Annotated in this window: 52 protein-coding genes and 3 tRNA genes (1 of these 55 only partly in view); 38 read left to right on the forward strand and 17 right to left on the reverse strand. The window is 72.5% G+C overall.

Annotation, left to right across the window (positions count from 1 at the left end):
- The first annotated feature begins 251 nt into the window (after positions 1–251).
- The 15 genes from EV372_RS13555 to EV372_RS13625 all read left to right on the forward strand — a co-directional run bounded on the left by EV372_RS13555 (position 252) and on the right by EV372_RS13625 (position 17,642).
- Positions 252–611 carry an NADH-quinone oxidoreductase subunit A gene (locus tag EV372_RS13555; protein WP_026114451.1) on the forward strand — a complete coding sequence of 120 codons (360 nt, stop codon included), beginning with the start codon at positions 252–254 and terminating at the stop codon, positions 609–611.
- 55 nt (positions 612–666) lie between these two features.
- Entirely contained in the window at positions 667–1,212 is a 546-nt protein-coding gene (locus EV372_RS13560) for a NuoB/complex I 20 kDa subunit family protein (protein WP_013156042.1), read from the forward strand.
- Position 1,213: 1 nt separating this feature from the next.
- Positions 1,214–1,954: an NADH-quinone oxidoreductase subunit C gene (locus EV372_RS13565; RefSeq protein WP_130396300.1), complete on the forward strand. Its 741-nt coding sequence runs from the start codon at positions 1,214–1,216 to the stop codon at positions 1,952–1,954.
- A gap of 43 nt (positions 1,955–1,997) precedes the next feature.
- Positions 1,998–3,293, forward strand: coding sequence for an NADH-quinone oxidoreductase subunit D (locus tag EV372_RS13570; protein WP_130396301.1), 1,296 nt, complete (start codon positions 1,998–2,000; stop codon positions 3,291–3,293).
- Complete coding sequence (gene nuoE, locus EV372_RS13575; RefSeq protein WP_130396302.1) at positions 3,290–4,042, forward strand: NADH-quinone oxidoreductase subunit NuoE; 753 nt, start codon at positions 3,290–3,292, stop codon at positions 4,040–4,042. Before EV372_RS13570 ends, nuoE begins: the two co-directional genes overlap by 4 nt.
- Complete coding sequence (nuoF, locus tag EV372_RS13580) at positions 4,039–5,358, forward strand: NADH-quinone oxidoreductase subunit NuoF (protein ID WP_130396303.1); 1,320 nt, start codon at positions 4,039–4,041, stop codon at positions 5,356–5,358. Before nuoE ends, nuoF begins: the two co-directional genes overlap by 4 nt.
- Positions 5,355–7,847 carry an NADH-quinone oxidoreductase subunit G gene (locus EV372_RS13585; protein ID WP_130396304.1) on the forward strand — a complete coding sequence of 831 codons (2,493 nt, stop codon included), beginning with the start codon at positions 5,355–5,357 and terminating at the stop codon, positions 7,845–7,847. The genes nuoF and EV372_RS13585 overlap by 4 nt, the downstream gene beginning before the upstream one ends.
- The gene (gene nuoH, locus EV372_RS13590; protein WP_130396305.1) at positions 7,844–9,217 is read left to right on the forward strand and encodes an NADH-quinone oxidoreductase subunit NuoH; all 1,374 of its coding nucleotides are present in this window, start codon (positions 7,844–7,846) and stop codon (positions 9,215–9,217) included. Before EV372_RS13585 ends, nuoH begins: the two co-directional genes overlap by 4 nt.
- Positions 9,210–9,767 (forward strand): NADH-quinone oxidoreductase subunit NuoI, encoded by a 558-nt coding sequence (nuoI, locus tag EV372_RS13595; RefSeq protein ID WP_013156049.1) that lies wholly within the window; start codon positions 9,210–9,212, stop codon positions 9,765–9,767. The genes nuoH and nuoI overlap by 8 nt, the downstream gene beginning before the upstream one ends.
- Positions 9,764–10,807 (forward strand): NADH-quinone oxidoreductase subunit J, encoded by a 1,044-nt coding sequence (locus EV372_RS13600; RefSeq protein ID WP_130396306.1) that lies wholly within the window; start codon positions 9,764–9,766, stop codon positions 10,805–10,807. Before nuoI ends, EV372_RS13600 begins: the two co-directional genes overlap by 4 nt.
- Entirely contained in the window at positions 10,795–11,094 is a 300-nt protein-coding gene (gene nuoK, locus EV372_RS13605; protein WP_013156051.1) for an NADH-quinone oxidoreductase subunit NuoK, read from the forward strand. Before EV372_RS13600 ends, nuoK begins: the two co-directional genes overlap by 13 nt.
- Positions 11,095–11,108: 14 nt before the next feature.
- The gene (gene nuoL / locus EV372_RS13610; RefSeq protein WP_130398913.1) at positions 11,109–13,052 is read left to right on the forward strand and encodes an NADH-quinone oxidoreductase subunit L; all 1,944 of its coding nucleotides are present in this window, start codon (positions 11,109–11,111) and stop codon (positions 13,050–13,052) included.
- A gap of 1 nt (position 13,053) precedes the next feature.
- The gene (locus EV372_RS13615; protein ID WP_130396307.1) at positions 13,054–14,721 is read left to right on the forward strand and encodes an NADH-quinone oxidoreductase subunit M; all 1,668 of its coding nucleotides are present in this window, start codon (positions 13,054–13,056) and stop codon (positions 14,719–14,721) included.
- A gap of 8 nt (positions 14,722–14,729) precedes the next feature.
- A complete protein-coding gene (gene nuoN, locus EV372_RS13620) occupies positions 14,730–16,370 on the forward strand; it encodes an NADH-quinone oxidoreductase subunit NuoN (RefSeq protein WP_130398914.1) in 1,641 nt (546 codons plus the stop codon).
- A gap of 267 nt (positions 16,371–16,637) precedes the next feature.
- On the forward strand, positions 16,638–17,642 hold the full coding sequence (locus EV372_RS13625) for a polyprenyl synthetase family protein (protein ID WP_130396308.1): 1,005 nt from the start codon (positions 16,638–16,640) through the stop codon (positions 17,640–17,642).
- Positions 17,643–17,847: 205 nt separating this feature from the next.
- On the opposite strand, the gene EV372_RS13630 is transcribed toward EV372_RS13625, so the two are convergent.
- The 3 genes from EV372_RS13630 to rarD form a co-directional block, all read right to left on the reverse strand.
- Positions 17,848–19,176 (reverse strand): hypothetical protein, encoded by a 1,329-nt coding sequence (locus EV372_RS13630; RefSeq protein ID WP_130396309.1) that lies wholly within the window; start codon positions 19,174–19,176, stop codon positions 17,848–17,850.
- Positions 19,177–19,387: 211 nt separating this feature from the next.
- Positions 19,388–20,377 (reverse strand): flagellar associated protein, encoded by a 990-nt coding sequence (locus EV372_RS13635; protein WP_130396310.1) that lies wholly within the window; start codon positions 20,375–20,377, stop codon positions 19,388–19,390.
- Positions 20,378–20,498: 121 nt separating this feature from the next.
- Positions 20,499–21,542, reverse strand: coding sequence for an EamA family transporter RarD (gene rarD, locus EV372_RS13640; protein WP_130396311.1), 1,044 nt, complete (start codon positions 21,540–21,542; stop codon positions 20,499–20,501).
- Between the two features lie 249 nt (positions 21,543–21,791).
- On the opposite strand from rarD, the gene msrA reads away from it, so the two are divergent.
- Positions 21,792–22,454: a peptide-methionine (S)-S-oxide reductase MsrA gene (gene msrA, locus EV372_RS13645; protein WP_130396312.1), complete on the forward strand. Its 663-nt coding sequence runs from the start codon at positions 21,792–21,794 to the stop codon at positions 22,452–22,454.
- Positions 22,455–22,611: 157 nt separating this feature from the next.
- Here the strand turns inward: msrA and EV372_RS13650 are convergent, their stop codons facing one another.
- From EV372_RS13650 to EV372_RS13665, 4 genes are all read right to left on the reverse strand, one after another.
- Positions 22,612–23,451: a carbohydrate ABC transporter permease gene (locus EV372_RS13650; protein WP_130396313.1), complete on the reverse strand. Its 840-nt coding sequence runs from the start codon at positions 23,449–23,451 to the stop codon at positions 22,612–22,614.
- Positions 23,444–24,436, reverse strand: a complete 993-nt coding sequence (locus tag EV372_RS13655; RefSeq protein ID WP_130396314.1) for a carbohydrate ABC transporter permease — start codon at positions 24,434–24,436, stop codon at positions 23,444–23,446. The genes EV372_RS13650 and EV372_RS13655 overlap by 8 nt, the downstream gene beginning before the upstream one ends.
- Positions 24,437–24,498: 62 nt before the next feature.
- Positions 24,499–25,815: an ABC transporter substrate-binding protein gene (locus EV372_RS13660; RefSeq protein WP_130396315.1), complete on the reverse strand. Its 1,317-nt coding sequence runs from the start codon at positions 25,813–25,815 to the stop codon at positions 24,499–24,501.
- Between the two features lie 217 nt (positions 25,816–26,032).
- Positions 26,033–27,085, reverse strand: coding sequence for a LacI family DNA-binding transcriptional regulator (locus EV372_RS13665; protein ID WP_130396316.1), 1,053 nt, complete (start codon positions 27,083–27,085; stop codon positions 26,033–26,035).
- A gap of 286 nt (positions 27,086–27,371) precedes the next feature.
- Between EV372_RS13665 and EV372_RS13670 the strand changes: the two genes are divergently transcribed.
- The 3 genes from EV372_RS13670 (at position 27,372) to EV372_RS13680 (ending at position 30,812) form a co-directional block, all read left to right on the forward strand.
- Positions 27,372–28,244, forward strand: a complete 873-nt coding sequence (locus tag EV372_RS13670; RefSeq protein ID WP_130396317.1) for a phosphorothioated DNA-binding restriction endonuclease — start codon at positions 27,372–27,374, stop codon at positions 28,242–28,244.
- 208 nt (positions 28,245–28,452) lie between these two features.
- Positions 28,453–30,129: an ATP-binding protein gene (locus EV372_RS13675; RefSeq protein WP_130396318.1), complete on the forward strand. Its 1,677-nt coding sequence runs from the start codon at positions 28,453–28,455 to the stop codon at positions 30,127–30,129.
- A complete protein-coding gene (locus tag EV372_RS13680) occupies positions 30,126–30,812 on the forward strand; it encodes a response regulator (protein WP_130396319.1) in 687 nt (228 codons plus the stop codon). Before EV372_RS13675 ends, EV372_RS13680 begins: the two co-directional genes overlap by 4 nt.
- Here the strand turns inward: EV372_RS13680 and EV372_RS13685 are convergent.
- The gene (locus EV372_RS13685; protein WP_130396320.1) at positions 30,794–31,411 is read right to left on the reverse strand and encodes a Uma2 family endonuclease; all 618 of its coding nucleotides are present in this window, start codon (positions 31,409–31,411) and stop codon (positions 30,794–30,796) included. The two genes, EV372_RS13680 and EV372_RS13685, sit on opposite strands and share 19 nt — an antisense overlap.
- Positions 31,412–31,575: 164 nt before the next feature.
- Between EV372_RS13685 and EV372_RS13690 the strand changes: the two genes are divergently transcribed.
- A complete protein-coding gene (locus EV372_RS13690; protein ID WP_130396321.1) occupies positions 31,576–31,944 on the forward strand; it encodes a VOC family protein in 369 nt (122 codons plus the stop codon).
- A 147-nt stretch (positions 31,945–32,091) separates the two neighbouring features.
- Here the strand turns inward: EV372_RS13690 and EV372_RS13695 are convergent, their stop codons facing one another.
- Together EV372_RS13695 and sigJ are read right to left on the reverse strand one after the other, a co-directional pair.
- The gene (locus EV372_RS13695) at positions 32,092–33,237 is read right to left on the reverse strand and encodes an FAD-dependent oxidoreductase (protein ID WP_130396322.1); all 1,146 of its coding nucleotides are present in this window, start codon (positions 33,235–33,237) and stop codon (positions 32,092–32,094) included.
- Between the two features lie 4 nt (positions 33,238–33,241).
- Positions 33,242–34,147, reverse strand: coding sequence for an RNA polymerase sigma factor SigJ (gene sigJ, locus EV372_RS13700; protein WP_130396323.1), 906 nt, complete (start codon positions 34,145–34,147; stop codon positions 33,242–33,244).
- 183 nt (positions 34,148–34,330) lie between these two features.
- Here sigJ and EV372_RS13705 point away from each other — a divergent pair, with 183 nt between their 5' ends.
- Positions 34,331–34,867, forward strand: a complete 537-nt coding sequence (locus tag EV372_RS13705; protein WP_130398915.1) for a GNAT family N-acetyltransferase — start codon at positions 34,331–34,333, stop codon at positions 34,865–34,867.
- Between the two features lie 104 nt (positions 34,868–34,971).
- On the opposite strand, the gene EV372_RS13710 is transcribed toward EV372_RS13705, so the two are convergent.
- From EV372_RS13710 to EV372_RS13735, 6 genes are all read right to left on the reverse strand, one after another.
- Positions 34,972–35,187 (reverse strand): hypothetical protein, encoded by a 216-nt coding sequence (locus tag EV372_RS13710; protein ID WP_130396324.1) that lies wholly within the window; start codon positions 35,185–35,187, stop codon positions 34,972–34,974.
- A 95-nt stretch (positions 35,188–35,282) separates the two neighbouring features.
- A complete protein-coding gene (locus tag EV372_RS13715; RefSeq protein ID WP_013156073.1) occupies positions 35,283–35,495 on the reverse strand; it encodes a hypothetical protein in 213 nt (70 codons plus the stop codon).
- A 302-nt stretch (positions 35,496–35,797) separates the two neighbouring features.
- A complete protein-coding gene (locus EV372_RS13720) occupies positions 35,798–36,313 on the reverse strand; it encodes a hypothetical protein (RefSeq protein WP_130396325.1) in 516 nt (171 codons plus the stop codon).
- 154 nt (positions 36,314–36,467) lie between these two features.
- Entirely contained in the window at positions 36,468–37,136 is a 669-nt protein-coding gene (locus EV372_RS13725; RefSeq protein WP_130396326.1) for an SDR family oxidoreductase, read from the reverse strand.
- A gap of 168 nt (positions 37,137–37,304) precedes the next feature.
- Positions 37,305–38,396: a 2-oxoacid:ferredoxin oxidoreductase subunit beta gene (locus EV372_RS13730; protein WP_130396327.1), complete on the reverse strand. Its 1,092-nt coding sequence runs from the start codon at positions 38,394–38,396 to the stop codon at positions 37,305–37,307.
- On the reverse strand, positions 38,389–40,239 hold the full coding sequence (locus tag EV372_RS13735) for a 2-oxoacid:acceptor oxidoreductase subunit alpha (protein ID WP_130396328.1): 1,851 nt from the start codon (positions 40,237–40,239) through the stop codon (positions 38,389–38,391). Before EV372_RS13735 ends, EV372_RS13730 begins: the two co-directional genes overlap by 8 nt.
- 526 nt (positions 40,240–40,765) lie before the next feature.
- On the opposite strand from EV372_RS13735, the gene EV372_RS13740 reads away from it, so the two are divergent.
- Positions 40,766–41,629: a M48 family metalloprotease gene (locus tag EV372_RS13740; protein WP_130396329.1), complete on the forward strand. Its 864-nt coding sequence runs from the start codon at positions 40,766–40,768 to the stop codon at positions 41,627–41,629.
- Positions 41,630–41,725: 96 nt separating this feature from the next.
- Here the strand turns inward: EV372_RS13740 and EV372_RS13745 are convergent, their stop codons facing one another.
- The gene (locus EV372_RS13745; protein ID WP_013156079.1) at positions 41,726–42,223 is read right to left on the reverse strand and encodes a YajQ family cyclic di-GMP-binding protein; all 498 of its coding nucleotides are present in this window, start codon (positions 42,221–42,223) and stop codon (positions 41,726–41,728) included.
- Positions 42,224–42,456: 233 nt separating this feature from the next.
- On the opposite strand from EV372_RS13745, the gene EV372_RS13750 reads away from it, so the two are divergent.
- The 16 genes from EV372_RS13750 to EV372_RS13825 form a co-directional block, all read left to right on the forward strand.
- Positions 42,457–42,538, forward strand: a tRNA-Tyr gene (locus EV372_RS13750).
- An 807-nt stretch (positions 42,539–43,345) separates the two neighbouring features.
- Positions 43,346–43,597 carry a hypothetical protein gene (locus tag EV372_RS13755; RefSeq protein ID WP_130396330.1) on the forward strand — a complete coding sequence of 84 codons (252 nt, stop codon included), beginning with the start codon at positions 43,346–43,348 and terminating at the stop codon, positions 43,595–43,597.
- A 56-nt stretch (positions 43,598–43,653) separates the two neighbouring features.
- Positions 43,654–43,905 (forward strand): hypothetical protein, encoded by a 252-nt coding sequence (locus EV372_RS13760; RefSeq protein WP_130396331.1) that lies wholly within the window; start codon positions 43,654–43,656, stop codon positions 43,903–43,905.
- Positions 43,906–43,915: 10 nt separating this feature from the next.
- A complete protein-coding gene (locus EV372_RS13765; RefSeq protein WP_130396332.1) occupies positions 43,916–44,179 on the forward strand; it encodes a hypothetical protein in 264 nt (87 codons plus the stop codon).
- A 10-nt stretch (positions 44,180–44,189) separates the two neighbouring features.
- Entirely contained in the window at positions 44,190–44,516 is a 327-nt protein-coding gene (locus EV372_RS13770) for a hypothetical protein (RefSeq protein WP_130396333.1), read from the forward strand.
- A gap of 137 nt (positions 44,517–44,653) precedes the next feature.
- Positions 44,654–45,208 (forward strand): hypothetical protein, encoded by a 555-nt coding sequence (locus EV372_RS13775; protein ID WP_130396334.1) that lies wholly within the window; start codon positions 44,654–44,656, stop codon positions 45,206–45,208.
- A 191-nt stretch (positions 45,209–45,399) separates the two neighbouring features.
- Positions 45,400–47,004, forward strand: coding sequence for a DUF2397 family protein (locus tag EV372_RS13780; RefSeq protein WP_130396335.1), 1,605 nt, complete (start codon positions 45,400–45,402; stop codon positions 47,002–47,004).
- Positions 47,004–48,407, forward strand: a complete 1,404-nt coding sequence (locus EV372_RS13785; RefSeq protein ID WP_130396336.1) for a TIGR02678 family protein — start codon at positions 47,004–47,006, stop codon at positions 48,405–48,407. The genes EV372_RS13780 and EV372_RS13785 overlap by 1 nt, the downstream gene beginning before the upstream one ends.
- Positions 48,349–53,097 (forward strand): SbcC/MukB-like Walker B domain-containing protein, encoded by a 4,749-nt coding sequence (locus tag EV372_RS13790; RefSeq protein WP_130396337.1) that lies wholly within the window; start codon positions 48,349–48,351, stop codon positions 53,095–53,097. Before EV372_RS13785 ends, EV372_RS13790 begins: the two co-directional genes overlap by 59 nt.
- A gap of 127 nt (positions 53,098–53,224) precedes the next feature.
- Positions 53,225–55,255 (forward strand): AAA family ATPase, encoded by a 2,031-nt coding sequence (locus tag EV372_RS13795; RefSeq protein WP_130396338.1) that lies wholly within the window; start codon positions 53,225–53,227, stop codon positions 55,253–55,255.
- Positions 55,256–55,417: 162 nt separating this feature from the next.
- Positions 55,418–55,493: transfer RNA gene (locus tag EV372_RS13800), tRNA-Thr, on the forward strand.
- 102 nt (positions 55,494–55,595) lie between these two features.
- Positions 55,596–55,671, forward strand: a tRNA-Met gene (locus EV372_RS13805).
- A gap of 79 nt (positions 55,672–55,750) precedes the next feature.
- Entirely contained in the window at positions 55,751–55,915 is a 165-nt protein-coding gene (rpmG, locus tag EV372_RS13810) for a 50S ribosomal protein L33 (protein ID WP_013156089.1), read from the forward strand.
- Between the two features lie 146 nt (positions 55,916–56,061).
- A complete protein-coding gene (locus EV372_RS13815) occupies positions 56,062–56,511 on the forward strand; it encodes a MaoC family dehydratase N-terminal domain-containing protein (protein WP_013156090.1) in 450 nt (149 codons plus the stop codon).
- Entirely contained in the window at positions 56,508–56,936 is a 429-nt protein-coding gene (locus EV372_RS13820; protein WP_130396339.1) for a MaoC family dehydratase, read from the forward strand. Before EV372_RS13815 ends, EV372_RS13820 begins: the two co-directional genes overlap by 4 nt.
- 2 nt (positions 56,937–56,938) lie before the next feature.
- Positions 56,939–57,671: the 5' portion of a UDP-N-acetylmuramate dehydrogenase gene (locus tag EV372_RS13825; RefSeq protein WP_130396340.1), read on the forward strand. Its footprint extends 332 nt past the window's final position; only the first 733 of its 1,065 coding nucleotides appear in the window; the start codon lies at positions 56,939–56,941; its stop codon lies beyond the right edge, outside the window.

Consider the following 57,671-nt stretch of genomic DNA (forward strand, 5'->3'; position numbering starts at 1 on the left):
GCCCGGACGGGGCGCCGCCTCCCGGGGAGGACCGGAGCCGCACGAGCGCCGACAGCCGGGCGCCGCGGCGCCGAGGCCCCCGGGACACGGGGCGCCGACCCAGCCGTGACACACAACCCACCGGGCGGTCGAGCCCGGCTCCACAACAGGACACACGGGACGACCGGAGATGAGCCCGCACAAGTGAAAGCAATCACAAGCGCTCCCGGCACGCCGCGCGGGCGTGCCCAGCAGCCAGGAGGAGGGTGAGCGTGGAGCTGTACACACCGATCTTCGTGCTCGGCGGGATCGGCGCCGCGTTCGTCGTGGTGTCGATGGTCGCCGGTGCGGTCCTGGGGCCCAAGCGCTACAACCGCGCCAAGATGCAGGCCTACGAGTGCGGCATCGAGCCCACGCCGCAGCCCGCGGGCGGCGGCCGGTTCACCGTCAAGTACTACATGACGGCCATGATGTTCATCGTCTTCGACATCGAGATCATCTTCCTCATCCCCTGGGCCGTGCACTTCGACGCCCTGGGCTGGTTCGGACTGGTCGCGATCGTCCTCTTCCTGGTGAACGTCTCCATCGCCTACGCCTACGAGTGGCGCCGGGGAGGCCTCGAATGGGACTGACCGCGCCGACCGCAGACCACACCCAGCAGCCCAGCCCGCAGGAGGAGAGCGTCTGATGGGACTAGAGGAGAAACTGCCCAGCGGCATCATGCTCACGACCGTCGAGCAGGTCGTGGGCCTGGCCCGCAAGAGCTCCATGTGGCCCGCCACGTTCGGCCTGGCCTGCTGCGCCATCGAGATGATGTCCGTCGGCGGCCCGCACTACGACCTGGCGCGGTTCGGCATGGAGAAGTTCGGCGCCACCCCGCGCCAGGCCGACCTGATGATCGTCGCCGGGCGGGTGAGCCAGAAGATGGCCCCCGTCCTGCGCCAGATCTACGACCAGATGCCCGAGCCCAAGTGGGTCATCGCGATGGGCGTGTGCGCCTCCAGCGGCGGCATGTTCAACAACTACGCGATCGTCCAGGGCGTGGACCACGTCGTCCCCGTGGACATGTACCTGCCCGGCTGCCCGCCGCGGCCGGAGATGCTCCTGGACGCCGTGCTCAAGCTGCACGACAAGGTGCAGAACACCAAGCTCGGCGCCCACCGGGAGCAGGAGATCACCGAGAACGAGGAGCGGATGCTCCGCCGTTCGCTGCCGCTGGTGAGCAAGGACTGACATGAGTACCGACAACGAACGCGAACGCGACGAGGAAGCGGCCAACCTCCCCGACAAGCTGGGCCGCGAGCGGTTGGCCGCGCCGGTCCGGCGCACCGGGATGTTCGGCGCCACGACCACCGGCGACACCTCCGGCTTCGGCCGCCTACAGGTGCGGGGGAGCGCTCCCGCGCGCAGCCAGCGTCCCTACACCGACCCCGAGGACGCGCGCACCGCCGACTTCGACCGGGTGGCCGACGACCTGGAGGCCGCCCTGGGAGAGGACGCCGGAGCGGTCGAGCGGGTCGAGGTGGCCCGCGGCGAACTGACCTTCCACACCCGCCGCGAGGCGCTGCCGAGGCTGGCCCTCCTGCTGCGCGACGAGCCCGCCCTGCGCTACGAGCTGTGCCTGGGCGTGACGGGCGTGCACTTCCCCGACGACGCCGGCCGGGAGCTGCACGCGGTCTACCACTTCCGGTCGATCACCCACAACAGCGAGATCCGCGTCGCCACCACCTGCCCCGACGCCGACCCGCACGTGCCCTCGATCGTGTCGGTCTACCCGACCAACGACTGGCACGAGCGCGAGGCCTGGGACTTCTTCGGGATCGTCTTCGACGGCCACCCGGCGCTGACCCGCATCCAGATGCCCGACGACTGGCACGGCCACCCCCAGCGCAAGGACTACCCGCTGGGCGGCATCCCGGTCGAGTACAGGGGAGCCACCGTGCCCCCGCCGGACGAGCGGAGGTCCTACAAGTGAGCCCCGCCAACCCCACGCACTCCGTCACAGAGGGAGGCCCGGCATGACCATCACCGAGGACTACATCGACGCCTCCGGCGGGGACTGGGACGACGTCATCGAGAAGGCGCAGGCCACCAGCGCCGAACGCCTCGTCGTCAACATGGGACCCCAGCACCCCTCCACGCACGGCGTCCTGCGGCTCATCCTCACCCTCGACGGTGAGACCTGCACCGAGGCGCGCGTCGGTATCGGCTACCTGCACACCGGTATCGAGAAGAACATGGAGTACCGGACGTGGACGCAGGGCACCACGTTCGTGACCCGCATGGACTACCTGACGCCGCTGTTCAACGAGGCGGCGTACTGCCTGGCGGTCGAGAGGCTGCTCGGCATCGAGGACCGCGTCCCCGAGCGGGCCAGCGTCATCCGCGTGATGATGATGGAGCTCAACCGGATGGCCTCGCACTTCGTGGCGATGGCGACCTTCGGCATGGAGCTGGGCGCGACCACGGTCATGACCAACGGCTTCCGTGAGCGCGAGATGATCCTGGACATCTTCGAGCTGGTCACCGGCCTGAGGATGAACCACGCCTACATCCGCCCCGGCGGCGTGGCCCAGGACCTGCCGCCCGGCGCGGCTGGCAAGGTCCGCGAGCTGCTCAAGGAGATGCCCAAGCGCATCGCCGTCATGCGCAAGCTCCTGGACGAGAACCCCGTCTACCTCGCCCGCACCAAGGACGTGGCCCACCTCAACCTGCCCGGCTGCATGGCGCTCGGCGTCACCGGCCCGCTGCTGCGGGCCTCCGGCCTGGCCTGGGACCTGCGCAAGGCCAAGCCCTACTGCGGCTACGAGGGCTACGAGTTCGACGTCCCCGTCTCCGACGGCGGCGACGTCTACGCCCGCTACCGGGTGCGCATGGCCGAGATGGAGGAGAGCCTGAAGATCATCGAGCAGTGCCTGGACAAGCTCCAGCCCGGCCCGGTGATGATCCAGGACGCCAAGATCGGCTGGCCCGCCAAGCTCGCGCTGGGGCCCGACGGCCTGGGCAACTCGCCCGACCACATCGCGCACATCATGAGCGGCTCCATGGAGGCGCTCATCCACCACTTCAAGCTGGTCACCGAGGGCTTCCGGGTCCCCGCGGGCCAGGCCTACGCGGCCGTCGAGAGCGCCAAGGGCGAACTCGGCTGCTACGCGGTCAGCGACGGGAGCACCCGCCCCCACCGCGTGCACTTCCGCGACCCCTCGTTCACCCACCTGCAGGCCGTCGCGGCCATGTGCGAGGGGGGAACGGTGGCGGACGTCATCGCCGCCGTGGCCAGTATCGACCCGGTGATGGGAGGCGTGGACCGGTGAGCGAGCACGAGACCACCGAGACCGCTGCGGCGGCCGAGCCCCGCGAGGCCTTCACCGCCGAGGTCACCGCCCGGCTGGAGCCCGAGGCCAAGGAGATCATCGGCCGCTACCCGCGGCCGCGCTCGGCGCTGCTGCCGCTGCTGCACCTGGTGCAGGCCGAGGAGGGGCACGTCAGCAAGGCCGGGATGCGCTTCTGCGCCGACCAGCTCGGCATCACCCTCGCCGAGGTCAACGCGGTCGCCACGTTCTACACCATGTACCGCCGCCGCCCCGGCGGCGACTACCAGGTGGGCGTGTGCACCAACACCCTGTGCGCGGTGATGGGCGGCGACGAGATCTTCCAGACCCTCAAGGACCACCTGGGGGTCGGCAACAACGAGACCACCGAGGACGGCAAGGTCACGCTGGAGCACGTGGAGTGCAACGCGGCCTGCGACTTCGCGCCCGTCGTGATGGTCAACTGGGAGTTCTTCGACAACCAGACCCCCGACACGGCCAAGCGGCTCGTGGACGACCTGCGCCTGGGCAGGGACGTCGCGCCCACGCGCGGCCCCGCCAGCCTGTGCACCTGGAAGCAGGCCTCCCGCGTGCTGGCCGGGTTCGAGGACGGCCGCGCGGGCGAGGGCGTCCAGGCCGCCGCGCCCTCCCTGGCCGGACTCAGGCTGGCCCGGGAGCACGGCTGGACCGCGCCCGACCCGGACAACCTCCCTCCCAAGCCTTCCGACCAGGGTGAGGAGGACGCCAAGTGACCACCCTGACCCCGATCCTTTCGCGCGACTGGGACCGCCCCGACTCCTTCACCCTGGAGGGCTACCGGGCCACCGGCGGCTACGGCGCGCTGCGCAAGGCGCTGGCCATGGAGCCCGACGCCATCGTGGACCTGGTCAAGAAGTCCGGCCTGCGCGGCCGCGGCGGCGCCGGGTTCCCCACCGGGATGAAGTGGGGCTTCCTGCCCGCGGACAACCCCAACCCGCGCTACCTCGTCGTCAACGCCGACGAGTCCGAGCCGGGCACCTGCAAGGACATCCCGCTCATGCTCGCCAACCCGCACGTGCTGGTGGAGGGGGTGGCCATCGCCGCGTACGCGATCAGGTCCAGCCAGGCCTTCATCTACGTGCGCGGCGAGGTCCTGCACGTCATCCGGCGCCTGCGCCGGGCCGTCGCCGAGGCCTACGAGGCCGGACTGCTCGGCAGGGACGTCCTGGGCACCGGCTTCGACCTCGACGTCGTCGTCCACGCCGGGGCGGGCGCCTACATCTGCGGCGAGGAGACCGCGCTGCTGGACTCCCTGGAGGGCTACCGGGGCCAGCCCCGGCTCAAGCCGCCCTTCCCCGCGGTCGCCGGGCTCTACGCCTCGCCGACCGTGGTCAACAACGTCGAGTCCATCGCCAGCGTGCCGAGCATCGTGGCCAACGGCGCCGACTGGTTCACGTCCATGGGCACCGAGAAGTCCGCCGGGTTCGGCTTCTTCTCCCTGTCCGGGCACGTGGCCAACCCCGGCCAGTACGAGGCCCCGCTGGGCGTGACCCTGCGCGAGCTGCTCGACATGTCGGGCGGGATGCGGCCCGGGCACCGGCTCAAGTTCTGGACGCCCGGCGGCTCCTCCACGCCGATCTTCACCGAGGAGCACCTGGACACCCCGCTCGACTTCGAGTCGGTGGGCGCCGCCGGGTCCATGCTCGGCACCCGCGCCCTCCAGATCTTCGACGAGACGACCTGCGTGGTGAAGGCGGTCGGCCGCTGGATCGCCTTCTACGCCCACGAGTCCTGCGGCAAGTGCACGCCCTGCCGCGAGGGCAACTTCTGGATGGTCCAGGTCCTGGACCGGCTGGAGAACGGGCAGGGCACCGAGGCCGACCTCGACAAGCTCCTGGACATCTGCGACAACCTGCTCGGCCGCTCCTTCTGCGCCCTCGGCGACGGCGCGACCAGCCCGGTGACCTCCTCGATCAAGTACTTCCGCCAGGAGTACATCGACCACGTGGAGCGGGGCGGCTGCCCCTTCGACCACTCCCGGGCCACCCTCTGGGGCGACCGGCCGACCACGACGGGAGGACAGCAGTGACCGTCACCTCCAACTCCTCCGGCGGAGCCGCGCCCGCACCGCCGCCCGAGGACCTCGTCACCGTCACCATCGACGGGTTCCAGGTCCAGGTGCCCAAGGGGACCCTCCTGATCCGGGCCGCCGAACTCCTCGGCATCCAGATCCCGAGGTTCTGCGACCACCCGCTGCTGGACCCGGTCGGGGCCTGCCGCCAGTGCCTGGTCGAGATCCCCGACATGGGCAACGGGCGCGGCATGCCCAAGCCGCAGGCCTCCTGCACCATCACCGTCATGGAGGGGATGGTGGTCAACACCCACCTCACCTCCCCGGTGGCGGAGAAGGCCCAGCGCGGGATCATGGAGTTCCTGCTCATCAACCACCCGCTGGACTGCCCGGTCTGCGACAAGGGCGGCGAGTGCCCCCTCCAGAACCAGGCCATGTCCACCGGACAGGGCGAGACCCGCTTCGTCGACGTCAAGCGGACCTTCCCCAAGCCGATCGCGCTGTCCACCGAGGTGCTGCTGGACCGGGAGCGCTGCGTGCAGTGCGCCCGCTGCACCCGCTTCGCCGCGCAGATCGCGGGCGACCCGCTCATCGAGCTGATGGAGCGCGGCGCCGACGAGCAGGTCGGCATCGCCGAGGGCGAGCCCTTCCAGTCCTACTTCTCCGGCAACACCGTGCAGATCTGCCCGGTCGGCGCGCTCACCGGCTCCGCCTACCGGTTCCGGTCGCGCCCCTTCGACCTGGTGTCCACGCCCAGCGTGTGCGAGCACTGCGCCGACGGGTGCGCCCAGCGCACCGACCACCGGCGCGGCAAGGTCATGCGCCGCCTGGCCGGGGACGACCCGCAGGTCAACGAGGAGTGGAACTGCGACAAGGGCCGGTGGGCGTTCAGCTACACCACCCAGTCCGACCGCCTGTCCCGCCCGCTGGTGCGCGACGGGGAGTCCCGGGCCCTGGAGTTCGCCTCCTGGTCCGAGGCCATCGGCGTCGCCGCCCAGGGCCTGGCCGCCGCGCGCGGCCGGGTCGGCGTCCTGACCGGGGGCCGCCTCACCTACGAGGACGCCTACGCCTACGCCAAGTTCGCCCGCGTGGCCCTGCGCACCAACGACGTGGACGCCCGCGCCCGCGCGCACTCGCCGGAGGAGGCCGACTTCCTGGCCGCCCACGTGGCCGGGACCCCGGTCGGCGTGGACTTCACCGCCCTGGAGAAGGCGCCCGCGGTCCTGCTGGCCGGGTTCGAGCCCGAGGACGAGTCGCCCCTGGTCTTCCTGCGGCTGCGCAAGGGCGTGCGCAAGCGCGGCCTCAAGGTCTACTCGGTCGGCTCCCACGCCAGCCTGGGCCTGACCAAGACCCACGGGACCCTGGTCCGGGCCGTCCCCGGCGACGAGGCCCGCGTCCTCAACGCCCTGGACACCGACGACCCCGACGTCGTCGCGGCCCTGAACCAGGAGGGCGCGGTCATCATGGCGGGCGAGCGCCTGGCCGCCGTGCCCGGCGCCCTGACCGCCGCGGCGGCCCTGGCCGAGCGGACCGGCGCCCGCCTGGTGTGGGTGCCGCGCCGCGCCGGGGAGCGCGGGGCCGTCGACGCCGGAGCGCTGCCGGGCCTGCTGCCCGGAGGCCGACCGGTCGCCGACCCCTCCGCCCGCGCCGAGGTCGCCCAGGTCTGGAACGTGGGCTCCCTGCCCGAGACCCCCGGCCGCGACACGGCCGCCATCCTCGCGGCGGCCGCCGCCGGGGAGCTGGACGCCCTGGTCGTCGCCGGGGTGGAGCTGGACGACCTGCCCGACCCCGACGCCGCCCGCGCGGCCCTGGCCCGGGTGCCGTTCGTCGTCAGCCTCGAACTGCGCGCCAGCGACGTCACCGACCGCGCCGACGTGGTGCTGCCGGTGGCCGCCGTCGCCGAGAAGTCCGGCACCTTCGTCAACTGGGAGGGCCGCCACCGGCCCTTCGGCGACGCGCTCAGGGTGCCCGGCGCGCTGTCCGACCTGCGGGTGCTCTCCGCGATCGCCGACCAGATGGACGTGCACCTGGGCCTGCCCGACGCCGCGTCCGCCTACGGCGAGCTGATGGAGCTCGGCCTGTGGACCGGCGAGCGCGCGGACGGACCCCGCGTGCGGCCCGTCGAGGTCGTGCGGCCCGAACCCGGCCAGGCCCTGCTGTCCACCTGGCGGCAACTGCTCGGCACCGGCCGCATGGAGGACGGCGAGCCCTATCTCGCCGGGACCGCCCGGCAGGCGCGCGCCTACCTGTCCCCGGCCACGGCCGAGGAGATCGGCGTCCCCGACGGCGGAACCCTGCACGTCACCGGCGCCCGCGGATCGGTGACCGTGCCGGTCATCGTCACCGACATCGCCGACCGCGTCGTCTGGCTCCCGGCCAACGCCGAAGGGTGCGACGTTCCCCGCGACCTGGGCGGCGGCGCCGGGCAGACCGTCCTGCTGTCCGCGTCCACCACCACCGGAACCGGTAGCAACGGGTCCGCCAGCACCCACGGGAGGCAGCAGTGACCCCCGCCGCTCTCGGACCGGGCGTGACCGCCCACCTGGCCTCCGAGGAGACGCTGAGCGCCTTCGGCGGCGACCCCTGGTGGATCACCACCATCAAGGCGCTGGCGATCTTCGTCTTCCTCATGATCTGCGTGCTGATGATGATCATGGCCGACCGCAAGGTCATGGGCCGGATGCAGCAGCGCCACGGACCCAACCGGATGGGCCCCTTCGGCCTGTTCCAGTCGCTCTTCGACGGCATCAAGCTCTCCCTCAAGGAGGACCTGATCCCGCGCGGGGTGGACCGGTTCGTCTACATCGCCGCGCCGATGATCGCGGCCGTGCCCGCCTTCATCGCCTTCTCGGTCATCCCGATCGGGCCCGAGGTGAACCTGTTCGGGGTCATCACCCCGCTCCAGCTCACCGACCTGCCCGTCGCGGCCCTGGTGGTCCTGGCCACCGCCGCGCTGGGGGTCTACGGGTTCGTGCTCGGCGGCTGGGCCTCCCAGTCGCCCTACGCCCTGCTCGGCGGCCTGCGCGCCTCCGCGCAGGTGATCAGCTACGAGATCGCGATGGGCCTGTCCTTCGTCGCGGTCTTCATCATGTCCGGGACCCTGACCACCTCGGGGATCGTCGAGTCCCAGCGCGGACTGTGGTTCGCCGTGCTGCTCCTGCCGTCCTTCCTCATCTACCTGGTGACGATGGTCGGCGAGACCAACCGGCTGCCCTTCGACCTGGCCGAGGGCGAGGGCGAGATCGTCGGCGGCTTCATGACCGAGTACGGGTCCATGAAGTTCACGATGTTCTTCCTCGCGGAGTACGTGAACATGTGCACGGTCGCCGCCGTGTCCGTCACGCTCTTCCTCGGCGGCTGGCTCGCCCCGCCCGGGATCGCGGCGATCCTGCCGGGCGCCAACGAGGGCTGGTGGCCCGCCCTGTGGTGGCTGCTCAAGTTCGTCTGCGTGATGTTCCTGTTCATCTGGGCGCGCGGCAGCCTGCCCCGGGTGCGCTACGACCAGCTCATGAAGCTGGGCTGGAAGGTGCTCATCCCGATCCAGCTGGTGTGGATCACCGCCGTCGCCGTCGTGCGGATGCTCGTCCTGGACGGCGCCTCCCCGCTGGTCGTCGGCGTGGTGATCGCCGCCTTCACCGCCGCGACCGTGGCCGTCTTCGCCGCCTGGCTGCGCCACGTGCGCCGCGAGCGCGCCGAGGAGGCCCGCCAGCGCGCGGAGAACGCCCGACGGGCGCACCGGGAACCCGCCTTCGGCGGCTTCCCGGTTCCGCCGAGCGCCGCACCGCACTACGGCAGCAGCGTGCTCGCCGAACCGCCGCGGACGGCCCCGGCCGCCGCCGACCGCAACAAGAAGGGTGAGGAGGTTACCGGTGCTTGAGTGGCTCAACCCCGTCAAGGGTTTCGGTGTCACCTTCCACACGATGTTCAAGAAGGTGCCGACCGTCGAGTACCCGGAGGTGAAGCGCCCCACGGCGCCGCGCTTCCACGGACGGCACCAGCTGAACAGGTGGGCCGACGGCCTGGAGAAGTGCATCGGGTGCGAACTGTGCGCCTGGGCCTGCCCGGCCGACGCCATCTACGTGGAGGCCGGTGACAACACCGACGACGACAGGTACTCGCCCGGCGAGCGCTACGGCCGGGTCTACCAGATCAACTACCTGCGGTGCATCCTGTGCGGGCTGTGCGTGGAGGCCTGCCCCACGCGCGCCCTGACGATGACCAACGAGTACGAGCTGGCCGACGACAGCAGGCAGAGCCTGATCTGGACCAAGGAGCAGCTGCTGGCCCCGCTGCGCGAGGGCATGGAGCAGCCGCCCCACCCCATGCGCCTGGGCGAGACCGAGCAGGACTACTACGCCACCGGGCGCGGCCAGCACGGCTCGCAGGACGGGCACGAGGCGCCCGAGACCCCGGAGGCGGTCCGTTGAACCCGCTCACCAGCGTCCACGCCGCCCCGCCGTCCGACCAGCCGCTGTACCTGGCCGCGCCGATCGGCGGCGGCGAGGCGACCGCGTTCTGGATCCTGGGCGCCGTGGTCCTCCTCGGCGCCCTGGGCGTGGTCTTCTCCCGCAAGGCCGTGCACTCGGCGATGTCCATGGCGCTGACCATGGTCGGCCTGGCGGTCTTCTACGGCATCAACGCGGCGCCCTTCCTCATGGTCGTGCAGATCGTCGTCTACACCGGCGCCGTCCTCATGCTGTTCCTGTTCGTGCTGATGCTCATCGGCGTCAGCTCGGCCGACTCCCTGGTGGAGACGCTCAGCGGACAGCGCATCATGACGGCCGTCGTCGCCCTGTGCTTCGCCGGCGCCCTGACCACGGGCATCACCCGCATCGCCGTGGGCGACCCGGTCGGCCTCACCGAGGGCGCCGCGGCGGCCGGGGGCACCATCCCGTGGATCGCGGGCGAGCTGCTGCTGCGCTACGTGATCGCCTTCGAGGCCACCGGCGCGCTGCTCATCACCGCGGTCCTGGGCGCGATGGTCCTGGCGCACACCGCCCGCACCAAGAAGCGCCGCACCCAGCGGGAGATCGCCGAGGACCGCATCCGCGGCGACCACCCGACCCCGCTGCCGGGACCGGGCACCTACGCCCGGCACAACGCGATCGACATGCCCGCGCTGCTGCCGGACGGCACGGTCTCCCAGCTCTCGCTCAACCCCGTCCTGAGCGCGCGCGCCCCCGAGTACCAGTCCCGGGTGCCCACGACCGTGCGTGCGGGCCAGGCCCCGCTGCCCGGCGGGGCCTCGGACTCGGCCGACTCCAAGACGGCCGAACCGGTCGCCGACGACCGGGCCCGGCCCGCCGCGCGCACGCCCGGGGACCGGGCGGAGAACGGCACGCGGGCCGAGGACGACGCCGACGAGGGCGGCGGCGGGGCCGTGGGCCCCGACGGCCCCGACGACGCGGACGGACCGCGCAACGGCAACGGCAACGGGCAGGAGGTCGAGTCCTCGTGGACCCGATGAACTACATCGTCCTCGCGGCGCTGCTGTTCACCATCGGCGCCGTCGGCGTCCTGGTCCGGCGCAACGCGATCATCGTCTTCATGTGCGTGGAGCTGATGCTCAACGCCTGCAACCTGGCGTTCGTCGCGTTCGCCCGGATGCACGGGGACATCGAGGGGCAGGTCATCGCCTTCTTCGTGATGGTCGTCGCCGCCGCCGAGGTGGTCGTGGGCCTCGCGATCATCATGCAGATCTTCCGAACCCGCAGGTCGGCGTCGCTGGATGACGCCAACCTGCTCAAGCACTAGAAGGCGACGTGGCTGTGACATCTCACGCGTACCTCGCCGCCGAACCCGTGGTGGCGACCGCGGCCGACAGCGCGGTGCTGTCGGGCGCATGGCTGCTCATCGCCCTGCCGCTCGCGGGCGCGGCGATCCTGCTGCTCGGCGGCAGGCGCACCGACAAGTGGGGGCACTGGCTGGCCACGGCCCTGCCGGTCGCCTCCTTCGCCTGGGCGCTGCTCGTCCTGTTCGACCTGCTCGGCAGGGCGGCCGACGCCCGCAGCGTCTCCGTCCCCGTCTACGAGTGGTTCTCCGTCGGGGAGTTCTCCGCCGGGGTGGACCTGCTCGTCGACCCCCTCTCGATCAGCTTCGCCCTGCTGATCACCTTCGTGGGGTCGCTCATCCACATCTACTCCATCGGCTACATGGCCGAGGACCCGGGCAGGCGGCGCTTCTTCGCCTACCTCAACCTGTTCGTGGCCGCCATGCTCGTGCTGGTGCTCGCGGACAACTTCGTGCTGCTCTTCCTCGGCTGGGAGGGTGTGGGCCTGGCGTCCTACCTGCTCATCGGGTTCTGGCAGTACAAGCCCTCCGCCGCGGTGGCCGCCAAGAAGGCGTTCATCATCAACCGCGTCGGCGACATGGGCCTGCTCATCGCGATCATGATCATGTTCGCGGTGCTGGGCGCGGTCAGCTTCAGCGACGTGTTCGCGGCCGTACCGGGCGCGAGCGACGGCGTGCTGCTCGCCATCGGGCTGCTGCTGCTCCTGGGCGCCTGCGGCAAGTCCGCGCAGCTGCCGCTCCAGGCGTGGCTGCTCGACGCCATGGAGGGCCCGACCCCGGTGTCCGCGCTCATCCACGCGGCCACCATGGTCACCGCGGGCGTGTACCTCATCGTGCGCGCCGGCCCCATCTTCGAGGGCGCCCCGGTCGCCCAGACCGTGGTCACCGTCGTGGGCGCCGCGACCATGCTGGCGGGCGGGATCATCGCCTCGGCCAAGGACGACATCAAGAAGTCCCTGGCCGGGTCCACGATGAGCCAGATCGGCATGATGGTCCTGGCCGCCGGGCTCGGCCCGGTCGGCTACGTGGCCGCCATCGCCCACCTGGTCACGCACGGCTTCTTCAAGGCCGGGCTGTTCCTGGGCGCCGGATCGGTCATGCACGCCATGAACGACGGCGTGGACATGCGCCGCTACGGCGGCCTGGCCCGGGTCATGCCGGTCACCTTCGTCACCTTCGGGCTCGGCTACCTGGCCATCATCGGCTTCCCGCTGCTGTCGGGCTGGTGGACCAAGGAGAGCATCATCTCCGCGGCCTTCGGCGTGGGCGGCACCCAGGGCATGGTGCTCGGGACCGCCGTCATCGTCGGCGCGGGGCTCACCGCCTTCTACATGTCGCGGATGGTCTTCATGACCTTCCTCGGCAAGAAGCGGTGGGACGAGGGCGTGCACCCGCACGAGTCGCCGGTCAGCATGACCGCCCCCATGGTGGTGCTGGCCGTCGGGTCGGTCGCGCTGGGCGCCTTCCTCACGCTCGGCGACCGGTTCGCGGGCTTCCTGACCCCGGCCACCGGGGCCCACCCGCACCACTTCGACGTCGTGCACGCGTTCACCGCGCCCTACGGACTGGCCGCCCTGGGCGTCATGGTCCTGGGCGTGGCCGCCGCCTGGGCGGTCTACCTGCGCAAGCCCGTGGAGCGCACCGCGCCCAAGGGCAACCTCGTCACCGTCGCCGCCAGCCGCGAGCTGTACGGCAACGAGATCAACGAGGGCCTGCTCATGCGGCCCGGCCAGCAGCTCACCCGGGCCCTGCTCGTCATCGAGGACAAGGTCATCGACGGGGCGGTCAACGGGCTCGGCGCCGGGGTGCGCGACTCCTCCAGCGGGCTGGGCCGGGTCCAGACCGGGTTCGCCCGCACGTACGCGCTCACCATGCTCTTCGGCGCCGTCATCGTCGCCGCGACGCTGGCTGTGAGGTTCTGACATGATCCCCTGGCTCACCATCGCGATCGCGCTCCCCGCGGTCGGCGCGGTCCTGGTCTGGGCGCTGCCGCGCACCGCCAAGGCCGCCACGGAGCGGACGGCCGCGGCCTCGGCCGCCTCGTCCGCCGCCGCCTCCTCCGCGGGCGCCACCGCCACGGCGACGGCCGTGCGGCCCGCCGCCGAGGCCAAGGGAGGGGCCCCGGCCGAGACCGCCAAGCGGATCACGCTGGGCTTCTCGCTCGCCACCCTGCTCGTGCTCGGGGCCATGGCCCTGCAGTTCGACACCTCCCGGGCGGGGGCCCTCCAGTTCGAGGAGGTCTACCCCTGGATCCCGCGCTTCGGAGTCAGCTACGCCGTGGGCGTGGACGGCATCGCCCTGGCGCTGGTCCTGATGTCGGCCGTGCTGGTGCCGCTGGTGGTCCTGGCCGCCTGGCGCGAGCACGACGACCGCGAGGACGGGGGGCGCGGGTACTTCGCGCTCATCCTGGTCCTGGAAGCGATGATGATCGGCGTCTTCGCCGCCACCGACGTCTTCCTGTTCTACGTGTTCTTCGAGGCCATGCTCATCCCGGTCTACTTCATGATCGGGCGCTACGGGCGCGGCGACGACCGGTCCAGGGCCGCGGTCAAGTTCCTGCTCTACAGCCTCGTCGGCGGCCTGGTCATGCTGGTCGCGGTGATCGGCGTGTACGTCGTCGGCGGCACCTTCCTGTGGAGCGACCTGGTCGGCGAGGGCAGCGCCCTGGCCGCCGTGGACCCGGCCACGGCCCGCTGGCTGTTCCTCGGCTTCTTCGTCGCCTTCGCGATCAAGGCGCCGATGTGGCCGGTGCACACCTGGCTGCCCTCGGCGGCGGGCGCCTCGCGCCCGGGCACCGCCGTGCTGCTGGTGGGCGTGCTGGACAAGGTCGGCACCTACGGGATGCTGCGCTACTGCCTGGAGCTGTTCCCGGCGGCCGTGTCCTGGTTCGTGTGGCCGGTGGTGGCGCTGAGCCTGGTGAGCATCATCTACGGCGCGATCCTGGCCATCGGGCAGAACGACATGATGCGCCTGGTGGCCTACACGTCGGTCTCCCACTTCGGCTTCATCACGCTGGGCATCTTCGCCCTGACCGCGCAGGGGCAGGCCGGGGCCGCCCTGTACATGGTCAACCACGGGTTCGCGACCGGGGCGCTGTTCCTGGTCGTGGGCTTCCTGATCGCCCGCCGCGGCTCCGCGCTCATCAGCGACTACGGCGGCGTGCAGCGGATCGCGCCCAGGCTGGCCGGGGTGTTCCTGGTGACCGGCCTGGCCGGTCTGGCGCTGCCGGGGCTGGCGCCGTTCGTCAGCGAGTTCCTGGTGTTCGTCGGCGTGTACGCGTTCAGCCCCGCCCCCGCGATCATCGCGGCGGTCGGCGTGGTCCTGGCCGCGCTCTACATCCTGTGGATGTACCAGCGCACCATGAACGGACCCACCCGGGAGGACCTGACCGGCCTGCGCGACCTGTCCGCGCGAGAGACGTGGGCGGTGGCCCCGCTGCTCGCGCTCATCCTCCTGCTCGGGCTCTACCCGCAGCCGGTGCTGGACGCCATCAACCCCGCGGTGGAGCGCACCGTGGAGGTCGGCGCGGGCCCTGACAGCGGGACCGGGGGCGCCGCGGGCGCCCAGGAAGAGGAAGGAGACGCGGAGTGATCCCCCACATGGACCTTCCCGTCATCACCGAGGCGGCGCCGCAGATGGACTGGTGGCTGCTCGCGCCGCTGCTCACGGTGTTCGCCGCCGGTGTGCTGGGCGTGCTGTTCGAGGCGTTCGTCCCCCAGGGGCGGCGCCGCGCCATCCAGATCGGGCTCGCGGCGCTCGCGCTGCTGGCCGCGTTCGTCCTGCTGGTGCTCCAGGTGGGCTCGCTGCCCGAGGACGCGCCGGGGGTGACGGTCGGCGCCGGGGCGCTGGCGGTGGACCGGACGGTGATCTTCTTCCAGGGCACCATCACCGTGCTCGCGCTGGTGAGCCTGCTGCTGATCTCCGAGCGCCGGGACGGGCGCGACGCCTTCGCCGCGCAGGCGGCGACGGTGCCCGGGAGCGAGGAGGAGCGCGCCCACATCCTGGCGGGCTCCCAGCACACCGAGGTGTACCCGCTGGTGATGTTCGCGGTACTGGGGATGCTGATGTTCCCGGCCTCGAACGACTTCCTGACGATGTTCATCGCCCTGGAGGTCATGAGCCTGCCGCTGTACCTGCTGTGCGGGCTGGCCCGGCGCCGCCGCCTGTTCTCGCAGGAGGCCGCGGTCAAGTACTTCCTGCTGGGCGCGTTCTCCTCGGCGTTCTTCCTGTTCGGCGCCGCCATGGTCTACGGCTACGCGGGCTCGGTGAACTTCGGCGAGATCCGCGCGTCCGTGGAGGCGGGCGGCGCGGACGTCTTCCAGGGCGGAGACGGCGAGCCGCTGCTGCTCATGGGCATCGGCCTGGTGGCGGTCGGCCTGCTGTTCAAGGTCGGCGCGGTGCCCTTCCACAACTGGAAGCCGGACGTGTACCAGGGCGCGCCGACCCCGATCACGGCCCTGATGGCCTCCTGCACGCTGGTCGCCGCGTTCGGCGCCCTGCTGCGGGTGTTCTTCGTGCCCTTCGGCGGCTCGGCCCAGACCTGGGAGCCGATGCTGTGGGCGGTGGCCGTCCTGACGATGGTCGTGGCCGCGGTCATCGCGGTGACCCAGCGCGACGTCAAGCGGCTGCTGGCCTACTCGTCGGTGGTGCACGCCGGGTTCATCCTGACCGCCGTCGTGGCGGGCAGCACGGACGGGCTCGCGGGCGCCATGTTCTACCTGGCGGCCTACGGGTTCACCACGCTGGGCGCGTTCGCCGTGGTGACGCTGGTGCGGACCAGGGACGGCGGCCAGGAGCTGGGCGACCTGGACCGGTGGGCGGGGCTGGGCCGCCGCTCGCCGGTGCTGGCCGGGGCGCTGGCGCTGTTCCTGCTGGCGTTCGCCGGGATCCCGCTCACGAGCGGCTTCATCGGCAAGTTCGCGGTGTTCGAGGCCGCGGTGGCGGCCGGCGCCGTCCCGCTGGTCGTGGTGGGCGTGCTGAGCAGCGCGGTGACCGCGTTCTTCTACGTGCGGATCATCGTGGTGATGTTCTTCCGGGACCCGGAGGGCGAGGGACCCACGGTGGTGCGCGCGGGCGCGGCCACGGGCGGGGTCATCGCGATCGGGGTGGCGGCGACGCTGCTGCTCGGCGTGTACCCGGGGGCGGTGCTCGACAACCTGCTGCCCCCGGCCGACGCCGACCAGGCCCCGACCTCGGTGATGGTCGAACAGGCGTCGACGCAGGCCGGAGGCACGGAGTGACCGGCGGCCGTGAACGCGCGGTGACCGGCGGGTACGGGCCGCGGTTTCCGACCGAACGCCAACGCTGACCGCGAGTGACCGGCAGAGTGACCAATTACCAGGTCTGACCTGGGATTCGTCACCTGCCGGTTCCGTACCCGGGTGTGGCTTTGGCTGTTCATTCCGGGTCGGATACCGTGGCAAGTCGGATCATGTTCATGTGCTGAGCACGCGGTGGCCCCCTCACCCGGGGTCACCTCCGTGCCGTTCGACAGGTGGAGCTGTACGGTGAGCGGTGCTGTCCCGAGCGGGTTTCTCGCTCTGCCGAGAGTCGACGATGCCCTTGCCCGGGAGGTCCAGGACAACCTGGAGAAGGTCGAGGACCTGCTGCGGGAGTCGGTCGCGTCGAGCGACCCCCTGCTGACCGAGGCGGCGTCCCACCTGCTGGCCGCCGGGGGCAAGCGCTTCCGCGCGACCCTGGTGCTGCTGGCCTCCCACTTCGGCGACCCGTCCGTGCCCGACCTCATCCCGGCCGCGGCCGTGGTGGAGCTCACCCACGTGGCCACGCTCTACCACGACGACGTCATGGACGAGGCCGAGCTGCGGCGCGGCGAGCCCAGCGCCAACCAGCGCTGGGGCAACAGCGTCGCCATCCTGACCGGCGACTACGTGTTCGCCCGCGCCTCGGAGATGCTCGCCGACCTGGGCACCGAGGCGGTCCGGCTCCAGGCGACCACGTTCGGGCGCCTGGTGCAGGGGCAGATCCTGGAGACCTCCGGTCCCCAGGAGGACACGGACCCGCTGGACCACTACCTGCGGGTGATCAGCGACAAGACGGCGTCCCTGATCGCGTCGTCGGCGGAGTTCGGCGGCATGTTCGGCAAGGTCGACCCCGAGACGATCGGCACGGTCACGCGGGCGTGCGACGCGCTCGGGATGGCCTTCCAGCTGGCCGACGACCTGCTGGACGTGGCGAGCGAGAGCACCGACTCGGGCAAGACCCCGGGGACCGACCTGCGCGAGGGCGTGCTGACCCTGCCGATGTTCTACGCGCTGCGCTCCCAGGACGCGGCGGACGAGCGGCTCAAGTCGCTGCTGGGCCGTCCGCTGGACGACGAGGAGGCCGAGGAGGCGCTGGCGCTGCTGCGGGTGCACCCGGCGATGGCCGAGGCCGAGGCCACGCTGCGCGGCTGGGCCGACAAGGCGCGCGCGGAGCTGGCGACCCTGCCCGAGAGCCCGGCCAGGGGCGCCTTCGAGGCGCTGTGCGACTACGTGGTCGAGCGCTCGGGCTGACGCCCCGGCGGCCGAGGGGCCGAAGGACCGACGACGGCGCCGCCCGGTGGGGCGGCGCCGTCGCCGTGTCTCTCAGTCCCGCCGTGCGGGGAGGCCGCGCCGGTGTCGCGGTGGGATTCCGTTCAGGTGCCCGGCGGACCGCCCCGGGACCGGCGGACGCGGCGGGGGAGAGCCGCCGCGCCCCCCGGCTGTGCGGGGTCGCGGGCTAGCTCACGACGGGCAGGGCCTCGGAACCGGGCAGGTCCATGAAGGTCGGGTGCTGCGTCATGCCCGCGGGGGTCTCCTGCGGGACGGTGCCGCCCTCGACGGACAGCAGGTCGCTGGTGTCCACGTCGTTCAGCAGGTCGGTGCCGCGGCTCAGCTCCGCCACCAGGTCCTCGGCGGTCTGGGTGTCCACGCCCTCGGCGATCGTCGGCACCCCGGCGTCGGCGAGCTGCGGCACGACGGAGTCCACCGCGTCGTCGACCACGGGCACGCCGGTGCCGGAGAGGCGGGGAACCTCGGACCCGGCCAGGGGGCCCTCCACGTTCAGGGGCTGGAGCTCGGCGACCCTGAGGTCGCCGCTCTCGGCGCCGCTCGCGAGGGCGTCGGCCAGGTCGCCCAGGCCGGGCGCCGCGGGCGCCGACTGGTGGACGGTGGTGAGGGGCTGGTCGAGGTTGCGCTGGCCGATCATGCCGAGCACCTCCTCCTCGCCGAGGCTGATGTTGTTGTCCTCGGTCAGGGGGGTGACCTCCATGAGGTCCTGCACACTGCCCGGCGTCTCCACGCCGAAGATGTAGGCGATGTCCCACATGTTCGGGACGGGGGGCGCGGCCGCGCTCTGGCGCACGGTGGGGGAGCCGCCCAGACCCAGGGCGTTCTCCAGGGCGGGCGCCTCGGCGCCGTCCAGCGCCAGGCTGTTGCCGCCGGTCACCGAGGACAGGTCGGAGGTGTCGGGCAGCTGGGCGACGTCGCTGAGCCGGGAGGTGTCCGGCAGCTGGGCGACCTGGCCGACTCGGGGCAGGTCCACCTGCTCGCGCAGCCCGTAGACCGACTCCAGGGTGTGCGGCAGCACCGTGACCGCGGTCTCCTCCACGGCCTCGCCCGCACGGTGGCCGCCGTGCTCCAGGGCCCGCCCGGCGTCGTGGCCGATGGTGTCGTGGGGGTCGCCGTCCAGGCCGGTGGCGTCCTGGACCCCGGAGACGGTGTCGGCCAGCTCGGAGGTCGGGTTGGGCACCTCGCCCAGCGGGGTCCGGATGTCCCGGCCCTCGGGCAGCGGGGCGGACAGGTCGGGAGCGGGCTTCTCGGGGTTGTGCGCGGTCTCCTGGAGCTCGCTCAGGGCGCTGCCGGCGATCGGCCCGACGCCCTCGGGCGCCACGCTGTTCATGGTGGGGGCGACGCCCTCCACCAGGGCGCGCTCGACGAGCGGCGCGATCTCGTGGACGGGCGAGGAGAGGGACTCGGCGCCGGAGACCCCGGCGCCGAGGGCGACGAAACCCGCCGTTCCGGCGGCGAGGAGGACGGCCCTGGCTGATATGCGCTTGACCTGCGTCATGGGTTTCCCTTCGGAAGTTGTGCTCTGGATCAGTGGATACGGGGACCGGACGCGTGGGGCGCGTCCGGCCGGAGCCGGGGCGGACCACCGGCTGGCGTGAATTCCGTGAACGGGGCACGGGACTCAGGTCAGCTCCCAGAGGGCGCGCAGAGGGCCTGGCTGGGACGGGTCCGTGCGCGGGAGCGTGCGTCCGCGCGGGAGGGGACGCGTCCTAGTCGGGGGAGACCGTGGGGTCGTCGCTGGGGCCGCCGGGCACCGTGAACAGGGCCCTGGCGGCGAGCAGGACGGCGTCGGCGGAGGGCGCGGTGACGGGCGCCGCGGTGAGGTAGCCCGCGACGGCGGGGGCGGGGGCGCCGCCCCCGGAGGGCGCGGTCGAACCGGCCGTGAGCTGGTGGGCGGAGGAACCGGGAGCCGGAGCCTCGGTGTCCGAGCGCTCGCCGCGGTCCGCACCGGCGGAGGCCCCGCCGGTGTCGGCCGGGATGATCGCGCCGTGCCCGTAGACGCTGCCGTGCGCGGCCCCGGGGGCGGTGTCCTCGTCCTTGGACCTCTCGCGCGCCTCGTCCGCGGAGTCGTCTGCGTCCCGCTCCGGGGCGGGGTCGTGGGCCGCGGGGGCCACGGGGGAGAGGAGCCCCGCGTCGGCGCGGCCGTCGCGGTCGAGTCCGCGGACCAGGCTCCGTGCGCCCTCGCCCATCCCGGCGACCGGCCACGTCGCCTCGGGCAGGACGGCGGCGGTCCCGGCGGCGGTGCGCTCGGCCCCGTGTTCGAGGCGCTGGTGCACCGTGCCGAGCGTGGAGGCGACCGGCTCGGCCACCTGGCCGACGCCCTCGGGGACGACCTCGCCGAGGCGCCCGGAGCCCTCCAACCCGAGGGAGGAGGCGTCCAGGGGAACCCGGCCGGAGGAGACGCGGTCCCGGAGGCCGTGGTGCGGTGCGGTGCGCTCCGAGGAGGCGCGGTCGGGGGTTCCGGAGGTACCGGAGAAGCCGTCCGACAGCCGACCGCCGGTGAGCGGGCCCCCGTCGAGCAGGGACCGGGAGCCGCCGGCGTCAACACCGGAGTCGGCGGCGGCGGGAGCCGCGCCGAGCAGCCACAGGCCGACCAGCAGCGCCCCGACCACCAGCGGCAGCAGGAGCAGGGAGGGCGCCTCGGGGCACACGGCCGCGACGGCGCGCGTGGCGCGTGCCGTTCGGCTGGTGCGAGGCATGGGAGGGCCCTCCGGGACGTGCGGCCTGGTCCGAGCCGGGGACTGCCCCCGACCCGCGACCTGACGTTAGCACAGAGTCACAGAGGGTAGTTTGGGTTTTCCGGAACCGGGGAAGGCCGGATCAGTCCGCGGATTCGGGCCGGGCGGGTCCCCCGGGGAGCGGATCCCCGGGCTGCCCGAGTTCGCGTCGCCGCTGTTCGTCGGGGGTCCGGTCCTGTTCCCCGACCTCTTCCCCGACCTGCTCCGCGGCCTGTTTCCCGCCCCGGGAGGAGGCGCGTGACCGGGGCCGGGAACGGGCGTCGCGGACCTGGTCGACGACGAACGCGCACAGCGCCAGCCACACCAGTGCGAAGCCCAGCCAGCGTGCGGGCGGCATCTCCTCGCCCTGCACCAGCCAGCCGACGAAGAACATGATGACCGGGGCGATGTACTGGAGGATGCCGATGACGCTCAGGGGGACCTGGCGCGCGGCCACGCCGAACAGCAGCAGCGGCAGGGCGGTCACGAAACCGCTGCCGACCAGCAGGGCGGTGTGGCCCGGGGACACCGAGAACGCGGTCCCCGCACCGGTGGCCTCCAGGTGGACCACGAAGCCCAGCGCGGGCAGGAACATCACCATGGTCTCGACGGTCAGGCTCCGCACGCCGTCCAGGTCCACGTACTTCTTCACCGCGCCGTAGACGGCGAAGGTGGAGGCCATGAGCAGCGCCAGCCACGGGGTCACGCCGTAGGCGACGGTCATCACGGCCACGGCCAGGACGCCCAGGCCGACCGCCACCCACTGGAGGGTTCGCAGCCGCTCGGAGAACAGCAGCACCCCCAGACACACCGACATCAGCGGGTTGATGAAGTACGCGAGCGAGGCCTGGAGGGTCTGCTCGGCGGAGACCGCGTAGATGAACCCCCACCAGTTGACGGAGATCAGCACCGCCGCGGCGGCCACCGGCAGCAGGCGGCGGGGGCTGCGCAGCACCGAGGGGAACCAGGACCAGCCCCGTCGGGTGACGATGAGGGCGACGCACATCGCGAGCAGGGCCCACACCATGCGGTGGGCGAGGATCTCGCTGGGTTCGGAGGAGGAGAGGAGGGGCCAGTACAGGGCCGCTACGCCCCACAGGAGGAAGGCGGTTGCCCCGAGGACGACGCCACGCTTGGATTCCGGCACGTCAGCAATGGTAGGACGAATTGTCCGGAGTGTCTTCATCGCGGAAGCGGGGGCGCGCCGCCTCCGGGCCGCCGGTCGGACGGCGGGAGGGGCCGCGGAAGGACCGGTAAGACGCCGCGGTAGGAGCGGCCGGGCGCGCGGGGCGCGTCCCGTGTCGGCGGGCGCGCCGGCGACGGCCGCCGACCGCGTCCGTCCACAGGTTCGATCGCGCCCGTGCGCCGGACCGGGCCCGTGGATACCCTGGAAGGCATGTTCGGGAGAAAGACGACCATGGTCGATCCAGCACGCGCCCTGCCCGGTCGGGACACCCCGATGGACGTTCCCTTCGGGCACACGGTGCTGGGCACCGGCCTCACCCCGCCCTACCCGGAGGGCAGCCAGATCGCCGACGTGGCGATGGGCTGCTTCTGGGGTGCCGAGCGCGTGTTCTGGCGCCTGGGCCCGGAGCGGGGGATCATCACGACCGCGGTGGGCTACGCGGGCGGCTACACGCCCAACCCGACCTACGAGGAGGTGTGCTCGGGCCTGACCGGGCACACCGAGGCGGTGCGCGTGGTGTTCGACCCCGAGCGCATCTCGTACGCGGAGATCCTCAAGGTGTTCTGGGAGGGCCACGACCCGACCCAGGGCATGCGCCAGGGCAACGACGTCGGCACCCAGTACCGGTCGGCGATCCTGTACCACGACGACGCCCAGCGGATCGCGGCCGAGGCCAGCCGCGACGCCTTCCAGCCCGTGCTCACCCGCGCGGGCTACGGGCCGATCACCACCGAGATCGCGCCGCTGCGGGAGTTCTACTTCGCCGAGGACTACCACCAGCAGTACCTGTCCGACGCCAAGAACCCCAACGGCTACTGCGGCATCGACGGAACCGGCGCCAGCTGCCCGATCGGTGTGGCGCCCACCGAGTGAGCGGCGCGTCGCCCACGGAGTGGGCGGGAGGTCCTCTCGGGACCGCGTCGGCGTGACGGAGCCGCCGGGACCGCCGGGCCGCTCGGAGGCGGTGAGGGCCCCGACCGCCCCGCGCGCCCGCTCTGTCGGCGGGGCCGGGGCGGCGGGAACCCGTCCGCTACTTCACCGCGCCCGCCGACAGCCCGGACACGAGGTAGCGCTGGACCAGCATGAAGGCCACGACCACCGGCAGTGAGACCGTCACCGACGCGGCCAGCAGCTCGTTCCACAGGGTGTCGGTCTGACTGGTGTAGAGCTCCAGCCCGATGGAGAGGGTGCGGGTCTCGGTGTCGGTGAGCACCGAGGCGAACAGCACCTCCCCCCAGGCGGTGATGAACGCGAACACCCCGACGGCGAGGATGCCCGGTCGGGCCACGGGGAGGATGACCCGTACCAGGGCGCCGATCCTGCCGGTGCCGTCGATCATCGCCGCCTCCTCCAGGCCCTCGGGGATGGCGCTGAAGTACCCGGCCAGCATCCAGATCGAGAACGGCAGGGCGAAGGTCAGGTAGGTGATGATCAGCCCGGTGTAGGAGCCGGTGAACTCGATGCCGGTGAGGTCCTCCAGACGCACGAAGATCAGGAAGAGCGGCAGCAGGAACAGGATGCCGGGAAACATCTGCGTCGAGAGCACCGTCATGCTGAACAGCCGCCTGCCGCGGAAGCGCAGCCGTGACAGCGGATAGGCGGCCAGCACCGCCACCACCAGCGCCAGGGCCGTCGCCGTGGTCGTGACGATCAGGCTGTTGGTGAGGTAGCGGGCCAACGGGATCGTCGTCCACATGTCCACGTACGGCTGGAGGGTGACGCGGTCCGGAAGCCAGGTGAACACCCCCCGGACGTTCTCCAGCGGCTTCACCGAGGTCACCACCAGCACGTACAGGGGCAGCACCGTGAACACGGTGAGGAAGGTCAGGACGATCCGCCGGAACCAGCGGAACCCGCGTGTCTCATGCATTGCCGCTCCCCTTGGGCAGCACCAGTCGGACGTAGACCGCCGACGCGATGACCAGCGCGACGAGCAGCAGCACGCTCATCGCGGCGCCCAGGCCGAAGTTCCAGTTGACGAAGGAGTGCTCGTAGATCAGCGGTGAGATCAGCCGCGCGCTCTCGGGCGAGGTGTCGCCGAAGAGCAGGAAGGGGATGTTGAACTCGTTGAACGTCCACAACGTCATGACGAGCAGGACGACCGCGTTCGCCGGGCGCACCATGGGCAGCGTGATGCCGGTGAACCGCCTCCAGGTCGAGGCGCCGTCGATGGCCGCGGCCTCGTACATGTCCTCGGGGATGCTCTGCAGCGCCGCCAGCAGCATCAGGAACGCGAACGGCCACAGCCGCCACACCGACACGATCACCAGCACCCAGAAGGCGTTCTCGCCGATGAGCCAGAACGGGCGCTCGTCCAGCAGTCCCAGATCCTCCACGAGCACCCGGTTGACCATGCCGTCGCGCTGGTTGAACATGAACGCCCAGATGATCGCGGCGACGTAGACCGGCAGGGCGTAGGGCACGAGGAACAGCGTGCGCAGCACGCCGCGTCCCCGGAACTTCGTGTTCAACGCGACGGCGGCGGCCATCCCCAGCACCCACGACACGCCCACCACCAGCACGGTGTAGACGGTGGTGCGGAACAGGCTCTCGAACAGGGCGCTGCCGAGGGCGTTGCCGGGGTCGAGGCCGCGGACGAAGTTCTCCAGGCCGACCAGCGGCGCCGTCGTCCAGCGCCGGATGGTCAGCTGCGTCAGCGAGGTGAACGCGATGTAGATCCCCAGGGCCATGGGGACGATATGGACCAGCAGCTCCAGTACCGCCGCGGGCAGCACCATGCCGTAGGGCAGGAACCACCCCGGGCGGCGCGGACGCCGCCTGCCCGTTTCCTCCACGGGGCCGGTCCCGGGCGGGGCCTCGACGGCGCCGGGCCCCTGTTCTTCCGTAGTCGACATCTAGCGCCTCCATCAGACGGCCGCCCCGCCGCGGGGACGGGGCGGCCGAAGGGCCGCACCGCCTAGTTCGCGGCGTCCATCTGGGTCTCGGCCGCCTCCATGGCCTGGCGGACGTCGGCCTCGGTGACCTCGTCTCCGGTCGCCACCTGGGCGAAGAGCCCGCCGATCGCCTCGCCGAGCACCGTCTCCATCTGGCCCTCCTCGGGGATCAGCGGCATCGGCGCGGAGTGCTCGGTCAGGATCGTGCGGAAGGTCTCCATGGACTCGCTCCGCAGTTCCTCGCTGTCGTAGGCCTCGGTGGCCACCGGCAGCGTCTGGAACTCCTGGGACAGGTAGACCTGCTCCTCCGGGCTGGTCAGGTGCTCGACCAGCCGCAGAGCGCCCTCCTTGTCGTCGGTGTCGTCGAAGACGCTGATGTTGATCCCGGCCGCGTGGCTCTGGATGGGCTCGCCCGGCAGCGGGTCGAGCATCGGCACCTGGGCGACCTCGTAGTCCTCGAATCCGCGGGCGGCCATGCTGGTGCGGGCGCTGCCCTGCACGATGATCATCGCCGCGCGCCCGTCGACGAAGTCGCTGATGCCCTGGGTGCCGTCGCTGAACTCGGCGCTGCTGGGGTCGACGACCTCCTCCACGGCCATCAGGTCCACCCAGCGCTTGACCGCGGTGACCTGTTCGTCGGAGGAGAAGGAGGGTCCGTCCTCCCCCCACAGCCGTCCGCCCTGCTGCTGGCCGAGGATGAAGGCCATGTGGGAGTTCTGCCGCTCGTTGCCGCCCTCCAGCACGAACCCGTACTGGTCGACGTCGCCGTCGTCGTCGGTGTCCCTGGTCAGCTCGTCCGCGGTGTCGACGAACTCGTCCCAGGTCGCGGGCGGTTGCTCGATGCCCGCCTCCTCGAACATGGTGGGGTTGTAGAACAGCGCGTAGGACAGCCCGTAGAGCGGCACCGACGTCGGCGGCCGGCCCTCGGCGCCGCCGGTGGCGAAGCTGGTGCCGACGAAGCGCTCCTCGCCGCCCACCGCCTCCAGGTCCGCGCCCTCGTAGGGCACGAAGGCACCGGTCTCCTGGAGGCTGGCCGCCCAGGTGTTGCCGATGTTGAGCACGTCGGGGCCGTCGCCGCTGCTGACCGCGGTGAGGATGCGGTTGTACAGCTCGCTCCAGGGGATGACCTCCAGCTCGACCTCGACCCCGGTCTCCTCGGTGAAGCGGTCCAGCACGGGCTGGAGGACCTCCCGGTCCTCCTCCACGCTCGCTCCCTGGTTGCTGGCCCAGTAGGTCAGCGTCTGGTCCCCGGAATCCTCGCCGGAACCGCAGCCGGTCAGTGCCGCGGCCAGTACCAGCGCCGTCGAGGCGGACAGGAGTGCTGTGGGGGGTGTCTTCACGGCCGTCTCCGTTTCTCTGTAGGCCATGTGAGCCCGTCGTCAGCGTCGGCGGTGACGGAGCGGGCGGGTCGGACGCGCCCGTCGGTCCGTGGGCGGGGGCGTCGGGAACCCGTGGGCCACGACCGTCGCTCCGCGTGACCCGATGATCAGGTAAACCGGTTTACCTCGGCAGTGTAGGACAGATCACAGAAAGGCAGGAGGGGCAGTTGTGGAACCGTTACAAGCCTTGGACCGGCTGTCCGGACGACTTCCTCGGGCGGAGCTCACCGACGAGCACGGTCGACAGCGGCGGATCCTGCCCCTTGAGCATGTCCAGCAGGATGCGGGCCCCGACACTGCCCAGCGCGCGGTGCCTGTTGCGGACGGTCGTCAGCGGCGGTGTGACGAAGGAGGCCAGGGGGATGTCGTCGAACCCGGCCACCGCCATGTCGTCGGGGACGGTCAGACCCGCCTCCCCCAGCACGGAGTAGCCGCCTATGGCCATGAGGTCGCTGCCGTAGAAGACGGCGGTGGGGCGTTCGGCGGCGGGCCTGGCGAGGATGCGCTCCGTGGCCCGGGCCCCGCCCGCGATGGTGTAGCCGCCGTGCTCCTCCACCGGTCCCGGCTCCAGGCCGAACTCGCGCACGGCCTCCTCCCAGTGGCGCCGGCGCTGGTGCGCGTGCAGCATGTGGGGGTCGCCCTGGACGTGGGCGACGCGCCGGTGCCCCGCCTCGGCGAAGCAGCGCACCAGACCGCGGATCGCCTCCCTGGAGTCGTTGGTGACGGTGGGGAAGTCGGAGGAGCCCTCCGGCGCGCCCACCACCACGGCGGGCGCGCCCAGGCGGCGCAGCATCGCGGGACGGCCGTCGTCCGTCCGCAGGTCGGTGACCAGGAAGCCGTCGACGAAGTGGTCGTTGAACAGCCGCTCGTAGGTGGCGGCCTCGGTCCGCTCGTCGGGTACGAAGCGGATGACGGTGGCGTGCTCCTCGCCGGAGAGCACCGACTCGATACCGGACAGGAACGAGGGGAAGAACGCGTCGAAGTCGAGGATCTCGGGGGAGCGGCGCACGATCAGGCCGATGGTGCCCAGCGACTTGCCGTTGAGCGCGCGGGCGGCGTAACTCGGGCTCCAGCCCAGTTCGACCGCCGCCTGGCGGATGCGCTCACGGGTGCTGGCGCTGGTGCCGGTACCGGTGTTCAACGCCCGGGACACGGCGCCCTTGCTCACGCCCGCCCTGCGGGCGACGTCGCTGATCGTGGGGCGCTTGCGACCCGTGTTCCCGGTTGCCATGGTGACGATGGTAGTCCGCCGGGCTCCGGGGCCCGTGCCGATAACGCCTGCTACCGCGGCCTCGGAGCGTTCCGGTGCCGGGGCGTGTTCCGCGGAGCGGTGCGGCCCCGCGACCGTGCCGAACGTCCCCGTCCGCCCGGCACGCGGCCTTCCTCGCACGCGGTCTCTCGGCACGCGGCCTTCCCCGTACGCGGCCTCCCGGCGTTCGGTCCCCCGGCAGGCGGCCTCCCGGGGGAGAGCACCTCCCGAAAGCCGCCGGAGGCCGTCCGTACTAGGGTGTGCCGGTATGGACTGGACCCAGCGGCTCGGCTCCGTCAAGCGGTGGACCCGTGCCGGGGTCCGCGCCCCCCACAAGCCACTCCTGCTGCTGTACGCGCTCGCGCACCACCAGCGGAACGGCAACGCGCCCATCGTCTACAGCGAGGCCGAGGCCCGGCTCGCGCGACTCCTGCGGGAGTTCGGCCCGGCGAAACCCACCAGCCCCGGCTATCCCTTCCACCACCTGGAGACCGACGGGTTCTGGCGGGTCACGACGGTGGACGGCGAGGGGTCCCCGGGCTCGGCGGTGACCCTGCTGCGGGAGAAGGAGGCGCGGGGCAGGCTGGACCCCGGCCTGGACGCGGCCCTGAGCGACGACCCAGGCCTGGCCGCCCGCATCGCCCGCCGCCTGCTCGACGACAACTTCGCCCCCTCGCTGCACGAGGGCATCATCGCCCTCACCGGACTCCGCGTGGGCCAGGGGCCGGTCCCCGCGCCGGGGGAGGGCGGCGTCCGCGATCCCCGGTTCCGGGAGACCGTGCTGACCGCCTACGAGCACCGGTGCGCGTTCTGCGGCTACGAGGGGCGGCTGGACGGCGTGTCGGTCGGGCTGGAGGCCGCCCACATCCGCTGGTGGTCGTACGACGGCCCCAACGACCTGGACAACGGCCTGTGCCTGTGCCCGACGCACCACCTGCTGTTCGACCGCGGCGTCCTCGGGCTCACCGGCGAACTCACCGTCGCGGTGTCCCCGCGCTTCGAGGCCCGGTCCCCCGCGGCCGAGACGGTCGTCCTCTCCCTCGCCGGACGCGACCTCGTCCGCCCGGCTCCGGGAAGCCCCGCCGTCGAACCCGCCCACGTCGCCTGGCACTCCAAGCAGGTCTTCCGCGTCGCCGCCTGAGGGCCGCCGCCCCGACCGGCGCGTTCGGACCCCCGCGGGCCCCCTCCCCGAGCGCCTCGGAACGGACTGGGACGTGACCCGCATCACGCGCGTGTCCGGATTGTGTTAACACCCGCGTCACGTTCGGTCGTATTGTTCGTGCAACGCCCACCTGCGGGTTCGCCCGGCCGGGGCTTCCGCGTCCCCCGCCACGGCGCCTGGAGAACACATGATCACGTACCCCGCGCGCTTTCGACTGTCGCTCACCGGCTCCCTGTTCATCGGCTACGTGCTCCTGCTGGCACTGGCCCTGGCCGCCGTGGGCGCGCTGTGGGCCGTCCACATGGACCGGGCCACCGACCGCCACTACGCCGAGCGGGTCCTGAGCCTGGCCCGGTCCGTGGCCGTCATGCCCGAGGTCGTCGCGGGCCTGAAGTCCGCCGACCCGGCGGCCGAACTCGCACCCCTGGCCGACCGGATCGACTCCGCCACCAGCACCGAGTTCGTGGTCATCGCCTCCCCGGAGGGGATCCGCTACTCGCACCCCGACGACGAACTCATCGGCCACATCGTGTCCACCCCGCCCGGACCCGCCGCGGAGGGACGGGAGTGGACCGGCGTGCAGGAGGGGACCCGGGGACGCACCGTGCGCGCCAAGGTCCCGGTGTTCTCCAACGGCGGCTCGGTCAACGGCGGCGACGCGCGCGGAGAGGTGGTCGGCTACGTCTCCCTGGGCATCCTCGCCTCCAGCGCCGCCACCGAGGCCAGGGCCGCGGTCCCCGCCATACTGGGCACGGTGGCCGTGGTGCTGGTCCTGGGCGTGGCCGGTGCGTGGGCCCTCTCCCGCCAGGTCCGCGCCAAGACCCACGGACTCGAACCCGCCGACATCACCTCCCTGCTGGAGAGCCGCGAGGCCCTGCTGTACGCGGTCCGCGAGGGCGTGCTCGCCGTGGACGGCTCGGGCCGCCTCGTCCTGGCCAACCCGCCCGTCCGGGAGATGCTCGGCCTGCCCGAGGACGCCGAGGGCCGGGGCTTGGACGAACTCGGCCTGTCCGAGCGCGTCCGCGACATCGTCTCCGGCGCCGACCCCGGCGACGACCGCCTCCTCCTGGCGGGGCACCGCATCCTGGTCGCCAACCGGATGCCGGTCCACGTGCGCGGCCAGGACGCGGGTGCGGTCGTCACCTTCCGCGACCGCACCGAACTGGACCGGCTCACCGGCGAGCTCGACGGCGCGCGCACGGTCACCCGCGGCCTGCGCGCCCAGACACACGAGTTCGCCAACCGGGTGCACACCATCGCCGGAATGCTCGAACTCGGCGCCCACGAGGAGGCCCGCGCCTACCTCGCCGACCTGTCCGCGACGCACAGCCGAACCAGCGCGGACATCTCCCGGCACGTCGGCGACTCCGCGCTGGCCGCGCTGACCATCGCCAAGTCCGCGCAGGCCTCCGAGCTGGGCGTGGACCTGCGGCTGTCCCCCCTCACCAGCGTCCCCGCCCTGGACAGGGAGGTGCGCGCCGACGCGCTGCTCGTCCTCGGCAACCTTGTCGACAACGCGCTCGACGCGGTGGCCTCGGCCCCGCACGGGTGGGTGGAGCTGATGGTGCGGCTGCACCGGGCCGAGGGCACCGACCTGCCGCACGACCTGCTGGAGATCCGGGTGACCGACTCCGGGCACGGGGTGGCCGACGACGTGGCGGAGGAGATCTTCCGGCTCGGGTTCACCACCAAGGCGTCCCGGGACGGCGGCACGCGCGGGCTGGGCCTGGCGCTGGTCAAGCAGGTCTGCGAGGGAAGAGGGGGAAGCGTGGAGATGGAGGCGCCCGACGCCGACGAGGGCGCGGTGTTCACCGCCTGCCTGCCCCTGACGGGGGCGCGGGCGCCGCGGGGGGCGGCCCGATGATCCGCGTGCTGGTCGTGGACGACGACGTGCGGGTGGCGCGCAATCACCAGGAGCTGGTGGAGTCGCTGCCGGGGTTCACCGTGGCGGGGGTCGCGCACACGGCCGCCTCCGCCCTCACCCAGATCCGGGGGCACCAGCCCGACCTGGTGCTGCTCGACCTGCACCTGCCCGACGCCTCGGGGATTTCGGTGATGCGCGCCCTGCGCGCCGCCGCCACCAGCGCCGCGCCCCAGCGGACGGACTTCCTGATGATCACCGCCGTGCGCGACATCGGCCAGGTGCGCTCGGCCATGCACGGCGGGGCGGTCCACTACCTGCTCAAGCCGTTCCCGCTCAGCGTGCTGCGCGACCAGCTGGAGCGCTACGCCGTGGCGCGCCGGAGGATGGACGCCGACGGGGAGGCCACCCAGCAGGAGGTGGACCGGCTGTTCGGGCTGCTGCGCCCGGCCGGGGGCCGGTCGCTGCCCAAGGGGCTGACCGCGGCCACCGTGGACCTGGTGGCGGGGGTGCTGCGGGACGCGGAGGGGGACGTGTCGGCCTCGGAGGTGGCCGAGCGCGCCGGGGTGTCGCGGGTGACCGCGCGCCGCTACCTGGAGCACCTGTGCGCGGTCGGCCGGGCCGAGCTGCGCATGCGCTACGGCTCGGCGGGCCGCCCCGAACACCTCTACCGCTGGACGCCCTGAGCCTCCTCGGATTCGCCGCCGATGTGCTTCCTCCACGGGCCGTCGGCCACCAGCCAGTGCGGCACGAGCCTGAGAGAGAAAGGAAAATCGGTCTCGAAGACGTCCTCGCCGTGGACCTGGACGACCTCCTGGTAGCAGCCGTCCTCCAGACGGAGTTCGACGAGCCCGACCTTGTCGGCGAGGGGGTTGATGATCCAGTAGGAGGGGATGCCGAACGCCGCGTATTCGTGGCGCTTGGTGTGGTTGTCCCGTAGGACGCTCTCCGGGGAGACGATCTCCACGGCGAGAACGGGGGGAACGTCGAAGTAGCCCTGCGACGGCAACTCGCAGTCGAAGACCGCCAGATCAGGAATGCGGTGATGAGTTCGTTCGGCGTTCAGGTCGATGCCAGGGCCCTCACCGATCTCCAGTTCGTCCGGAGCCACGTTACCGAGATGAAAACCCAGGCGGTAGGAAACGCGGGTGCGCGGGGGTTTGGGGGCTGGCGACACGTCAAGCCGCCCGTCGACCAGCTCGTACCGCCGTCCGTCGTCCGGCGTGTTCTCCAGGTCGTCCACGGTCAGGCGTCGTTCGGGTGCTTCCGGGTGCCTGGTAGTCATGACCAGCATCATGCCTCCTCGTCTTCATGAGGGCCAGTATTGTGACGCACGCTCGGTTACCGGGGGGTTTCACAGAGAAATCCTCGCAAGGGTGTCCGAGAACCGCCCTGACACCTGGCCCCTTACCCCCTGGAAGTGTCGGTGGCCCGTGTCACACTCGTCCCATGTTGGACCACCTCGGAATCCAGGTCAGTGACCCCGCGGCCAGCGCCGCCTTCTACGACGCGGTCCTCGCCCCGCTGGGCGCCCGCCGCATCCTCGACTACGGCGAGAACGTCGGCTACGGCATCTCCGACCCCGACTTCTGGATCGGACCCGCGTCCGCGCCCGGTGGGGCCCGCGAGTCGCACTTCGCCTTCACCGCGCCCGACCGGGCGGCGGTGGACGCCTTCTTCGCCGCGGCCGTCGCGGCGGGCGCGGAGGTGCTCCACGAGCCGAAGGTCTGGCCGGAGTACCACGAGCACTACTACGGCGCGTTCGTCCGCGACCCGGACGGCAACAACGTCGAGGCCGTCGCGCACGCGCCCGCCTGACCGGTCCGGCCTGGAGCACGCCACGCCATCGCGCGGGCGGCCGCGGACCGGTTCGCGCCGCCCGCCCGAGCACACCACCGGGGCCCGGGCGGCGGGAACGGCGGAGGCCTCCACGGGCCTCCGCCGTCCCGGCCGTCCCGAGGCTTCCTAGCGGGCACCGACGGCGCGCCTGCCCGTGGCCGCCTCCGCCGCCGCGACCGCGCTGTTGAGCGACACCTCGCCCAGGAGACCGGGCGCCGCCACCGCGTCACCCGCCAGGTAGACGCCGTCGCCCCGGTCCACGGCCGGGCGGTCCCGCCACGTGCGGCCCGGCAGGTCCAGCGCGCCCGTGCGCCCGCGCGCCACCTGGTCGCGCCGCCACGTCACCCGCTCCCGCCACCCCGGCAGGGACAGGTCCAGGAACCGCTCCAGCCGCTCGGCGACCCCCGCCCGGGACTCACCCGGCCGCACCGGCAGCTGCGCCTGGACCAGCTCCTCGCCCCCGGGGGCGAGCGTGCGGTCCACCAGCGAGTAGCGCTCCAGGAAGCCGCACTCGTCGGCGTCGAAGACGATGAAGGGGTCCCGGCCGCGCCGCAGCCCCAGGTCCACCATGAGGGCGTGCCCGCTCTCCCACTCCAGCGAGTCGTCGCCGAGCAGCGCGCGGGCCGAGGCCAGCGACGTCGCGACGATGGCCGGGGTACCCGGGAGCGCGTCCACCCGCTCGCCGGTCCCCACGCGCACCCCCATCTCCCGGGCCCGTCCGGCCAACCGCTCCACCAGCGAGGACCAGCCGCCGACCAGGTACTTCGGTGAGGGCCAGCCGGGATTGGCGACCCGCAGGAACCGCTCCCAGACGAACGCGGCCGACAACCGCGACGGGTCGGAGTCGAACAGCGCCACGCCCATCATGTTCGCGGCCACGCGCGCGGGCTCCGCACCGAGCGCCTCCCGCGCCCACGAACCGAAGTCCCGGTCGTGCGGAGCGCGCAGCCGCCGCCGCGCGGCGGCCCGGAGCAGGGCGACCGGCGGCGCTCCCACACGCCCCCGGTCGCGCACGCGCACCCGGGGCACGGCGCGCGCGGGGAAGGGCAGGTGGGGCGGGAGCAGGTCGCGCTCGGCCAGCCAGGCGAACAGCGGGCCGTCGCCGTACAGCACGTGCGGCCCCTCGTTGGCCGTGTACGGCGGTTCGGTGGAGCGCGCACGCCCGCCCAGGGTCCGGTGCGCCTCCAGCAGGGTGACGTTCGCGCCCCTCTCGGCGCTGGCGATGGCCGCGGTCAGTCCGGCGAGCCCACCGCCCACAACGGTGATGTCCATGCCCCTAGGACGGTTCGGGCGCCCGCAGACGTGACATCTTGTCGGGATTGACCACGAGGTACACGTGCCGCACACGGTCCTCGGTGATGTCCAGGGACAGCAGCGCGACCACCCTGTCCCCGACGGAGACGACCGCCGCCGGTCCGCCGTTGACCTCGGTGACCGCCGACCGCGGCTCCTGCGCGCCGTCCAGGCCCGCGGAGACGAGGAAGCGCTCCGCGTTGCGCGGCCGCGCCAGCACGGACAGGAACCGGCCGACCCTCGCCGCGCCCTCCAGGATCCGGTGGGGCGCCCTGGTCCGGCCGCCGCTGTCGCTGACCAGCGTGACGTCGTCGGCCAGCAGGCCGGTCAGCCCCTTCAGGTCGCCCTCCAGGCAGGCTCCCAGGAAGCGCTCGGTGATCCGCCGCCGCACGGCCCGGTCGGCCTCGAACCGGGGGCGCCTGTCGCGTACGTGCTCGCGCGCCCGCCGGGCGAGCTGGCGGGTGGCGGCCTCCTCCCGGCTGATCACCGCGCCGATCTCGGCGTAGGGCATCTGGAAGGCCTCGCGCAGCACGAAGACGGCGCGTTCCAGCGGACTGAGGGTCTCCAGGACCACCAGCAGCGCGAACTCCACCGAGTCCGCGAGTTCGGCGTGCTCGGCCCCGCCGGGGACGTCGCTGACCGGCTCGGGCAGCCAGTCGCCCACGTAGGACTCCCGCCGGGACCGGACGCTGCGCAACCGGTCGATGGCCAGCCGGGAGGTGACGGTGACCAGGTAGGCGCGCGGGTCCTCCACCGCGGCCGGATCGACGGAGGACCAGCGCAGCCAGGCCTCCTGGACGGCGTCCTCCGCGTCGGAGGCGCTGCCGAGGATGCGGTAGGCGACACCGGTCAGCAGGGAGCGGTGCTCTTCGAAGACATCGGTGGTCATGACAGGCAGACGTACCAGCTCCGGCCGTACGTGACATCCCCGGGCGCGCAACCGGTCCTCCCGGCCGGCGGACGGGGCGGCGGGGCCCGCGCGGGGAGATCCGCCGGCCCATCCTCCCCGAAGGGGGGAGGAGTGGCTGTAGCGTGGCGCGGTCAGAGCGCGGACGAGGAGGAGGCAGCCGCTGTGTACCGACTGCGCGGGTGGGAGCCGGGGGACGCCGACCGGGTGCTGGAGGCCTTCGCCGAGCCGGAGCTGGCCTGGCAGTCGCCCGAGGTCCCCGACACCCCGGAACTGGCCGCCGCGTGGATCGACCGTCAGCGCGTCCGGGCGGAGGAGGGCACGGCCTTCGGTTTCGCGGTCGTCGAGGACGGCGGGCCGGTGCTGGGACACGTCCAGGTCGACGTGACCAGCAGAGCCCACGACACCGGCTGGGTCTCCTACTGGACCCTGGCCGAGGCGCGGGGCCGGGGCGTGGCCACGGCCGCGACGCTGCTGGTGAGCGAGTACGCCTTCGCCGAGGCGGGCCTGTTCCGGCTGGAGCTGGGGCACCGGTTGAACAACCCGGCATCGTGCCTGGTGGCGCGCCGGTCGGGGTTCCGGCCGGAGGGGATCGAACGGCGCAAGCTGCGCTACGGCGCGGAGCGCTTCGACACGGGCGCGCACGCCCGGCTGGCCACCGACCCGGTGGAGGGCGTCGACCCGCGGCCCTGCGCGTCCTGAGCGCCCTGTCCGCCACAGGCACAGAACGCGGGGCGCGGCGTGCGCCGTGCCCCGCGTCCACCCCCACAGAAGGTCGTGCGCAAGAGGTTCGTCGTGTCGACGGCTTAGTCCTCGACGGAGATGCCGCTCGTGCTGGTGCCGGAGGCCACGTTGCAGTCGCCGCCCAGCTCGAAGCCGGTGAAGGCCAGCACGTTGGCGCAGATCGGCACGGTGACGTTCTGGATGTTGGCGTTGTTGTCGGCGGCGGCGGTGCCGGACATGGCGCCCAGGGCGAGGCCGGTGGCGAGGATGAGGCCGGAGACGGAGGCGAAGCGCTTCATGGTGTTGGTCCTTTTCGGTTCGTGGTGTGATCGTTGGTGCTGACGGGACCCGTGGATCCCGCTGTGACCGAGCCGGGTGCGAGGGCGGGCCGGTCCTAGTCGTTGACGGAGATGCCCTTCGTGGACTCCCAGTCGATGACGTTGCAGTCGCTGCCGCTGACGCCGGAGGCCGCGAGGACGTCCAGGCAGATCGGGATGGTCACGTTCTGCACGTCGGCGTTGTTGTCGGCGGCAGCGGTCCCGGTGAAGGCACCGAACGCGAGGCCGGTGGCGAGGACGAATCCGGAAACCTTGGCAATACGGGACATTCTTCTTACCTTTCGGAAGTTCAAAACAGGGTGGCTGCATCCGCCGGAATTAACTTAGCGTAGTCACGGACGTGCTTGGAGTACTTTCAGGGAAGAATCCAGAGTTTCCCTGGAGTTTCTTCGGCTTCGGGGTAGGCATGCCGGACATATCGTCGCTTCGTCGGGTGAAGGTTTTATCCAGCCGAAAGCAGGGTCATCGGCGATGACCGTCGAATACATCGGAACCCGGATTTGTCCGATATCAGGCGCACGAAAAAGGCCCGCACGGTCTGACCGTGCGGGCCCTTCGCTCGACCGCGGGGCTACCAGCCCTGCTGCTGCCCGTATCCCGGATACTGCTGCCCGTACCCGGGCTGCTGGCCGTAGCCCGGCTGCTGCCCGTACCCGGGGTACTGCTGCTGGTCGTATCCCGGGTACTGCTGCTGCCCGTATCCGGGCTGCTGGCCGTACCCCGCGTACGGGTCCTGCGGCTGCGCGCCCGTCGGCGGGTGCGGGTAGGCGTGCTGCTGGCCCGAGGGCTCCTGGTGGTGCTGCTGTTCGGCCTTGGCGGCGTCGTCCTTCTTGCTGTCGGGGTCCGGACGGAAGATGAACAGACGGGCGGGCTTGTCACCCTCGTCGCCCGGGGTGATCAGGTCCAGCCGCCACCCGGCCTCCTCGATCCCCTCCAGGATGCGCGTCAGCCCGGGGCGCAGCTTGCTGGAGGCCTCGTCGTAGGCGTTCACCTCCAGCTGGATGATGAACATCCGGCGCTTCTGCTGCGCGGCGACCTTGGCGTGCTCGACGACCGTGCTGTCCCTCACGACCTGCGTGACGCTCATGAATAACCGTACCCATCTGCTCTGCGTGGAGCTTGCCGTACTCGTCGGGCTGACACCCGGTCATCCGCGTCCACCGTGGCGGGGCTCCGCCGGGCTCCGCAACCATCATGCCCCCTGGAGGCACATCTGGCCACAGAGAGCCGCGGGCACCCCCTCAGGAGGGGGCGGCAGCGGCGCGGACGGCCTCGGCGACGGGTGTCTCCCCGTTCACCAGGTTGAGAACCCTGCCGACCGTTCCCGGTTCGTCCAGAAGGGCGACGATCACCGAGGCCACGTCGTCACGGGTCACCGCGTCGCGCTCGACCTCCCCTCCCAGCTCCACCCTGCCGGTGCCCGGGTCGTCGGTCAGCCGGCCCGGGCGCAGGATCGTCCAGTCCAGCTCCAGGTCGCGCTCGCGCAGGTCGGCGTCGGCGGCGCGCTTGGCCTCCACGTACGCCGCCCACGTCTCGTCGGTGCCCTCCGGCACGGGTTCGTCCACGCCGATGGCCGACACCTGGACCAGGCGGCGCGTGCCCGCCAGGGAGGCCGCGTCGGCGGTCAGCACGGCGGCCTTGTGGTCGACGGTCGCCTTGCGGGCGGCGCCGCTGCCCGGGCCCGCGCCCGCGGCGAACACGACGGCGTCCGCGTTCATGAGTTTCTCCGTCAGCTCGGTGACGGTGGCCTTCTCCAGGTCGATCACGACCGGTTCGGCACCGGCGTCGACGACGTCCTGGGTGTGGTCCGGGTTGCGGATGAGGGCGACGGGCTCGTCACCTCGGTCGGCCAGCTGCCTGGCCAGCCGCAGCGCGATCTTCCCGTGTCCTCCGGCGATGACGATACGCATGGGGGAGAGCGTATGCCCTCCTGGCGCGGTCGGCGGGGTGGTGCGCCTGTCCGCCGTGTCACACACGGCCGCCCGGCGCGTCCGGGCCCCCGCCAGCGGCGCGGGGCCCGTGCCGCACGGACCCCGACGGGCCCGGGCCCCGCACCCCGGCGGGGCCCGGACACGGCCCTACTCCACTCTCCAGGTGTCCCCGCTGGCCAGCAGGGCGGCCAGCTCGCCGGCGCCGCGCTCGGCGCGCGCGTCGGCCACCTGCTCGTTCACCAGCTCGTCGTAGGCCGGGCGGCGCACGTCCCGCAGCACCCCGATCGGCACGTGCTCGAACGCGGGCTGGTCCAGGCGCGACAGCGCGAACGCGTACCCCGGGTCCTCCCGGTGCGCGTCGTGCCGCAGCAGCCGGTCCTCTCCCACCGAGTCCACGTCCACGACCTCCAGGCCGCCGAACTCCCCGGCGACCACGCCCCGGTCCGGGCCCAGCCGCAGCGGCTCGCCGTGCTCCAGGCGCAGCAGCCGGACGTCCCGCGCCGCAGGGTCCTTCAGCGGCTCGAACGCGTCGTCGTTGAAGATCGGGCAGTTCTGGTAGATCTCCACGAACGACGCGCCGGGGTGGTCGGCCGCCGCCCGCAGCACCGACGTGAGGTGCTTGCGGTCGGAGTCGATCGTGCGGGCCACGAACGTGGCCTCCGCGCCCAGCGCCAGCGACAGCGGGTTGAACGGGTGGTCCAGCGACCCCACCGGCGAGGACTTGGTGATCTTGCCCGGCTCGGAGGTGGGGGAGTACTGGCCCTTGGTCAGCCCGTAGATCCGGTTGTTGAACAGCAGGATGTTGATGTTGACGTTGCGGCGCAGCGCGTGGACGAGGTGGTTGCCGCCGATGGACAGCCCGTCGCCGTCACCGGTCACCACCCACACCGACAGGTCCGGGCGGCTGGTGGCCAGCCCGGTCGCGATCGCCGGGGCGCGCCCGTGGATCGAGTGCATGCCGTACGTGCTCAGGTAGTACGGGAAGCGCGAGGAGCAGCCGATGCCCGACACCATCACGACGTTCTCGCGCGGTACGCCCAGCTCGGGCAGGAAGGACTGGAAGGCGGCCAGGATCGCGTAGTCGCCGCAGCCCGGGCACCAGCGCACCTCCTGGTCGGACTTGAAGTCCTTCATCTTGTACGCGGTGTCGGTCCTGGGCACCAGGCGCAGCCCGCCCAGGGCCTCCGGGACCCCGTGGACGTGGCCGTTCGCGCCGGGACCCGTCACGTTCTCAGTCACGGTCGATGACCTCCTGAAGCACGCCCGCGAGCTCCTCGGCCTTGAAGGGCAGGCCGCGGACCTTGTTGTAGCCGATGACGTCGACCAGGTACCTGCCGCGCAGCAGCAGGGACAGCTGGCCCAGGTTGATCTCGGGGACCACCACCCGCTCGTACCGGTGGAGGACCGTGCCGAGGTTGGCAGGGAACGGGTTGAGGTGGCGCAGGTGCGCCTGCGCCACCCGGCCGCCCGCGCGGCGCACGCGGCGCACCGCCGCGGTGATCGACCCGTACGTGCCGCCCCAGCCGAGGACCAGCACGTCCGCCTCCCCGCCGGGGTCGTCCACCGCCAACTCGGGGACGTCGCGGGCGATCGCGTCGATCTTGGCCTGGCGCGTGCGGACCATCAGGTCGTGGTTGGCGGGCGTGTACGAGATGTCGCCGCTCTGCGCGTGCTTCTCGATACCGCCGATCCGGTGCTCCAGCCCCGCCGTGCCCGGCACCGCCCACGGGCGGGCCAGCGTCTCCTCGTCGCGCAGGTAGGGCAGGAAGGTCCCGTCCGGTCCGTTGGGCCCGGTCGCGAAGGCCGGGTCGATCCGCGGCAGCTCCGAGACCTCCGGCAACCGCCACGGCTCCGAACCGTTGGCCAGGTACCCGTCGGAGAGCACCACCACCGGCGTGCGGTAGCGCACCGCGATCCGCACGGCCTCCAGCGCGGCGTCGAAGCAGTCCGCGGGGGAGGCGGGCGCCACCACGGGCACCGGCGACTCGCCGTTGCGCCCGTACAGGGCCATGAGCAGGTCGGTCTGCTCGGTCTTGGTGGGCATGCCGGTGCTCGGACCGGCCCGCTGCACGTCCACGATGACCAGCGGCAGCTCGGTCATCACCGCCAGCCCCACCGTCTCCTGCTTGAGCACCATGCCCGGACCCGAGGTGGTGGTCACGCCCAGGGAGCCGCCGAAGGCCGCGCCCAGGGCGGCGCCCACACCGGAGATCTCGTCCTCGGCCTGGAACGTGCGCACACCGAACCGCTTGTGCCGGGACAGCTCGTGCAGGATGTCCGACGCCGGGGTGATCGGGTACGAGCCCAGGAACAGGGGCAGCCCCGACCGCTCGGAACCGGCGATCAGCCCGTAGGCGGTGGCCAGGTTGCCGGTGATGTTGCGGTAGGTCCCCGCCGGGAGCCGCGCGGGCTTGATCTCGTAGGAGACCGCGAAGTCCTCGGTGGTCTCGCCGAAGTTCCACCCCGCCTGGAACGCGGTCAGGTTCGCGGCCAGGATGTCCGGCTTGGCGGCGAACTTCGACTTCAGGAACGAGGTCGTCCCCTCCGTCGGCCGGTTGTACATCCACGACAGCAGGCCCAGGGCGAACATGTTCTTGGCCCGCTGCGCGTCCTTCTTGGAGATGTCGGCGCCGGAGAGCGCCTCCACCGTCATGGACGTCAGCGGCACCGCGCTCACCTTGAACGCGTCCAGCGTCCCGTCCGTCAGCGGGTCGGCCGTGTACCCGACCTTGGCCAGGCTGCGCTTGGTGAACTCGTCGGTGTTGACGATCACGGTGGCGCCCCGGGGCAGGTCGCCCAGGTTGGCCTTGAGGGCCGCGGGGTTCATCGCCACCAGCACGTCCGGGGCGTCCCCCGGGGTCATGATGTCGTGGTCGGCGAAGTGCAGCTGGAAGCTGGACACCCCGGGCAGGGTTCCGGCGGGAGCGCGGATCTCCGCGGGGAAGTTCGGCAGGGTGGACAGGTCGTTGCCGAACGACGCCGTCTCCTGCGTGAAGCGGTCACCGGTCAGCTGCATGCCGTCGCCGGAGTCCCCGGCGAAGCGGATGATGACGCGGTCGAGCTGTTCGATCTGTTTGGCCACTGAGATCGACGACCTCCTTGGTGAGCCGCCGGTCGTGACGGGCGGCGGCGCTCGGGTGTCGCCCCCGACCGGACCGCACCGTCGCGGGCCGGGTGCCTGGTTCGGGGACGTGGGGACAGCGTTCGCGGCCCTCGCGAGCGCCGGGTGCGCCAACCCGGTCTCGCGCGGTGCGGCCGCGCCGCGACGGCCGGGTCGTGAAGGGGCCAGCCTTCAACGACACGGCCGCCCGCGCACCGGACCGAGGGGCTGGAGTCCCGACGGCCTGGTACGCGCAGTGATGAGGGCCACGTTCGCACTATAAGTCGTCGGGTGTGCCGGGACCGCGCGCGGGTGGCCATTCTCACACGGAGGGGATCCGGAGGGGTGTGGCTGTGGACGAAGGTGCGGGTGGTGCGAGGGAGGCGGCAGATGAGAGGGAGATCAGTGATGCCTCGGACGTTGGTCCCGTAATGGGAACGCGGAGCGGCGACCCGCACGTTTGCCACCATGTACGCATTCATCGTCGGCTGAGCGAGGAGGTGGTGGCGTGTACGTCAGCGTGGCCCGCGCGGCCGGTCTGTTCGTCGGCGCCGCTGTGCTCGTCGTCCTGGTCGGCTGGCTGTGCGGAGCGGAGAAGGGCGCCCAGTTCTCCGTGGCCCTGGTGCTGTGCGCCGGGGTCCTGGTCTACCTCTTCGGGGAGTCCCTGGCGCTGCGCGCGATGCGCGCGCGGCCGGTGAGCGAGATCGAGCGCCCCGAGCTGTACCGGATCGTCCGCGAGCTGGCCACGGCCGCCCGGCAGCCGATGCCCCGGCTCTACCTGTCGCCGGTGCGCTCGCCCAACGCCTTCGCCACCGGCAGCAGCCCGCGCCGCGCCTCCCTGTGCTGCACCACGGGGCTGCTGCGGACACTGGACGAGCGCGAGCTGCGCGGCGTGATCGCCCACGAGCTGGCGCACATCCGGGCCAACGACACGCTGATCAGCTCGGTGGCCACCACCCTGACCGCCGTGATCACGGCGACGACCGCCATCGCCCTCCTCGTCCCGCTGGGGGACTCCGAGGAGAGCGACATGCCCACCCTGCTGGGCGGCCTGATGACGGTCCTGCTGGCGCCGCTCGCGGCCATGGTCGTCTACTGCGGAGTGGGGAGACAGCGTGAGTTCCGGGCCGACGAGCAGGCCGCGCGGCTGACCGGCGACCCGCTGGCGCTGGCCGACGCCCTGCGCAAGCTGGAGGTGGGCGCGCTCCGGTACCCGCTGCCCCGGGAGCGAAGCCTGCTGGCCTCGGCGCACCTGATGACCACCAACCCGTTCCCGAGCGGCGTGGGCCGCCTGTTCGCCGCGCACCCGCCGACGGCGGAGCGCGTCCGGCGTCTGCGGGAGCTGCGGCGCAGCTGGGACCTGGGCCACTGAGGCGGTGCCGGCGGGACGGCGACGGCCGCCCTCCCCCTCGGGGACGGGCGGCCGTCGTGTTCCTCGCCGTCGGCTACGCCTGCCGGTCCGCCACCGCTAGCGGTAGTTGACGAACTGGAGCGCCAGGTCGAAGTCCTTCTCCTTGATGAGGTTCTGGACGTTCTGGAGGTCGTCCTTCTTCTTCGAGCTGACGCGCAGCTCGTCGCCCTGGATCTGGGCCTTGACGCCCTTGGGGCCCTCGTCGCGGATCAGCTTGGAGATCTTCTTGGCGTCCTCGGAGGTGATGCCCTCCTTGAGGCCGACGGGAAGGCGGTACTCCTTGCCCGAGAGCCGGGGCTCGTCGGCGGGGTCCAGGATCTTCAGGGAGAGCTTGCGCTTGACCAGCTTCTCCTTGAAGACGTCCAGGGCGGCGTTGACCCGCTCCTCGGAGTTGCCCCTGACCTCGATCCCGTCCTCGCCCTGCCAGGCGATGGTGGTCCCGGTGCCCTTGAAGTCGAACCGCTGGGCCAGCTCCTTGGCGGTCTGGTTCAGCGCGTTGTCGACCTCCTGACGGTCGAGTTTGGACACGACGTCGAAACTGGATTCGGCGGCCACGTTCGCTCACACCCCGCTAGGTCTTCATGGGTCGCGGGCGCCCGTGGACGCCCGCGTGGGTTACTCGTCGGTCCGCGCCGGATCCCGCGCGGACGGTCCTCAGAGCTTAGCCGCGCGCTGGTCGGGCGCCCGACGCGCCCGGTCGGGGCGCGCCCGAACAACCGATTTCAGGTTCGGGCGGATCATCCGCTATTCTCGGTGATGCGCCGCGACGAACACGTCGCCGCAGCCCAGGCAGGTTGCCCGAGCGGCCAATGGGAGCGGACTGTAAATCCGTCGGCTTAGCCTTCCAAGGTTCGAATCCTTGACCTGCCACACTGGGGAAACGCCCCGGTGACCAGCACGAACACTGGTCACCGGGGCGTTTCGCGTTCCCGGTCGTCCACGGCTGTCTCCGGGACAGTCCCGGAACGCTCTCAGCCCGCCCTCCCGGGCGTTCGCGCGATCCGCGCCCGCCTCGGGCCGCCCAGGCTCGCCCCGGGCCGTCCGCGCCCGCCTCGGGCCGTCCGCGCCCGTCCCGGGCCTGTCGCGACCGCCTGGGGTCCCCGCGCGGCGGCCCCGGCGCACCTCCGCCCCGGCACGGGTGTGTCGCCCCACAGTGGGGGAGACGCAGGTCACATTCCCCCACTCCTCCGGTGGGTCGGAGGGCGTTCCGGACCCAGCGCGGCGCCGCTTTCCGGATTCGGCCGGTCGCGGATTCATCGCGGTCGGGACACGGGCGGATAACGCGGATGTCCGCGCTTCCTTCGGGGGCGTCGAGGGCGGGCCTCGTGCTCGGATGAGGGTTGACCTGCGGTTTCGTCGTTGTCCTCGGAGGGCTGGCACGCGGAACCCGTCCCAGCTGCGCGGATAGCGGATGGTGTGTCCGCTTCGCCGGTCTGGATCCGTCTTGGTCCGGCGTCGGCCCTTTGGGTGGGTCGAGCGGAAAGAAAGCCAATGTGGCCATTCGCGGTCAGTACGAAAAGAATGGTCGAGACAATCTGGACAAAATGCTTCGCGAGTTTCGGCGTTGACAAAAACTGGGGGCCGGATGATGATTGCCCCAGTCCACCGCGACACAGGTGCAACAAGCGCCTGAGTCTTTTTCTGTCAATACCTCGTAACCGATTCTCGGGGGAAGTCATGTTCAAGAAGATGGCCGTTGCTGGCCTGGTCGCCGGTGCCGCGATGGGCGCGCTCCTCATGGGAGCCCCGGCTCACGCCGGTGGTTCGCACGGTGGTGACCAGCAGTTCAACCAGAACCTCCAGCTGGTTCCGATCCAGTCCTGCAACCTGCAGGCCAGCGTCGGCCTGGTCGCCGTGACCGTGCCGGTCCTGTCGCCGCAGACCACGGGCGACTGCACCAACGGCCCCGTCGGCACCAACATCAGCTAGTTCCGGCAATCCGTCCGCAAGAAACGCTATCTCAAACTTTCTCGAAGGGTAATTCAATGCTGCGTAAGCTCGGAGTTGCCGGCCTCGTCGCTGGTGCCGCTTTCGGTGTCGTCCTCGCCGGTTCCCCGGCCTCCGCCAGCGGTTCGCACGGCGGCGACCAGCAGTACAACCAGAACCTGCAGGCCATCCCGGTCCAGCTGTGCAACACGGACGCCACCGTCGGCCTGGTCGCGGTCACCATCCCGATCCTGTCGCCCGACACCACCGGCGACTGCACCAACGGCCCCGTCAGCACCAACATCGACTAGGAGACCCGGCATGCTGCGCAAGCTCACCACCGCCACCGCCATCGCCGGTGTCGCCCTGGGCGCCATCCTGGCCGCCACGCCCGCCTCCGCGGGTGCGGCGCACGGTTCGCACGGCGGCGACCAGCAGTACAACCAGAACCTCCAGCTGGTTCCGGTTCAGCTCTGCAACACGGACCTGACCGTGGGCATCATCGCCGGTGTCACCGCGCCGATCCTGTCGCCGGACACCACGGGCGACTGCACCAACGGCCCGGTCAGCACCAACATCGACTAGGAGACCCGGCATGCTGCGCAAGTTCACGGCGGCCACCGCCATCGCCGGTGTCGCCCTGGGCGCAATGCTCGCCGCCTCACCCGTGTTCGCCAGCTCGCACGGCGGCGGCCAGCAGTTCAACCAGAACCTCCAGTTGGTTCCGGTCCAGATCTGCAACGCCCAGCTGTCCGTCGGCCTGGCTGGCGTGACCGTGCCCATCCTGTCGCCACAGACGACGGGTGACTGCATCAACGGTCCCGCCACCACCAACGTCCAGCACGACGGCTCCGAGGACCACGACAGTGGCGCCCCGGAGGGTCACAAGGACGAGGGTGGAGACGGGGGCGACGGGTACTAGCCACCTCCGGGTGGCGGGGTCCCCGATCCCGCAGTGACGGAAGACGCGAGTGGTTCGTCGAGGCCCTCCGGCAGCCTGCCGGAGGGCCTTGTCGCAGGTAGGACATCCGAGGGAACCGACGTGGGGGGAGACGTCAGATGAGGCGCACGGTCCTGACGGGAGCGGTACTGCTGTTGGCCGCCACCGGCTGCGGCGAGCAGTTGAGCGTGCCCGACCCGCCCGAGGCCACGACTGCTCCGGAGACGGAGCAGAGCCCGCGGGGGGAGACCGCCGGGCCGCAGGAGCAGGCCAGCCCGCGGGAGACGCAGCCCACTCCGGAGGAGGACGCCGACCAGAGCAGCGGGGCCTTCGTCCTCAACCGGTACGGGAACGAGAACGGGTTCGACGACCAGACCCCCACCGAGTACGTGGCCACGGAGTTCACCACCTTCACCGACATGGAGTGGGGCACGTGGGCGGACGAGGTCGCGCGCGGCGAGGGAGGGGTCAAGGGGACCTGGTGCATGCAGGAGGGGTGCCAGGACGACCCCTACGAGGTCGAGGTCGAGCTGGGCGACCCGGTGGACGTCGACGGCACCATGTACTTCTCCACCTACACGATCACCGACCACGGCGAGGAGATGTCCGAGGAGATGATCGGGACGCTGGAGGAGGTCGACGGCGGAACCCTGGCGCTGCCGGAGCCCGAGTGATCCGGACCGGCTGCCGGGGGCACGCCGCCGCGTTCAGCGGAGGTGAGCTTCGCCTCCCTCCGCAGAATCATGCCAAAGTTCCTCAAAAGTACATAACTCCTGATCAAAACGGGTGACGCGGCCCTCTTCCCGGGACCGGAGGGGGCCGAAACGGGCGTGGCGCGCCCGTGAGGTCTCTAGTCTGCTGAGTTGTGGGACTCAACCAGTGGACGGACAACCACGCGGACGACGGACGCGGCGCCGACGGGCGGCCGACGCCACGGCACGGCCGCGCCTCACTGCTGCGCCTGGCCGCCTGGTTCGAGGAGTCCGACCCGGACCGCGCCGACGCCCTCGCCGCCGCCTCGTACGCCCTCCACCCGGCGCTGCACCTGGAGGGGAGGGTGGACGAGGGTGTCGCCGCGACCACCAGCTGGTGGCAGGCCGACGCCGACCGCAGCACCGTCACCGAGCACCCGGGCGCCCGACCGCCCGAGCCGGTGAGCGACCACCGCGCCCAGCAGGCGCGCCTGCGCGACGCCGCCGAGTCCTCCGCCCACTGGCGCCGTGCCGGTGCCGCGCAGATCCGCTCCCTGCTGACCGAGCCCACGGGCCGCCGCGCCCGCCTGGACCTGTCCGGCGCCGGGATGGAGGTCCTGATGGAGCTCCTCACCGCGGCCCTGGGATCCGGCGACGCCAGCAGGCGCCCCACCTCCGCCGGGGACCTGGAGTTCGCGCTGCGCCTGCACGTCATCGCCGCGCCGGGCGCCGACGTCACCATCCGGGGCGAGGGCGGGGAGCTGACCCTGGAGGGGCTGCGCCTGCTGGTGACCCCCTACGAGCAGCACAGCCCCGGTGACCTCGACCCGCTCCCGGAGGCGCCGGAGGAGGACGGGGCGGACCCCCTCGCGGCCGGTGCCCCGGAGGGGGAGGGCGCGGCCCCGGAGGGGGAGGAGGCCTCCGCCGCTTCCCGGATCCACGCGGATCCGCTCGCCCCCGGGACTGACGAGGACCTCTCCGAGGCGGCCGAAGAGCCGTCCGAGGACCCGCTGGCCCCCGCCGCCTCCGTAAGCCCGGACGCCCCCGCTGACCCCGAGGCATCGGTGGTTGCCTCCGTTCCGACGGCCCCCGCTGACTCCGAGGCTCCGGCAGGCCCGTCCGTGCTCGACGGCCCTGGAGCCTCCTTCGACCCGCGGGTCCCCGTCACACCTGAGAGTGCGCAGACCTCAGGCGATCCGCTGGCCCCCGCCGATTCTCCGTACTCTGCCGCCTCGGACCGTTCGACGGGCCCGCAAGCCCCTGCTGGCACCGAGGCCCCGACGGCTTCCTCCGCCCCGACAGACACGAAGAACCCCGAGACCCCGGCGGCCCCTTTCGACCCTCGGCTCCCGACCACCTCAGGACGCTCGGCCAGCACGGGCACCCCGACCGCGCCGTCCGCCCCCCGCAACCCCTTCGCCCCGGCCGCCTCCGAGGACCCGAAGACCCCACCGTCCCCGGCCCTACCCCGTACCCCCCGGTCCCCGGCCGCGTCGTCGGAACCCCTCTTCCCCCAGCCCCCGTCGGTCCCGCCGTACTCCGCGCACTCCGACGCCCCGCCCGCCCCGGAGATCCCCGGGACGCCCACCGCCCCCTCCTACGCGGACATCCTGGGGATTCCGGTCCCCTACACGACCCCGGAACCCTCCCCGGCCCCCGACGCGGCACCCCGCCCCGAGGACACCGAACCCACCGGTAACCTCCCTGGACCGGACCCGCGAGCCCCCGGTCCGGACGACCTGTCCGCGAACCCGCCCGAGAAGCCATCGTGGGAGTGATGGAGACGGACACCTACAGCGAGGACGCCGCGCTCATCGGCGAACGCCAGGCCGCGGCCCGCGCCCTCCTGGCCCATCCCCTGCTCACCGAGCGCACCCACCCCGCCGAGTTCGCCCTCGTGCGCTCCCACACCGAGTGGCTCGTCCAGCGGTTCCAACGCGTGCTCGACTACCGCCTGACCGTCGCCGAGGACCACGCCCGGCTGGTCAAACGCGGTCTCGTCACCGAGGTCGCTCGCCCCCTCGCCCGCGGGACCGGCGCCCCCTTCACCCCGCGCACGCACACCTACCTGGCGCTGTCCCTGGCCGTCCTGGTCGAGGAGCAGGGACCCACCACCGTCCGCGGCCTGGCCGCGCGGGTCCGCTCCGCCGCGCACGAGGCCGGGGTCGACGCCGACCCCGAGCGCGGCCTCGCCGAGCGCCGCGCCTTCTGCGCCGCCCTGCTCCACCTGGTCTCGCTCGGCGCCCTCACCGAGGACTTCGGCACCATCGCCGACCACCGTGAGGACCCCTCCGCCGACGCGGAGCTGATCCCGCACACGCAGGTCCTGCGCTCGGTCGCCGTCCACCTGCCCCGCGCCTCCGACGACCCCGACTCCTTCCTCGCCGCCGCACGCGACACCGACCCCGACGGCGACCACCAGGGCGAGACGGCCCTGCGCAGGCTCCTCGCCGAGACCGCCGTCGTCTACCGCGAGGAGCTCCCCGACCGCCAGCGCGACCGCCTCGCCGCGCACCAGTGGCGGGCCGCCGCGGCGCTCGGCAACCTCCTGGGCTGCGACACCGAGGTCCGCGCCGAGGGCGTCGCCCTCGTGATGCCCGACGAGGCGGGCGCCCGCCCCGCCTTCCCCTCCGACGACCCCGTCGGACAGGTCGCCCTGGCCCTGGTCCGCCACCTCTCCGGCCGCCTGCACCCCGGCCGCCCCGCCACCTCCGCCCCGGTCCCGGAGGAGGAGATGAACACCGCGCTGGAGGCCCTCTGCGGCGCGGACGCGCCCGCGCGGGCCGAGTGGGCCCGTACGGCGGGACCCGAGATCCCCGACCCCGGACGGCTCCGCGAGCGGGTCCTGGTCCTGCTGACCGACCTCGGACTGCTGCGGGGCGCCCCCGGACGGTGGCGGCTCACCGCCGCGGCCGCCCGCTACGGGGCCGAAACGGACATCCGCGTCCCCCCGATCCAGGACAATGACGAAGACAGCCGGACACATCCCGACCCGGTGCGTGCCCCCGGCGAAGACGAGGGTGAACCCGACGCCCCCGACGCTCCCGCCGACCCCCGCGGCGATCTGAGCCGGGTGGCGTCCGTGCTGCAAGCGGTGGCGAACGAGAAGGTGAGCGCGACCAGTGGTGACTCAGGAGACCAGCCAGGCCCCGGAAGCGGCGGCGGCGACGGGTCCGGCTGATTCCGCCGGTACCGGCGCCTCCGGCGGCGTCCCCCGCTACCGGCTCGAACGCGCGGGCATCCGCAACGTCTGGCAGTACGACGACCACGTCCTGGACTTCGCCGAGGGACGGCTGCTGCTGCGCGGCCGCAACGGCGCGGGCAAGTCCAAGGCGCTGGAGATGCTGCTCCCGTTCCTGCTCGACGGCGACGTGCGCCGCCTGGACACCACGGGCACCAACCGCACCAGCCTGCGCTGGCTCATGGCCGAGGACACGCGGCCCGGCCGCCTCCACGGAGCGGAGGAGGACGGTCCCGACCTGCTCGGCGGCCCCGGCGCGGAGGACGAACCCGCGGACGCCCCGCACGGCGCCGACGCCTCCGGCGACCCCGCGGAGGAGGAGTCCGGCCCCGCCACCCGGCTCGGCTACCTGTGGGTGGAGTTCACCACCGAGCGCGGCGACCGCGGACTCGACGCCGCCGCCCGCTCCGGCACCGACCGGGGGGCCTCCGCGCTGCTCGCCGGTACCGGCGCGAGCAGCGCCTCCGCCCTCCTCGCCGCCAGCGCGGCGGCCAGCGCCGCCGCCGAGTCCGACGCGCCGGAACCCGAGCCCCGCGACCCCGACGCCCCGCCCAGCCACCTGACCCTGGGCGCCGCCGTCATGGCGGTCGGCGACTCCGACCCCCGGTGCGTGTTCTTCGTCACCGACCGCCGGGTCGGCCACGACCTCGAACTCGTCACCGACGGCCGCCCCAAGCCCGTCGACCGCCTCCGCTCGGAGATCGGCGCCGACAACTGCTTCACCAGCCCCGTCCCCTACCGGGCCCGAGTGATGCACGACCTGTTCGGCATCGACGACTCCGTCCGCTACCGCAACCTCATCCACCTGCTCTACCGGCTGCGCCGCCCCACCATCGGCGACCGCCTGGAGGCCGGGGAACTCGTCGGCGTCCTGTCCGAGGCGCTGCCGCCCATGGACGAGACCGTCCTGGACGAGGTCGCCCGCAACATCGCCGACCTGGAGCGGGCCCGCTCCGACAAGGACGCCCTCACCGAGGCCGGGGCGGGCGTCACCGCGTTCCTGGAGGACTACCGGGGCTACCTCGTCCACACCCTGCGTGCCCGGGCCGCCGAGGTGCGCGAGCAGATCGACGCCGCCGCGGACCGCACCGAGGAGACCGAGCGGCTGCGCGCCGAACTCGACGACCTCATCACGGCGGAGAGCCAGGTCTCCGAGGAACGCGACCAGGCCCGCCGCACCCGCGACACCGCCCGGTCCGACGACATGACCCTCGCCGCCGCCCAGGGCGGCGCCGCCACGGCCACGGACGGAGAGCGCCGCGCCTACGACGCCGCCGTGGGCGCCTACATCCGCGCGGCCGAGGCCGCCTGGGTGGCCGCCGAGCACGCCGAACGGGTCGAACGCCACACCGTCGAGCGCATCGGCGAGGACACCGCCACGATCGAGCGAGCGCTCGACGTCCTGCGCCAGACCCACGCCGAGGCCGCGCGCGCCGCCTCCGCGGCGGGCATCGACCCCGGCGTCCTCGGCACCGTCCCCGACCCGGTCGCCACCGTCCACGCCCCCCGCGAGAGCACCACCCGGGTCGACCTGCGGGGACTGGAACAGGCCGTCGAGCGCGAACCCGTCGAGGGCGTGGACCTGGACGCCCTGCGCGAACGCCTGGGCCGCCTCCACGACCGCCTCACCGGAGCCGCCGACCGCGCCGCCGACCGCGCCGACCTGGCCGCCCGACTGACCGGGCTCACCGCCGCAGAGGCCGCCGCCGACCGCCGCCTCGTCGCGCTGACCAGCGAGGCCGAGTCCGCCGACGCCGTGCTCGAACGCGCCCACCAGCGCGAGCAGGACGCCATCGCCCTCGTACGGCGCCAGAGCGCCGCCTACGCCGAGGGAGTCCGCGCCTGGTCCGCCCGGCTGCGCGACTCCAGCCACGCGCACGCCCTGGGCGGGGCCATCCACGAGCTGGAGGGCAGCGTCGAACTGCCCATCGACGACGCCCTGCGCGTCCTGGACCCCGCGGTCCCCGGCAGGGTGGCCCGCCTGGCGCACGCCGCCGTGGACCCCCTCCTGGAGGAACTGCGCGCACGACGGGACGTGGCCGTCGGGGAGGAGGGCCAGCTCTCCGGCGAACTCGCGGAACTGGCGGACCGGCGCACCAAGAACGCCGAGCACGCCCCCGAGCGCCCCGGATGGGCCACCTACCCGCGCCCCGAGGGGGACGGCGTCCCGCTCTACCTGGCCGTCGACTTCGCGGACGGGCTCAGCACGCGCGAACAGGCCGGTCTGGAGGCCGCCCTGGAGGCCAGCGGACTGCTGGCGGGCTGGGTCCGCGCCGACGGCGCCCTGCACGACCCGACCACGCGCGACCTCATGGTCTCCCCGGTGCCGGTCCCCGCGCTGTCGCGCCCCGTCCGAGGCCGGACGCTGCTCGACGTGCTCGTCCCGGCCGCCGGCCCCGCCACCGGCCGCGGCGTCGCCCCCGACACCCTGCGCGCCCTGCTCTCCTCCATCGCCCTGGACTCCGAGGCGGAGCGGGTCCGCGACCCCGAGGACGCCGAGGCCGAGCCCCGCCACCGCAAGGACAGCCCCGGAGCCGTCGCCCTCTCCAGCGCCATGTCCCTGTCCGGCGGCTGGCGCCTGGGCGTGGCCTCCGGCGCCCACTACAAGAGCGAACCCGAGTACATCGGCGAGGCCGCCCGCAAACGGGCCCGCGACCGCACCACCGCCAACACCGACAGGCGCATGGCGATCGCCGAGGCCCTGCTCGCCGAGGCGGGCGAGCGCCGTTGGGCCGTCGAGCACTCCTACGCCGAACTCCTGGAGGTCTCCCGGGACCTGCCCGACGCCGCCCCCCTGATCCGAGCCTGGGCCGTCCTGGAGACCGCCCGGGACGACGTGGCCGCCGCGCGCCGCGCCCACGACGTGGCCCGCGACGCGGCCGAGGACTGCCGGGCCGAACTGCTCGGCATCCGCGAGGGGCTGCGCCGCGCCTCCGTGGTGGAGGGCACCGGGGAGGGCGGACCCGCGGAGGGGGAGAAGGACCTGCCCACCGCGCGCGCCGACCTGGACAGCGCCCTGCGCGCCCTGGACCACCTGCGCGTACTCATCGCCTCCGCGCTGCGCGACCTGGACGTCCTGGCCTGGGAGCTCGCCGACCACGAGCACCACGTCGCCGCCTGGCGGGCCGTCCGGGCCGACCGGGTGCTGGCCGAGGACGCCCGCGCCGCGGCGATCGACGACATGATCACCGTCCGCCGCCAGATCGAGCTCGGCGACCGGGCGCGGGGCGTGGCCGAAGAACAGCTCGACGCCGCCCGCGAGCAGGTCGGGGCCAGGGCCGAGGAGGCCGCCCAGCGGCTGCCCGAACTCGAACGCGACGCCCAGCGCGCCCGGGACGAACGGGTCAGCGCCGAGGCGCGCCTGGCCGCGGCCACGCGCGAGCGCGCCGAGCAGGTGAGCCGCGCGCTCGCGGCCGGGGACGGCCTGGTCTCCTCGCTCACCTGGACCGACGAGTCCGGAGCCGAGGCCCCCGACGCCGTGCTGCTGCGCGCCGCGGGACTGGGCGCGTGCGCCGAGGGCGACGCGCCCCTGGCCGCCTACCTGGCCGCACGCGCCGAGACCGCGCCCCCCGGGCCCGACGCCCGCCTCGCCCTGCTGGAGGCCTTCGTCATCGGGATGGAGGAGGGCCTGGCCGCCCCGGAGGGCGACGACGCGGCGGACGTACCCCGGGTCGACGACAGCACGGTCCTGGCCAGCCGCGAGGACCTGGACCGGGTGCTCGCCTCGGCGGGCTGGACGCAGGTCCGCACCGAGATGAGCGAACCCCGGGGCGTCAAGCGCCTCACGGTCCACGACGAGGACGGCGCGCACGACGTCACCGCCTACGCCGAACGGATCGCCGCCGCGGTCGCCGGGGCCGAGGAGAGCGTCGCGATCGCGGAGGAGGAGGCCTTCGAGCGGCACCTGCTCGGGGAGCTGGCCGGCCACCTGGCGCGTCAGGTCGAGGAGGCCAGGGCCCTCATCGCCACCATGAACGACGTCCTCAAGGACGTCACCACCTCGGCCGGTCTGGGCGTGCGCCTGGACTGGCGGCTCGCCCCCGACGCGGGCGCGGACATCGAGGCGGTCGTGCCGCTCCTGGCCACCCCGGCCCATGAGCGGACCCGCGTGCAGACGACCCGGCTGCGCGACGCGCTCCGGCGCTGCATCGAGGCCATCCGCCGCCTGGACCCCACCGCCACGGGGGGCGCGCAGCTGCGCGCGGCCCTGGACTACCGGTCCTGGTTCACCTTCACCGTGTACGTGACCGACGGCGCGGGCGACGAACGGCGCCTGGGGCACCGCACGGCGCTCAGCCAGGGCGAGCAGCGCGTGGTGGCCTACCTGGTGCTGTTCGCGGCCGCCGCCGCGCACTTCGACGCCCTGGCGGCCCGGGCGCCGTGGGCGCCGAGGCTGATCCTGCTCGACGACGCCTTCGCCAAGGTCGACGAGCCCACGCACGGACGCCTGCTGGGCCTGCTGGTCGAACTGGACCTGGACTTCGTCCTGACCTCGGAACGGGTGTGGGGCTGCTTCGCCAGCGTCCCCAGCCTCAACATCTACGAGTGCCTGCGGGACCCGAACGTGCCCGGGATCGCCACCCTGCACTTCACGTGGGACGGGAGCAGGAGGCGCCTGGTGGGGGTGTGAGGGGGGCCGCGTCGGGGGAGGAGGCCAGTCGGCCCCTCCCGCGACGGAGACCGGCGTTCGGCGAGTGCTTCCTCCCGTCCTGTCCTAGTCTGCTTGTGCGGAGACGACACGTGAACGGGGTGACGAAGTGACTCGGGTACCCGAGACGTTCGAGGGTGGGACGGCGCTCCTGGACGCTCTGGCGCGCTCCGGGCTGCCCCGGGAGGTCAGCTCCTGGGTCAGCGCGGCCCTGTGGGGCGAGGACGCCCTGGAGGCCCGTCTGAGGGGCGAACGCGTCCCCGAGCCGGAACCCGTCGCCGAGCCGCCCGCCGGCAGGGTCCGGAGGACCTACCTCACGGGGATCAGGGTCCAGGGCTTCCGGGGCATCGGCCGCCCCGCCGAGCTCACCTTCGACGCCGGCCCCGGGCTCACCGTGATCGTCGGGCGCAACGGCTCGGGCAAGTCCAGCTTCGCCGAGGCCGCGGAGGCGGCCCTCACCGGCCGCAACCCCCGGTGGGACTCCATGCCCACGGGCTGGCGCGACGGCTGGCGCAACCTCCACTACGACGAGCGCACCGAGGCGACCGTGGACGTCCGCGTCGCCGGGGACGAGGGCTCCACCCGCATCAGCCGCAGGTGGACGGGCGAGAGCGTCCGCTCCGCGCGCGGCGAGGTCGTCCACCCCGACGGCGAGGTCTCCCCCCTCAGGACCATGGACTGGGGCGACAACCTCGTGCGCTACCGCCCGTTCCTGTCCTACGACGAACTCGGCCGCACGGTCACCGGGCGTTCGGCCGAGCTCTACGACACGCTTACCGGCCTGCTGGGGCTCAGCGGCCTGGCGGAGGCCGAGCGCCGCCTGGCCAAGGTGTGCGACGGGCTCGCCAAGCGCCGCGACCGGCCCTCGCGGGAGCTGCGGTACCTGCTCGACGCGCTCCGGGCCTCCGACGACCCCAGGGCCGTACAGGCCGTCCAGCTGCTCACCGCCTCCTACTTCGACATGGACGCCCTGCGCAGGCTCGCCTCCGACACCGGGCCCAGCGACCCCGAGCTGCACACGGTCCTGCGCCGCCTGCGGCGGCTGGCCGTGCCCGAGCGGGCGCTGATGTCCGACGTGGTCAACGAGCTGCGGGGCGCGTCCATGGAGCTGGCCATGGCCGCGGGCAGCAAGGGCGACCGCGCGCACGGAGTGGTCAGGCTCCTGGAACAGGCCCTCGAACACCACCAGCGCCACCCCTCCGAGACCGAGTGCCCCACGTGCTCCGCGCCGCTGGGCGCGGATTGGGTGCGCCGGGCCAACGCCCAGCTGCGCGCCCTCAAGCCGCAGGCGGCCGTCGTCTCGGCCGCCTACGAGCGCGCCGACGCGGCCAGGGACCAGGCCCGCTTCCTGATGTCCCCGGCGCCGGGCTGGCTGCCGCCGGAGAGCGAGCTGGGCCAGGTGTGGTCGCTGTGGGAGTCCGGCGCGGACATCGAGGACCTGGCCGAGCTGGCCGAGCACATCGAGGCGGTCGGCCGCAGGCTGCGTGCGGCCGCCGTGAGCGCCCGCCGGGACGCGAGCGAGCGGCTGGAGGACCCGACCGGCGGCTGGTCGGAGCTGGCCGAGCAGCTCTCGGGGTGGCTGGACGACGCCCAGGACGCCCTCACCGCGCGCGAGGTCCTCAACGGGGCCGAGGCCGCGCTGAACTGGCTGTCGGAACAGGCGAGGGTCCTGCGCGAGGAGCGGCTGGGACCGGTCGCGGCGCAGGCCGAGCAGGTCTGGTACCGGCTGCGCCAGGAGCGCCACATCGACCTCCAGGGCATGCGGCTGATCGGCCGGGGCGCCCGGCGCCGGGTCGAGGTGGACGTGTCGGTCGACGGCGTCGGCGACCAGACCAGCGCGCCCGGGCTCCTGAGCCAGGGCGAGTTCCAGGCGCTGGCGCTGTCCATCTGCCTGCCGCGCACCCTGGTGGAGGGCAACCCCTTCGGCTTCCTGGTCCTGGACGACCCGGTCCAGGCGATGGACACCGAGACCGTGGAGGGCCTGTCCGCGGTGCTGGCGGAGGTGGGCAGGCACCGGCAGCTGATCGTGTTCACCCACGACACCCGCCTGTCCGACGCCCTGCGCAGGCTGGGCCTGCCCGCCGACATCCGCGCGATCAACCGGGACGCGATGTCCAACGTGTGGGTCGAGGCGGTCTGAGTCACAGTCGCGGCGCCGAAACCGCTGTGAACAGGGGTTTCGGCGTCCGGGCGCGGGGCGGGGGCATTCGATTTGGCAGACCACCCCCGGATCCCTGTATAGTCATGACCAGCGCAAGGGGGCAACACCCCCGGGGCGGACGAGAGAAAGCCCCACCAGCGCGCCCCTTTAGCTCAGTCGGCAGAGCGTCTCCATGGTAAGGAGAAGGTCTACGGTTCGATTCCGTAAAGGGGCTCCACCACTTGACGGGGTACGGTCCACTCAGGTGGGTGGCCGGAGGGAGCATCCGCCGGCCTGCACCGGGTCACTGCCCTGGTAGGGTTGTGGTCCCGTTGATCGGGGCGGGGTAGCTCAGTCGGTAGAGCAAGCGGCTCATAATCGCTGTGTCGTCGGTTCAAGTCCGGCCCCCGCTACCAACCCGCTGACCCCTGAGCCCACATCTCAGGGGTCGTCGCGGGCGTTTACTACTGTTTCCAGCGAGAAAGGCACTCCGAAGTGGCTGCCACCGACGTGAGGCCGAAGATCACCCTGGCCTGCCAGGAGTGCAATCACCGGAACTACATCACCCGCAAGAACCGTCGGAACACCCCCGACCGTCTCGCGATCAAGAAGTTCTGCCCGAACTGCCGCAAGCACAACGAGCACCGCGAGACCCGTTAGGTCCCGCGCGAGCGCCCCTGTCGAGCGCGATCGTCTCCGCCGCGACGTCGCAGAGGCAGTTCTCGAAGGCTTCCAGCCCGGTGAGCGATCCGCTCACCGGGCTGTTCGCGTGTCCGGGCCCCTTCACGACAGGAGCAGGAGAGAGCGTGGCGATCAACCCTGACTACCTCGGCCGGGAGTACCCCGCGCCGGAGGCCTACGAGGTCACCCGGGGCAAGATCCGGGAGTTCGCCGAGGCGGTCAACGACCCCAACCCGGTCTACACCGACCAGGCCTCGGCCCGGGCGGCCGGACACCCCGACGTGGTCGCCCCGCCCACCTTCCCGGTCATCCTGGGGATGGCGGGCTCGGCCCAGGCCATCGCCGACCCCGACCTCGGCCTGGACTTCTCCCGGGTCGTGCACGGCGACCAGAGCTTCCGCTACAGCCGTCCGCTGCACGCGGGGGACGTCCTCAGCAGCGTCACCCGCATCACGGCCATCCGGGCCCTGGGCGGCAACGAGCTGATCACCCTGGAGACCGCGGCGCACGACGCCGACGGCGAGCACGTGGTCACCGCCACGATGATGCTGGTCGCGCGAGGAGGAGAGGCATGAGCAGGCTGCGCCACGCCGACGTCGAGGTCGGCACCGAGCTGCCCGAGCGCACCTTCCCGGTCCGCCGCCTGGACCTGGTCCGCTACGCGGGCGCCTCGGGCGACTTCAACCCGATCCACTGGAACGAGCGCTTCGCCAAGTCGGTCGGGCTGCCCGACGTCATCGCGCACGGCATGTTCACCATGGCCGAGGCCGCGCGGGTGGTCACCGACTGGGCGGGCGACCCCGGCTGCGTCGTCGACTACTCGGTGCGCTTCTCCGCGCCCGTGGTGGTCCCCGACGACGACGAGGGCGCCGAGATCACGGTCGGCGGCAAGGTCAAGACCAAGAACGACGACGGCACCGTCACGGTGCTGCTGACCGCGCGGTCGGGCGGCGCCAAGGTCCTGGTGCAGTCCAAGGCCACCGTGCGCCTGGCGAGGTAGACGTGACCGCACTCTCCGAGTACACCACCCTGCGCCTGGGCGGCCCGGCGCGGACCTTCCTGGTCGCGGGCACCACCGACGAGCTGGTCGCCGCCGTGGCCCGGGCCGACGCCGCCGGCGAGCCCGTCCTCGTCCTGGGCGGCGGCAGCAACCTCGTGGTCTCCGACGACGGGTTCCCCGGAACGGTGATCCTCGTGGACTCCAAGGGCGTCTCCTTCGAGGAGGCGGGCACCGACGACGAGGGCGAACCGGTCGTGCTGCTGCGCGCCGACGCCGGCGTGGAGTGGGACCCGCTGGTGGAGCGCGTCGTGGCCGAGGGCCTCAGCGGACTGGAGTTCCTGTCGGGCATCCCCGGCCGGGTCGGCTCCACGCCCATCCAGAACGTGGGCGCCTACGGCCAGGACGTCAGCCAGACCATCCGCGAGGTGCTCGTCCACGACCGGCGCACCGGCGAGCGGCGCCGGATGACCAACGCCGAGTGCGGCTTCAGCTACCGCGACAGCGTCTTCAAGGGCGACGACCGCCACGTGGTGTGCGAGGTGGTCTTCGCGCTGCGCCGCTCCAAGCTCAGCCGTCCGGTCGCCTACGCCGAGGTGGCCCGCACCCTGGGAGCCGAAGCCGGCGCCCGGGTGCCGCTGGAGCGGGCGCGCGAGACCGTCCTGGGACTGCGCAGGGGCAAGGGCATGGTCCTGGACCCCGCCGACCCCGACACCCGCAGCGCCGGGTCGTTCTTCA

Source organism: Nocardiopsis sp. CNZ308 (genome assembly GCF_004217075.1).

Coding starts and splice junctions, on each gene's coding strand:
- EV372_RS13560 (WP_013156042.1), top strand. CDS start 667: ATGGGACTAGAGGAGAAACTGCCCAGCGGCATCATGCTCACGACCGTC.
- EV372_RS13565 (WP_130396300.1), top strand. CDS start 1,214: ATGAGTACCGACAACGAACGCGAACGCGACGAGGAAGCGGCCAACCTC.
- EV372_RS13570 (WP_130396301.1), top strand. CDS start 1,998: ATGACCATCACCGAGGACTACATCGACGCCTCCGGCGGGGACTGGGAC.
- EV372_RS13615 (WP_130396307.1), top strand. CDS start 13,054: ATGATCCCCTGGCTCACCATCGCGATCGCGCTCCCCGCGGTCGGCGCG.
- nuoN (WP_130398914.1), top strand. CDS start 14,730: ATGGACCTTCCCGTCATCACCGAGGCGGCGCCGCAGATGGACTGGTGG.
- EV372_RS13630 (WP_130396309.1), bottom strand. CDS start 19,176: ATGACGCAGGTCAAGCGCATATCAGCCAGGGCCGTCCTCCTCGCCGCC.
- EV372_RS13635 (WP_130396310.1), bottom strand. CDS start 20,377: ATGCCTCGCACCAGCCGAACGGCACGCGCCACGCGCGCCGTCGCGGCC.
- msrA (WP_130396312.1), top strand. CDS start 21,792: ATGTTCGGGAGAAAGACGACCATGGTCGATCCAGCACGCGCCCTGCCC.
- EV372_RS13650 (WP_130396313.1), bottom strand. CDS start 23,451: ATGCATGAGACACGCGGGTTCCGCTGGTTCCGGCGGATCGTCCTGACC.
- EV372_RS13655 (WP_130396314.1), bottom strand. CDS start 24,436: ATGTCGACTACGGAAGAACAGGGGCCCGGCGCCGTCGAGGCCCCGCCC.
- EV372_RS13665 (WP_130396316.1), bottom strand. CDS start 27,085: ATGGCAACCGGGAACACGGGTCGCAAGCGCCCCACGATCAGCGACGTC.
- EV372_RS13670 (WP_130396317.1), top strand. CDS start 27,372: ATGGACTGGACCCAGCGGCTCGGCTCCGTCAAGCGGTGGACCCGTGCC.
- EV372_RS13675 (WP_130396318.1), top strand. CDS start 28,453: ATGATCACGTACCCCGCGCGCTTTCGACTGTCGCTCACCGGCTCCCTG.
- EV372_RS13680 (WP_130396319.1), top strand. CDS start 30,126: ATGATCCGCGTGCTGGTCGTGGACGACGACGTGCGGGTGGCGCGCAAT.
- EV372_RS13685 (WP_130396320.1), bottom strand. CDS start 31,411: ATGACTACCAGGCACCCGGAAGCACCCGAACGACGCCTGACCGTGGAC.
- EV372_RS13690 (WP_130396321.1), top strand. CDS start 31,576: ATGTTGGACCACCTCGGAATCCAGGTCAGTGACCCCGCGGCCAGCGCC.
- EV372_RS13695 (WP_130396322.1), bottom strand. CDS start 33,237: ATGGACATCACCGTTGTGGGCGGTGGGCTCGCCGGACTGACCGCGGCC.
- sigJ (WP_130396323.1), bottom strand. CDS start 34,147: ATGACCACCGATGTCTTCGAAGAGCACCGCTCCCTGCTGACCGGTGTC.
- EV372_RS13710 (WP_130396324.1), bottom strand. CDS start 35,187: ATGAAGCGCTTCGCCTCCGTCTCCGGCCTCATCCTCGCCACCGGCCTC.
- EV372_RS13715 (WP_013156073.1), bottom strand. CDS start 35,495: ATGTCCCGTATTGCCAAGGTTTCCGGATTCGTCCTCGCCACCGGCCTC.
- EV372_RS13720 (WP_130396325.1), bottom strand. CDS start 36,313: ATGAGCGTCACGCAGGTCGTGAGGGACAGCACGGTCGTCGAGCACGCC.
- EV372_RS13725 (WP_130396326.1), bottom strand. CDS start 37,136: ATGCGTATCGTCATCGCCGGAGGACACGGGAAGATCGCGCTGCGGCTG.
- EV372_RS13755 (WP_130396330.1), top strand. CDS start 43,346: ATGTTCAAGAAGATGGCCGTTGCTGGCCTGGTCGCCGGTGCCGCGATG.
- EV372_RS13760 (WP_130396331.1), top strand. CDS start 43,654: ATGCTGCGTAAGCTCGGAGTTGCCGGCCTCGTCGCTGGTGCCGCTTTC.
- EV372_RS13765 (WP_130396332.1), top strand. CDS start 43,916: ATGCTGCGCAAGCTCACCACCGCCACCGCCATCGCCGGTGTCGCCCTG.
- EV372_RS13770 (WP_130396333.1), top strand. CDS start 44,190: ATGCTGCGCAAGTTCACGGCGGCCACCGCCATCGCCGGTGTCGCCCTG.
- EV372_RS13775 (WP_130396334.1), top strand. CDS start 44,654: ATGAGGCGCACGGTCCTGACGGGAGCGGTACTGCTGTTGGCCGCCACC.
- EV372_RS13785 (WP_130396336.1), top strand. CDS start 47,004: ATGGAGACGGACACCTACAGCGAGGACGCCGCGCTCATCGGCGAACGC.
- EV372_RS13820 (WP_130396339.1), top strand. CDS start 56,508: ATGAGCAGGCTGCGCCACGCCGACGTCGAGGTCGGCACCGAGCTGCCC.